Origin of the sequence: Arthrobacter sp. ISL-85 (assembly GCF_018613675.1) — a bacterium.
Taxonomy (GTDB): Bacteria; Actinomycetota; Actinomycetes; order Actinomycetales; family Micrococcaceae; genus Arthrobacter.
Genome location: NZ_JAGGPQ010000022.1, coordinates 1 through 47048, shown reverse-complemented (window position 1 = coordinate 47048; position 47048 = coordinate 1). Strand labels below are relative to the sequence as shown.

Genomic DNA, 47048 nt, shown 5'->3' with positions numbered 1-47048 from the left:
AGATCCCGCCGTTGTCCGAGAGGAGGCTGATGCCGACTTGCTGGCCGTGGACGGGGGTGCCGAAGATGACGAAGTAGGTGCCGATGATGAGGAACGCGACGAGGGCGGCGACCTTGATCAGGGCGAACCAGAATTCCATTTCGCCGAAGACTTTCACGGAGACCAGGTTCAGGGCCAGGACGACGATGAGGGCGGTCAGTGCCCAGGCCCACTGCGGGACGTCGGCCATCCAGGGGATGTAGTTGCCGAAGAAGTGCATGTAGAGGGCGGCGGCGGTGATGTCCACGATGGTGGTGGTGGCCCAGTTGATCCAGTAGAACCAGCCGGAGACGAACGCGGCTTTTTCGCCGAAGAATTCGCGGGCGTAGGAGACGAAGGAGCCTGAGGAGGGCCGGTGCAGGACCAGTTCGCCCAGGGCGCGGAGGATCAGGAACGCGAAGAACCCGCACACGGCGTAGGCGATGACCAGGGACGGGCCGGCGGCGTTGAGCCGGCCGCCGGCGCCGAGGAACAGGCCGGTGCCGATCGCACCGCCGATGGCGATCATCTGGATCTGCCGGGGCTTGAGGTTCTTGTGGTAGCCCTTGTCCTCCGCGTGCAGGGAGGTCTCGGACGCATGCGCATGACCACCATCAATCAGATGGTCAAACTCAACCTCGTCATTGGGTTTGTTGTTGGACATGGGTATTCCTTTCGATCCGGGGAAGATCTTGCTGTGGGGAAACTTAGAAGACTGACCAGCCGGTGCGGTCGGAAAGCTCTGCGAGGGCAGCGGTGCCGGCAAGGGAGTTGCCTTTGGCGTCCAGCCGGGGACTCCAGACGCAGATGGCGCACTGGCCCGGGACGATGACCAGGATCCCGCCGCCCACCCCGCTCTTGCCGGGCAGGCCCACCCGGTAGGCGAATTCGCCGGCGGCGTCATACATGCCGCAGGTCAACATGATGGATCCGATCCGCTTCGCCTCGCTGGGGGAGAGCACGCTGCCGGATATTCCCTCGCCGTTGTTTGCGAGGAACAGGCCGGCCTTGGCCAGTTGGACGCAGGTCATCATGATGGAGCACTGGCGGACGTAGTTCTCGACGACAGCCGCGGCTGGCTGGGTGAGGTTGCCAAAATCCTTGAGGAAGTGTGCCAGGGCCAGGTTGCGGCTGCTGCTGTCCAGTTCACCGGCGGCAGCTGCTTCATCAATGAAGGGGACGCGCCTCCCCGGTGCTTGGCCCTGGCTGCCCGCCGGGCCCGCTTGCCCCGCCTGTTCGGTGAGGAACCGCAGGAGCTGCGAGGCGGCGTCGGGCGTCTCTTCCAGCAGGTGGTCGGTGACCACCAGGGCTCCCGCGTTGATGAAGGGATTGCGCGGGATGCCCTTTTCGGCTTCCAGCTGAACCAGCGAGTTGAAGGACGTTCCGGAGGGTTCGCGCAGCACCCGCGACCAGAGACTGCTGGATCTCCCGCCCTGCAGGGCCATGGCCAGGGTGAAAACCTTGGAAATGCTTTGGATGGAGAAGGGAACACCGGCGTCGCCGGAGCTGAAGACTTCACCCGAAGTGGTGGCGACAGCGATCCCAAAACGGTCGAACGGCACCGTGGCCAGGAACGGAATGTTTGTGGGAACGCCGCCGACCCCCTGCTGGGGCCGGTGCCGCCGGACGATGTCCTCGAGGAGGAGGGCCAGGGGGGGTGCGCTGAGTGTGGTGCTCATTTCCTGCCTGAATTGTCGTTGGACGCGGCCCACTCCTGGATATGGAGCAGGGCCACCAGTGAGTCGCGGGGATTGCCGAAGTCAAGGCCGGTTACCCGGGCCGCTTTGGCGACGCGGTAGTAGACGGTGTTCTTGTGGAGGTTCATGCGTATGGCGCATTCGGCGGCATCGAAGCCTGCCTCGAAATAGGTCCGCAGGGTCTGCGCGAGCTCGGCGTCCTCCTGGAGCAGCGCGACGAGACTGCGGTGCCGGAAAGGTGAAGTGTGGAAGTTTTGTACTGCCTCCCGGTACAGGATTTCTGCCTCGAAAGCGTCCACGCCGGCCACCGTGCCGGGTTCGGCGTTGCGCACGCACGCCAGCAGCGCCTCGGTGATGCCCGTGACCCGGTGAATGGACAAAAGGTCCGGCGCCAGGGGCCCGACGGCGGCGAACGGAGTGATGCCAAGGTGTTTGCGGGCGTCTTTGACCACCGCTTCCGCGAGGGATTGCAACCCCGCCTCCGTCGCGCCGGACTGCAGGTCGGGCACGATGATGGCCGTGTCACCGTTGAACTGTCCCACCACTGCGGACGCCTTGTAGGCGGCGGCGTGGATGGATGCCAGGTTCGCCAGTTCCCCATGCTTCAGCGCGGCGTCGTCAGCCCGGGAGTCGGCGTCGGACATGCCGATCAGGAGAAGTGCCGCGGGACGCTCGGAGGGGATCTTTCCACTATGGGCGCTGGCGGCGGCCTCGGCGGGACCCGACAGGATCCGTGCAATCCGGTCTTCCCGCATGTGTACGGATTGCTGGTTGCGGTAGCGGATCAGCTCAGCGGAAACCCTGGCCGCGGATCCGGTGAGGACGTACTCCACGTCCGGGCCGAAGCCGTCTCCGGTCTCCTGCAGCCAGATGTATCCCATGATCCGTTCGCCGGCGAAGAGCGCAATGGCCACCCGTTCACGCAGCCCGTCCTGGGGCCTTGCGGGCACACGGACCGGCTGGCGGGTGCGGTGGAGTTCCCGGTAAGCGCCCAGGTCCTTGAGCAGCAGCTCGTACTTCCGGGGGCCGCGGCGGGACAGGATGGAAGCCTTGCGGAGTTCGTCAATGTCATTGGTGACCGTGGAATACGCCAGGACCTTGTTGGCTGCATCCTCGATGAGCACGTGGCTGGACGTGAGCCGTGCCGTGGTCTGGGCGATGGCGAACAGGTCTTCCTCAAGAAGCGTCAGCACTTCGCTCTCGTAGCTCCGTGGCTGGATCCGGTCCTGGGCTATGGACAACAGCCGGTCCCAGTCGGAGGCAGGATCAACCAGCAAGAGGCCGGACCCGGCTGCACGGAGGAGTTCTTCCGCCTCTGCCAAGTCTTCGCGGTTGCCCTTGACGGCCACCACGGGCGGCGGGTTCTTGAGGAGGCGCCGGAGGGCTGGAAGGGAGGAGCGGCCACGGACGCCGATGAGCAGGACAAAGGCTCCGGCGGCTGCGGCTGCTTCGTCGTCGGCGTCGACAATCAGGAACCGTTCAATGGGGGGCGCCGAAGGGGCGGGCCGGAGGACCAGGCGGGCGAAGCCAAGGGGGAGGTCCGAGAGGATGTCATCCACCGTCACCGCGGCCATGGGTTTTCCTTTTGCGTCGTTCCCGCCGGACGGCTCTGTCCGGTCACCCCATGCTATCCAGCGCCAGGCGCCATAATTATGGAACGGGTTCCAAAGCCAGGGGTGGATTTTTGGTTTCCAGCCCGAGGCGACGGCAGGCTGCGGGAGCGGAATCCGGACAGCAACGCCGGAAGGCGGGCCAGCGCATGCTGACCCGCCTTCGCCCGCGGCGCCCGGGAGCGGTTTCTCCCGGCAGCGACCCTAGATCCAGGCCGGCGCCACCGGTACGGGGGTAATGGGTGCTCCGCCGCGCTGCGCCGTGGTTCCGTCCGTGCCGCGGCCGGTGGCCCACCGGGCGATGGCGGGCAGGGATCCGGAAATCACGGTGGGCGAGGCGGCTGTGGTGTCTCCGTAGGTACGCGGGGATGCCCGGCCGGTGACTTCGATGACCAGTTCCTTGTCGGTACCGCGGGCGTGCCAGGCTCCCGTGATGTCCTTGAGCAGGCGGGCCAGGACGGGTGCCGGGATGTCCTTGAACCTGGCCCCATTGTCCAGGTCCACCGCATGCACCCACACCTCACGGGTGCGCATCCACACTGTTTCCTCGGCCGGGACAGTCCTGCCCTGGACGGTCTTGACCTTGTGGTGCCAGGAGTCGGCGGGCAGGTCGCGCCACTCAACATTCAGGTGCACCGCGGAATGGTCGAACAGATTCCGCAGCGCAATGGGGGAGAGGGTGGCGCCAAAGTCGATCTCGTGGTTCCGGACCTCCACCGAGGGATACATGGGTGTTTCCACGCCGGTGGCTGCCCACTCGACCAGCCGTGCGATGGCCCGCGCGTTGTAGCCCACGTGGGCTATAACGTGGCGGCGGGTCCAGCCCGGCAGCAGCGAGTCCCCGCCCAGGTCCGCGTCCGGAAGCTCGTTGAGCTTGCGGGCGAAGAACGCGGTGCCGCGCCTGGCCTGCAGGAGCCCGTCGAGCAGGACGGGATCGGTGGTCTGGTCGCGCCGGGCAACCATCAGGCTTCCTTGACGACTCTGTTGGTCAGCTGGCCCAGGCCCTCGATGGTGGTCACCAGGACCTGGCCTTCCTGCAGGTAGCGCTTGGGGTCCTGTGCGTGGCCCACACCGCCGGGAGTGCCCGTGGCGATCACATCGCCCGGGTTCAGGGTGATGATGGTGGAGATGTAGGACACCAGGAATTCCGGGGTGAACACCAGGTCCGAGGTGGGGGTGGACTGCTGGACTTCGCCGTCCACGGCCGAGGTCATCGGCGGGCCGGCGGTGAATTCGTCCTGGGTGACCAGGGCCGGGCCGAACGGGGTGGACTTCTCCCAGGTCTTGCCCTGCAGCCACTGGATGGTGCGGAACTGGTAGTCGCGCATGCTGATGTCATTCAGCACCGCGTATCCGGCGATGTGCTCTGCAGCTTCTGCTTCGGGGATGCGGCGGCCGGCCTTGCCGATGACGACGGCGAGTTCGGCTTCCCAGTCCACGGTGTCTGATTCCTGCGGCAGGGCGAGGTCGTCGTTGGGCCCGATCAGGGATTCGGCGTACTTCGCGAACAGGGTGGGGTGCTCGGGGACTTCGCGGCCCATCTCCTTGATGTGGTTGCGGTAGTTGTGGCCCACGCAGATGATCTTGCCGGGGGAAGGCACGACGGCGGCGAGGTCGGCGCCGTCCAGGGCGTGGGTTGCGCCGTTGGCCGCCTTCGCCGTGGCTTCCCAGGCAGGGTCCTTCAGCAGGGCTCCGACGTCGGAGAAGCCCGGGATCTCGGTGAGCGTGTCGCCGTCCTGGCGGACCGCCGTCGTACGTGCCGTGTCGCCCGAGCCGAGGCGGAGGGTGAGGAGTTTCATTACTTGGTGCGTCCTTCGATGTAGGTGCGGTTGAAGTTCAGGCGCTCAAAGATGGGGGCGTCGCTGAACCGGAAAAGGTCGAACTCCGCCTGTGAACCAGCGTCGGCCTGCAGGGACCAGGCGGCCCAGGACGGGACCACGAACAGGTCGCCTTTGGCCAGCTGCTTCGTTTCGCCGTTGAGGGTCACGGTGCCGGTGCCTTCGAAGACCTGCCAGACGCTGGAGCCCACCTCACGGACGGTCTCGGTCCAGGCGCCGGCGCGGAACCGGTGGAACTCGGCGCGGATGGTGGGCATGACGTCCCCGCCGGTGGTGGGGTTGGTGTAGCGGATGGCAGCGTGGCCCTGGGAAACGGTGGCCGGGTGGCCCTCGTCCTCCAGGAGCAACTGTTCGCGGAGGGCGGCGTCGGTGTACTTCCACCGGTAGGCGGCGATGGGGGAGTTGGTGGTGTCATCCAGGCCCGAGAGCGGGCGGAGGCCGGGGTGGGCCCAGAGCCGCTCGGAGCGGGAGATGTCCGGGGTGGCCTCGTCGGTGACGCGTTCGGTGCCGAACTCGAAGAACCCCGCGTCGGCGTAGTGGACGAACGGGATGTCCAGGCCGTCGATCCAGGCCATGGGCTCGTCGGTGTCGTTGTGGTGGCCATGGAAGTTCCAGCCGGGGGTGAGCAGGAAGTCGCCGCGGGACATCCGGACAGGATCGCCGTTCACTACGGTCCACACGCCCTCGCCTTCGACGACGAAGCGGAAGGCGTTCTGGGAGTGGCGGTGCTCGGGGGCGGTTTCCCGGCCGCCCAGGTACTGGATGGCGGCCCACAGGGTGGGGGTGGCGTACGGGGTGCCGGCCAGGCCGGGGTTGGCCAGCGCGATGGCGCGCCGTTCCCCGCCGCGGCCCACGGGCACCAGGTCGCCGGCGCGGGCGGCCAGCGGGTACAGGTCATCCCACCGCCAGACGTGCGGCACGGCCTTGGGCGACGGGACCATGGGCATCAGGTCCGCGATCTCCGTCCACAGCGGAATCAGGTTTTCCTTGGTGAAGTCCTTGTACAGCTGCTCGAGCTGGGCAGCTTCCCCGGGGGTGGGCTCGGGAACATGGTGTTCCTGCGCCACGGATTCGTGCGTTTGGTTTTCAGCGCTGATGGACACTGGCCTTCTCCTTGCGTGCGGACTGACTGCGACGTGGATTCGACCTTAAGGAGTGAGGGCCTGTGATCCCCAGCATATTCTGCCCTGCAGAATTGTCGCCCTGTGGATGGGCGCCAGGAGGTCAGGTTCCTGCCGTACCGTCCACCGGATTGGCTGCGATGTCCATCTCCAGCTGGCGCCGGGTTTCCATCATGACTCCCACCAGCCCGGCGTCGAACAGCGGCCGGAACCTGGCGACCGGGGTGGCCACGCTCAAGGCACCCACCACCATGCCCTTGCCGTTGTGCAGTGCCATCCCAAAGGCGCTGATGCCCTCTTCCGTGCCCTCGAAGTTGGCGGCGAATCCGTTGTCCCGCACGGACTCGAGTTCGCGCAGGAATGCCGGGTACTCGGCGTCGGGAATGCAATCCCCGGCGAGCTCCGCGTTGGGGCTGCGAAACAGTTGCTCCAGCACCGCGGGATCCAATTCGGCGAGGATGGCTTTTCCGCCTGAAGCCCTGTGTGCCGGCAGCAAGGTGCCTTGGCGGTCCCCGACGCGAAGGATGTTGGTGCTTTCCACCGTGTCGAGGAAGCGGACCTTGGTGCCTACCCGGATCATCAGGTTGACGGTCTCGTTGGTGCGCGCACACAGCAGCTCCATGTGTGGCCGCGAGATGTCCCGCAGCTGCCGGGTCCAGCTGAAGCCGGCGGGGCCAGCGCCCATCGCCGGGCCTGGAACGTACCGGCGCGTCTCGTCCTGGACGGCAAACCCGCGGTAGACCAGCATGGCCAGCAGCCGGTGCGCCGTGGAAGGTGCAACACCGAGTTCCTCCGCAGCGTCCTTGAGCCGCAGGCTGCCAACGTCCCGCAGGAGCTGGAGGAGCTGCAGGGCATTGTCCACCGCTTCGATGGAGTACGTGGGCTTCCGCCGCGCCGGAAGATTCTGCATGACAGAATCTTATGTGCACGGCAGTGCGGCTGCCAGCACAGTGGTGGGATGAATCACACAACTTCCGCTGCAGCGCCGCAGCGCACGGCCGCCCCCGCTCCGGGCGCAGGCCTATCCGGGTTCCACCGGCGTTCAGTGCTCGCCGTCCTGGTGTGCTGGCTGCTGGTGGTTTTCGACGGCTATGACCTGATCGTCTATGGCACGGTCCAGGGCTCGCTCATCAGCGATACCGGCTGGGGCCTGACCAAGGCCACCGCCGGAACCATCGGCTCGATGGCCTTCATCGGCATGATGATCGGAGCGGTCTTCGCCGGCCGCATGTCCGATTCCTGGGGCCGACGGCGCACCATTATCGGCTGCGCCGTCGTGTTCTCCATCTTCACCATCCTCTGCGCCTTCGCGCCCAACGCGCCGGTGTTCGGGGGCCTGCGGCTCCTGGCAGGCATCGGCCTGGGCGGCCTGGTTCCCTCAGCCAATGCCCTGGTGGCCGAGCTCGTTCCCGAAAAATGGAGGTCCACAATCGCCACGCTCATGATGTCCGGCGTTCCCATCGGCGGCTCCATCGCAGCGCTCGTTGGCATCCCGCTGATTCCGGCTTTCGGCTGGCCGGTCATGTTCCTGGTGGCCGTCATCGCCTTGCTGGTGGTCATCCCGCTGGGTATCCGCTACCTGCCGGAGACGCTGGCGCCGGGCCACGCGGGCACATCCCATGGCAACGCCGCCAAAGAAGCCGTCGGATTCGGCTCCCTCCTCCGGGCTCCTTACCTGGGCATCAGCCTGCTGTTTGCCGTCGGCACCCTGGTGACCCTCTTCGCCTGGTACGGACTGGGAACGTGGCTGCCCAACCTCATGCAGCTGGCCGGCTACAACCTGGGATCCGCCCTGACCTTCGCGCTGGCGCTCAACCTGGGCGCCGTGGCGGGCTCGGTATTGACAGCCTGGGCCGGCACCAGGTTCGGGCCGATCCCCACGGCCATCGCGGCAGCGGCGGCGGCCGCCGTAGGCTTGCTGGTCCTGGTGACCGGGCCGCCCGTCGCCGTCGTCTATCTCATGCTGGTGCTCGCCGGTGTGGGCACCCACGGCACCCAGTGCCTGATCATCGCCGCCGTGGCCAGCCATTACCCGGCACACCTGCGCGGTACGGCCCTTGGCTGGGCGCTCGGCGTCGGCCGGATTGGTGCCGTGGCCGCACCGCAGGCAGGCGGGCTCCTGCTCGCAGCGGGCCTGGGCGTCAACTCGAACTTCCTGGCCTTCGCCGGAGCAGCCGCCGCAGCGGCCGTCCTGATCGCCGCCGTCGGCATCAAAATCAAGAAATCAACAGCAGTAGGAGTTTCCAATGTCTAACGTCAAAGAGTCCACGGACGTCCTGGTTGTGGGCGGCGGCATGGCCGGGCTTGCGGGAGCGCTGGCGCTTCGCGAAAACGGTGCCGACGTCACCCTGGTTGAAGTGGCACCCGCCTTCGGTGAAGTGGGGGCGGGCCTGCAGATGGCCCCCAACGCCTCCCGCGTCCTGAAGCGCTGGGGCCTGCTGGAGAAGGCGCTGGAAATCGGCGTCCAGCCCAAGCACCTGGTGTTCCGCGACGCGATCACCGGCGAGGAGCTCACCCGGCAGACCCTGGGCGGCGAGTTCGAGGAGCGCTACGGCGCCCCCTATGTGGTGATCCACCGCAGCGACCTGCACCGGATCCTGCTCGAAGCCTGCCAGGACGCCGGCGTCACCCTGGTGAATGACGTCCTGGTGCAGAAAGTGGAAACCGACGGCGACCGGGCCCGCGCCTACACCGCCAAGGGTGACGTCTTCGAGGCCGACGCCATCCTGGCCGCGGACGGGCTGAAGTCCACCCTCCGCGCCACCGTCGCCAACGATGGCCCCGTGAACTCCGCCTACGTGGCGTACCGCGGCACCGTGCCGATCACCGAGGAGACCCCGGCAACAGACCTGGAGGACGTCATCGTCTACCTCGGCCCCAACTGCCACCTGGTCCAGTACCCGCTCCGGAAGGGCCAGTTGCTCAACACCGTGGCAGTGTTCAAGTCCGCATCCTTTGAACGCGGCGAAGAGCAGTACGGCGGCGTGGACGAACTCCAGGCAGCCTACAAGGACTGCGTACCTGCCGTGCAGGAAGCCCTGAAGAACCTCGCCACCGGCATCCGCTGGCCCATGTACGACCGCAACCCCATCGAGACCTGGGTTTCCGGCCGCATGGCACTGATCGGCGATGCCGCCCACCCGATGCTGCAGTACCTGGCCCAGGGTGCCTGCCAGGCGCTGGAGGATGCAGCAGTGCTCCAGGACGCCGCACAGGGCAAGGTCTTCACGGCCGAAGGCATCGATGCCGGTGCCTGGGAGGATGCCTTCCGCGAGTTCAACGAAACCCGCGCAGCCCGCACTGCCCGGGTCCAGCGCACCGCCCGGATCTGGGGCGAGTCCTGGCACGTGGACGGCGTGGCCCGCGTCTTGCGGAACATGCTGTTCAAGAGCCGCGGCGACAACAACTTCCAGTACAACGACTGGTTGTACGGCCGCAGCGAGCCCGGCGCTCCCGCTGAGGTTCCAGCCGGTGCCAGGCTCGTGGAAGCCTAAGCACCGCATTCGAAAGGCGGGCGTACGACGGCGGGTGGCTCCCGGCGTCGTACGCCCGCCTTTTGCATGGGCTGCTGCACGCTTTCGACGCGCACCGTACATTCCGACCCGCACGTTCAAAGTCGCGGCCCACATAAAGGGTGCGTCAGCGAATATGCGCAGCGAGGATGGCGGTGCCCGTCGAAAAGGACGACGGCGGGGAGGCCGGCCTGGTTGGTCCTGCCGTTTACGCTGGGCTGATTACGCTGGGGCCGGCCCCGTGGACTCCCGGATGGTCAGGTGGGTGGGCATGACGGCCAGTTGCCTCGGGGCGCTTCCGGAGAGCGGGTTTAGCTGGGCCAGCAGCATGGATACCGCCACCCTGCCCGCCTGCTCAATGGGACTGGAGATGGTGGTCAGCGGAGGATTGCAGAAGTCCGCGCCGAATATATCGTCCGAGCCGATAATGCTCATGTCTGCGGGGACCCGGATGCCGCGGGCCTTAAGGCGTTGAAGCATGCCGATGGCCAGGAGGTCATTGAAGACGATGCAGCCCGTGGCGCCGGTCCGGACCGCCGCATCCGCGGCGGCCGCGCCCGATGTGGTCTTAGGGGTGTACGGGCCGATCCGGTGGATCTCCATGCCGCGCTTGGTGGCGTCCTCTTCAAAGACTTTCCACCGCATCTGGTTGGACCAGGAGGTCGGTGGACCGGCAACGTAGCAGACCTTGTGGTGGCCCAGTGAGGCCAGGTGTTCCAGGGCCTGGATGATGGCGGACGGCGTATCGATCATGACCGTCGGGGCGCTGGTCGAGGCCCGGTTGAAGGTCACCAAGGGTTGCGACTGCGAGACCTCCGCCAGCTGGGCGTCCGTCAAGCGGGAGGCGGCGAGGATGAACCCGTCGGCGGACTTGCGCATCTTGTGCAGCGCATCGAGCTCCATGTCGCTGGATTCTTCGGTGTCCACCAGGAGTTGGGTGACGCCGGCGGCTTTGAGCTGGTGCTGGGTGCCGCGGATGATGTCGAAGTAGAACGGGTTGGTGATGTCGGGCACCAGCACGGCGACGGCATTCGTCCGGCCCGAACTGAGCCCCCGCGCCTGGGAGCTGGGCACGTAATTGAGCTGCGCCGCCGCCTCTTCGATCCTCACTCGGGTCCGGGGATTCACCCTCTCCGGCCGGGCGAGGGCGCGGGACACGGTGGAGGTGGCAACGCCTGCCAGCTCGGCAACGTCGCGGATGGTGGGCGGGCGGTCGCGCTGCGCTCCCGCTTTCGGGTTCCTGCCCGTAGTCCCGGAATCAGCCATGGCGGCGGACCTTTCCTCGCTGGCTGGACGAACCGCGATCGGCAGTTCCCTGCCGGCGTGCCCTGACGTGTGATGTCCCAATCTGACCATTTATGGCAACTTTTGGCAACCGCTTGCCGTAAGGTTGCCGCCTTCCTAGACTGGCTTTCGAGTCGCCTGCAGTGATTTCCGCCACAGGACGGATGTGGCCATGCGGGTGTCCTAGAGGAGAAAAACAATGAGGTTTAAATCGACTACTGGGCTCGCGGCGATTGTCACGGTTGCTGCGCTCGCCCTGACCGGTTGCGGATCGAGTTCCGGGAACGGCGGGGGTTCCGCGAGTTCGGACGGCAAAGTGGATGGCGCGGGCAAGACACTTAGCGTCCTGGTGAACGTTTCCAGCCAGTACCCGGAACAGCAGAAGCAATGGCAATCCGACATTGCTGCGAAGTTCAAGACCGAGACCGGGGCCGACGTGAAGTTCGAAACCTTCGCCTCGGCGAACGATGAACTGACTCGTATCCAGACGTCTGTGGTCTCCGGGCAGGGTCCGGACGTCTACAGCCTCGGTACGACTTTCACCCCCACTGCCTTCTCCACCAAGGCATTTGTCACCCTCACCGATGACGACTGGAAGAAGGTGGGCGGCAAGGACCGGTTCAATCCCGCAGCCCTTGGCATCTCCGGACCGGACAAGGACCACCAGGTGGGCATTCCCTTCGTCAGCCGCCCATTCGTGATGGCCTACAACAAGGACCTGCTGGCCGCTGCGGGCATCGACAAGCCCGCCACCACGTGGGATGAACTTGCTGCCCAGGCCAAGAAGATGACCAAGGGCGACACCTACGGCCTCGCCACCGGGTACAAGGACAGCTTCGATCCCTGGAAGTTCATCTGGGCCATGTCCGTCCAGGCCGGAAACCCGTTGGTTGACGGCAGCAAGCTGAAGATGGATGACCCGGCGGTCAAGAAAGCGTACGAGACGTACTTCGGCTGGCTGACCAACGACAAGATCGTCGATCCCGCCTCGGTCGGCTGGAGCAACAGCAACGCCGTGGCTGCTTTCGCCAGCGGCAAGGCCGGCTACCTGATGATGACCACCGCCACCTCCATCCCGACGCTGGATAAGTCGGCAATTGCCGGAAAATACGCGTACACGCTGATGCCTACCGTCGCGCCAGGCGAGACGCAGTCCAAGTCCGACGGTGACGCCGCCAGCATCCTTTCCGGCGACAACCTCGTAGTGGCGGATTACTCGAAGCAGCAGGACCTGGCCTTCGCCTACATCAAGCTGATCACCTCCAAGGATGAGCAGCTCAACTACCAGAAGACCTTCGGTGACCTGCCTGCCAACGCCGAGGCCCTCGCCAGCCTGACCGACCCGAAGCTCAAGCCGATGGCCGACGCCGCCGCCAAGTCCAAGGCGACACCGTTCACCGGAGCCTGGGGCGATATCCAGCTCGCACTCCTCAACGTCACCGTCCAATCCGTCCCTGACCTGGCGGCCGGCAAGGTGGACGAATCCGCACTCGACCAAAGGATCAAGGACGCCCAGAACAAGGGCCAGGCTTCCCTGGACCGGGCCTCCAAAGGATAAGTTCTGATGTCAACCGACGCCTCTCATGAAGTCCGGCCTGTGGCAGATTCCGCCACGGGCCGGGCGCCCGGCACGATTCACGAAGCCGGCGGGCAGCCCGGCCACAAGGGCGGTCCGCGCCGCAAGGGCCTGAGCGAACGTAACCGGCCGCTCTGGATGCTGATCCCGGGTGGAGTACTGATGGTCATCATCATCGTGCTTCCGCTCCTGCTCGGCATTTACATGTCCGTCCTTAATTTGGATCAGTACACGCTGCGGAAATGGGTCAGTGCACCGTTCATCGGAGTTGAAAACTTCGTTGAAGCCGTCACTGGTTCGCCCCTGCTGCACGCTGTCTGGCTGAGTGTCAGCTACTCGTTGCTCGCCATGGTGGTGACCCTGCCGCTGGGCATTGCTGCCGCCGTCGCGACCCAGAACGCGTTCAAGGGCCGCGCCGTCATCCGGTCGATCTTCCTCATCCCGTACGTTCTGCCTTCCTTCGTGGTGGCAACCGTGTGGCGCACCATGCTGCGGCCGGGCGGCATCGTGGACGGGGCCCTCGGGAGCGTGGGAATCCACACTGGACTGTGGCTCAACGGACCACAGACCTTCTGGACGCTGGTACTGGTCCAGATCTGGGCCTCCTGGCCGTTCATCTACCTGCTGGCGCTGTCCGGCCTGCAGTCTGTGGACCACGAGGTCCACGAAGCGTCCGCGCTTGACGGGGCGCTGTGGTGGAACAAGCTCCGGTACGTCGTCTTCCCTTACCTCAAGGGTCCCCTGGCGCTGGCATTCCTGATTGGAATGCTGCACCACATCAACAACTTCACGCTCCCGTTCGTGCTGTTCGGTGTGCCCGCTCCTGCGGACGTGGAAGTCCTCCCGATCCTCACTTACGTTACGAGTTTCCAGAGCTTCCGCTTCGGCTTGAGCGCAGCCATGGCCTTCGTCTCTCTGGTGCTCGTCGCCATTCCGTTGTTCGTCTACCTCCGCGCCGTAAAGCTCGACGACGCCGAAACGCCAGGCGCCAAGAAATGAGCACCACGACAGCCAAACGGCAGGGGACGCCGACCTCGGAGGTTGACCGTCCGGGGTCGCATCGACAGCATGAGGTGCTGCGGCTGCTCCCGGCACCATTGCTGATCATTGTCCTGGTTTTCCTGGGCGCCCTGGTCCTTATTCCGGTGCTGTATATCTTCCTGGCCTCGGTGAACTCGGACATCGGGGTGGCCAACGGGGAATTCTGGCCCTCCACCGTAACGTTCGAGAACTACTCGAAGATCTGGACCAGCGTGGGCCTGGCCAACGGCCTCGCCAACAGCATCCTGGTGGCGGGAGCGACCGCTGTGGTCTCCGCCGCGCTGTCCGTTTCCACCGCGTTCGTCCTGGTGCGTTACACCTTCCGCGGCAGGCTGACCATCCTCCGAGGCCTGCTGGCACTGCAATCCGTGCCCGGGACCCTCATGGTATTGCCGGTCTTCGTCTTGTTCTCATCGGCTGCCACCTACCTGGGGATCCAGGTCATCGGAACCCAGTGGGGCCTGTTCGTGACCTATCTGACGTTTGCCATGCCGTTCTCCACCTGGGTGATGGTCACCTACCTCCGGGGGCTTCCCAAGGAGCTTGAGGAGGCAGCCAAAATCGACGGCGCCTCCAACCTGGGGGTGCTGTTCCGGATCGTCCTGCCGCTGAGCTGGCCCGGCATCGTTGTTTCCGGCATCTTTGCCTTCCTGCTCGGCTGGAACGACGTGTTGTTCGCGTCGGTGATGACCCGGCCGGAAAGCCAGACCGCCGCCGTCGCACTTCAAATCTTCGGTGCTTCCCAGGAAGGCGGTGCCATCCCGTTCTACGGCCAGCTGATGGCCGCGGCCTTGGTGTGCGCAGCACCTGTGGTCATTCTGTACCTGATTTTCCAGCGTTACCTAGTAGGCGGGCTGACCGCCGGAGGAGTTAAATAAGCATGGTTTCGACCAACCAGGTCACATGGCAGCTGTCAGGTTTCGGCGACGAAATCGACGACGACCCCGCAATCCAGATCGCAGTGCTGCAGGCGCTGGGAGCCAACCACATCGAGGTCCGCAGCGCATGGGGCACCAACATTGTGGACCTGAGCGATGAGCAACTGCAGGCCCTCAAGTCTTTGTTGGCGGAAAAATCCATGAAGGTCTCGGCCATCGCTTCGCCCATCGGGAAGGTGGACGTCAGCCTGCCCGTGGAGCACGAAGTGGAGCGTCTCCGCCGGGCCGCCAACGCCGCCAAGGTCCTCGACGCCAAGTACATCCGCATCTTCTCCTTCTACTACGGCGAGTCCGTGCCCGTGGAGAGCATCCGGGACGATGTCATCCAGCGCATGCGTGCCCTCGCCGAGGTGGCTGAGGAAGCCGGCGTGATCCTCCTGCACGAAAACGAAAAAGACATCTTCGGCGACATCCCCGACCGAGTCCTGGACATCATCGAAACCGTCAACTCGCCCGCGCTGAAGGTGGCCTGGGACGCCGCCAACTTTGTCCAGGTGGGCGTCAAGCCCTTTGATGAGGCATACGCCAAGCTTCGCCCGCACCTTGAGTACCTGCAGGTCAAGGACGCCCTCTTCGCCAACGGCCATGTGACGCCGGCGGGCGAAGGCGACGGTGACCTGCTCCGGACGGTAGAGGCCCTCAAGGCCGATGGCTATGAAGGCTTTGCGTCCCTGGAGCCGCACCTGGCGGGCGCCCACGGCCTGGGCGGGTTCTCCGGTCCCACCGCCTTCGGCATCGCAGCACGAGCCTTCGCAAAAGTCATCGCAGAAGCAGGAGTACAGACCGCATGAGCACCTTGAACGTAGCCATTACCGGATGCGGCGTTATTGGCCGCACGCACGCCGTTGCCCTCCGTGAGTTCCCGGACGTCCGAATTGTGGCGCTCGTGGATGCCATTCCGGCGGCGGCTGAGGCTCTTGCCGACTTCATTGAGAAGCAGGGTGGGGAGCGCCCGGCGCTGTACACCACGCAGGCTGAAGCTTTTGCGGCGCAGGAGATCCACCTCGTGGCGCTGGCAACCCCCAGCGGCCTCCACATCCAGCAGAGCCTGGAAGTCCTAGCCGCCGGCAAGCACGTAGTGATCGAAAAACCCCTCGACGTGGACCTGACCAAGGCCCAGGAAATCGAAGCGGCGGCCAAGGAAGCCGCGGAAAAGGGAATTGTTGCGTCAGTCATCAGCCAGCACCGGTTCGACCGGTCAAGCGTGGCTGTTGCGGACGGCATCGCCAAGGGGCGTTTCGGCCGGCTGACGTCCGCGATCGCCTCGGTGGCCTGGTGGCGCAGCCAGGGCTACTACGACTCCGGCGACTGGCGCGGCACCTGGGCAATGGATGGCGGCGGCGCCCTCATGAACCAGGGGGTCCACACCGTGGACCTGCTGCTGTGGTTCATGGGACGTCCCGTGGAGATCCACGCCCACACCGCGCGGCTCGCCCATGAACGGATTGAAGTGGAAGACACCGCCGTTGCCACCGTCACCTTCGAAAACGGCGGCCTGGCCGTCCTGCACGCCACCACCGCCGCCTACCCCGGGCTGACCGTACGGGTCCAGCTCATGGGATCAGAAGGATCGGCCGTGGTGGACAACGACCGGCTGCAGTATTTCCACAGCAGGGACGCCGGCGGGGCCTCGGCGGACATGGGCCTCCAGGGCGGCGGGAACCAGGCCGAAGAGGAACTGGCCAAGTACCCGGAGGAAGACTACAAAGCCGCCGACCCCACCACCTACCCCGCCGGGCACGTCCGGCAGTACCGGGACATCCTGGCAGCCATCGCCGGCGGAAAGCAGCCCGGCGTCACTGTCAGCGACGCCGTCAACGCGCTTGCCGCCGTGCGTTCCGTCTACGTCTCCGCCACGCTCGGCCAGCCCGTCCTCTTCGACGACGTCCTGGCAGGCAAGTACAACGACCTCGAAGTCCGCACCGGCAACACTGCGGCAGAAAGCGCCTGAAGAGATGAAGTTTTCAGTATTTACCGCATCAACGCCCGAATGGACTCCGGAAGAGGCCGTTGAGCACCTCGCGGGCCAGGGCTGGGACGGCGTCGAATGGCGCATCACCGACCAGGCAGAGGCTGCCGAGCCAGGCTTCTGGGCGGGCAACAAAGCCACGGTTCCGCTGACGGGAATGGAAGACAACCTGGAACGGATCGCTGCCATCACAGCGGGCGCCGGCCTGGAGTTCTCCGGCATCGGTGGATACGCGCGGTGCGACAACCACGCGGACGTGGACCGCATGCTGGCGGCCACAGCCATGCTGGGGGCGGGCCAGGTGCGGGTGACTACGCTTCCGCTGGGAACCGCGGCATGGGGCAACGAACCGGCCAGCGGCACTTCGTACCCTGACCTCTTTGCTGCAGCCCGCAGGGATTTCGAGTGGATCGCAGAGCGGGCCGCGCACCACGGTGTCAAAGCACTGGTGGAGCTGCACCACCGCACCATCACCGCCTCCGCCTCGTCCGCCCTCCGGCTGCTGGACGGCCTGGACCCCCGGCACGTCGGCGTGATCCACGACCTGGGCAACCTGCTCATCGAAGGGCAGGAAGACTACCTCCCGGCCTTCCAGCTCCTGGGTGACTACCTGGCACACGTCCACGTGAAGAACGCCGTCTGGGTCAACAGTGGCGAAGCCGATGAATCCGGAGCCGCCGTCTACCGCAACCAGTGGGCTCCGCTGCGCTCGGGCCAGGGCAGCGTGCTCCAGTACTTCAAGGCACTCGCCGCGGTCGGCTACGACGGGTGGGTGACGGTGGAGGACTTCTCCACCGAGCTCCCGCTGGCCGAACGTACGGCGGACAACCTTGAATACCTCCGCGCCACCGCCGCATTGGCAGGGCTCTCCGTCGCCGCGGGGAGGCGTTGAGCCATGGGACAGCCCATAGCCGACCACCCGGACAGGCTCCTGCCTGCCGATCCCGGCGTCCGGGACATCGCCCGCTCGCTCTTCGCGAAAGTGGAAGGCCTGCCCATCATTTCCCCGCACGGGCATGTGGACGCCGCGGTCATCGAACAGAACACCCCGTTCCCTGACCCTGCCGCGCTCCTGGTCACACCGGACCATTACGTCACCCGGCTGATCCACGCCGGCGGGGTGCCCATGGACCAGCTGGGACTGGGCAGCCACCCCGCTGACTCCCGGCAAGTCTGGCGCCATTTCTGTGAGGCATGGCCGAACTTCGAGGGAACAGCATCGGGATACTGGATCCGGCAGGAGTTCGCCCACGTATTCGGACTGCAGGAGGAGCCGTCCGGGCAGAACGCCGACCAGCTCTACGACGCCCTGCAGGCCATACTCTCGGAGCCCGGTTTCCGGCCCCGCGAGCTCTTCAAGGAATTCAACATCGAGGTGCTGGCCACCACAGATGACCCCTTGGACTCTTTGGACAGCCACGCCGCTCTGCAGGCGGATCCGGCGTTTCCAGGACGTGTGCTGCCCACCTTCCGCCCGGACCAGTACCTGAACATGGCGCACCCGGCCTGGCAGGACAACGTGGAGTGCCTGGTCGCTTCGGCGGGGGATGGGGCTTCCGGCTACACGGGGTACATCAGCGCCCTTGAGGCGCGGCGGCGCCACTTCGTGGAGCGCGGCGCGGTCTCGGCGGACCACGGAGTGTTCACGCCGGCCACCCTGAAGCTGGACGACGGCGAGGCGGAGCGGCTTTTCGAGCGCGGCCGGTCAGGCCAGGCGAGTGCTGCTGACAGGGATGCGTTCGAAGCACACATGATCTATCAGATGGCCCGGATGTCGGTGGAAGACGGCTTGGTCATGACCATCCACCCGGGCTCCTTCCGGAACCACCACGCACCTACCTTTGAAGCCTTCGGCGCGGACACCGGGCATGACATTCCGGTGGCAGTGAACTACACCGAGGCCGTCCGCCCGCTGCTGCAGGACTTCGGCACGGCCAAGGACTTCCACCTGGTGCTCTTCACCCTGGATGAAACGGTGTTTTCCCGGGAACTTGCCCCGCTGGCCGGCTTCTACCCGTCGGTCTACCTCGGTGCGCCGTGGTGGTTCCTGGACGCCCCGGACGCCATGCTGCGGTTCCGGTCGGCTGTCACGGAGACGGCCGGGTTCTCCCGGTCCTCCGGCTTCATCGACGACACCCGCGCCTTCTGCTCCATCCCGGCCCGGCACGACACGTCGCGCCGGATCGAGGCATCCTTCCTTGCACGGCTGGTGGCCGAGCACCGGATCACCGAGGACCGGGCCCACGAACTGATTGTGGAAATCGTAGACTCGGCTCCCCGGCGGGTGTTCAAGCTGTGAACGTTCCACCAGCCCTGAACCGCAGCCTCAAGCCGCTGCCCAAGGCGCCGGTGCGCATGGTGCACCTTGGACTTGGGGCGTTCCACCGGTCCCACCAGGCCTGGTACACGCAGCATGCCCCGGACGCGGCGGAGTGGGGGATCGCGGCGTTCACCGGACGCCGCCCGGACGCCGCGGAGGTGCTTTCCGCCCAGGATTGCCTCTACACGCTGGTTGAGCGGTCGGCCGGCGGCGACAGCTTCGAAGTCATCGGGAGCATCGTCGAGGCGGTCGACGGAGCCGACCTCACCCGCCTCTGCGAGCTTGTGGCGGCGAAGGAGACGGCCATTGTCACGCTGACCATCACGGAGGCCGCCTACGGGCTTGCGGCGGACGGAACGTTCGACGCCGGCGCCCCGGGTGTCGCGGAAGACCTCCGCGCGCTGTCGGCAGCGGCATCAGGCGGACCTGGGGTGGAGCGGCCAGCGCCCGGCACACCGTTGGGCCGGCTGGTGTTGGCCCTCGCCGGGCGCAGGGACAGCGGCGCGGGGCCCATCGCCGTCGTCAGCTGTGACAACCTGTCGGCCAACGGCGAGGTGGCCCGCCGCGCGGTCCTGGGCCTGGCGTCCGGGTGGGGTTCCGGCTTGACGCAGTGGATTGAAGGCAACGTCAGTTTCGTCAGCACCTCGGTGGACCGGATCACCCCACGCACCACCGAAGAAGACATCGCGGAAGTGGCGGAGCAGTGCGGCTACAGTGATGGCTCGCCCGTGGTGGCCGAGCCCTTTCGAAACTGGGTGCTCAGCGGCGATTTCCCTGCGGGGAGGCCGCGCTGGGAGGACGCCGGCGCCGTCGTGGTTGATGACATCGAGCCCTACGAGAACCGTAAGCTGTGGCTCCTCAATGGCTCGCACTCCATCCTGGCCTACGCCGGCCAGCTCCGCGGGCACGCCACCGTGGCCGACGCCCTGGCGGACCCGGCCTGCCGGCAGGCTGTGGAGGACTTCTGGGACGAGGCCGCACACCACCTCCAGGCTGCGGGACTGGACATCCCTGCCTACCGGCAGGCGCTGCTTGAACGTTTCGGGAATGCACGGATCGCCCACCGGCTTGCCCAAATCGCGGCGGACGCCACCACCAAGCTCCGGATGCGCGCCGTACCCGTCCTGACGGCCGAACGCGCCAGTGGCCGCACCGGCAGCGGCGCCGCCCTGATGCTTGCCGCGTGGATCGACTACGTTGCCGTCAATGGGGACTTCCAGGATCCTTTGGCTTCGGAGATCCGGGCGGCAAACGAACTTGAGGGCACCGAACGGGTCCAGGCCCTGCTCCGCCTGGTCAGCGCGGAGATCGCGGAGGACTCCTCGGTTGTTTCCCTGGTGTCCGGGCTGTGCGGTACCTTCACCGCCAAATCCGCCGCTCCCACCCCTCTCTAGACCCCGCTTTTACTTCCGGAAGGAACAGTTGAATTCCATGAAAATTATTGCCGCCGATGTGTTTGTTACCAGTCCGTCCCGGAACTTTGTGACGCTCCGGATTACTACGGAGGATGGGGTGACGGGTATTGGTGATGCCACGTTGAATGGGCGTGAGTTGGCTGTTGCGGCGTATTTGAAGGAGCATGTGGCGCAGCTGTTGGTGGGCAAGGATGCGCACCGGATTGAGGATACGTGGCAGTTCCTGTACCGGTCCTCGTATTGGCGGCGGGGTCCGGTGACGATGGCGGCGATCGCTGCGGTGGATATGGCGTTGTGGGATATCAAGGGAAAGGTGGCCGGGTTGCCGGTGTACCAGTTGTTGGGTGGGGCGTCGCGGAACGGGTTGCGGGCTTACGGGCACGCGTCCGGGTCCGATATTCCTTCGCTGTTTGATTCGGTCCGGGAGCACCTCGAGCTGGGGTACAAGTCGATCCGGATCCAGACCGCGATTCCGGGGATCAAGGCCGTGTACGGTGTCGCGGCGCAGGCGCAGGCGTCGGGGGAGCGGTATGACTATGAGCCGGCCGGGCGCGGTGCGTTCCCGCAGGAAGAGGACTGGGACACCCGGGCGTACCTGCGGCATCTGCCGACGGTGTTTGAGGCGGTGCGGAATGAGTTTGGTCCGGAGATCCCGTTGCTGCATGACGGGCATCACCGGATGACCCCGATTCAGGCGGCGAAGCTGGGTAAGGCGTTGGAGCCGTATGACTTGTTTTGGTTGGAGGACTGCACGCCGGCGGAGAACCAGGAGGGGCTGCGGCTGGTGCGGCAGCACACCACGACGCCGTTGGCGATCGGGGAGGTCTTCAATACGGTGTGGGATTACCAGACGCTGATCAAGGAGCAGTTGATCGATTATGTCCGGGCGGCGTCGACGCACTTTGGCGGGATTTCCCCGTTGAAGAAGGTGATGGATTTCGCCGCGCAGTACCAGATCAAGTCAGGTTTCCATGGGCCGACGGATATTTCCCCGGTGGGGTTCGCGGCGCAGTTGCATGTGGGGTTGGCGATCCATAACTACGGGATCCAGGAGTACATGCAGCACTCGGACAAGACCAACGAGGTCTTCGAGCAGTCCATGACCTTCGTGGACGGGTATCTGCACCCGGGCGACAACCCCGGTATCGGCGTCGAATTCAACGAAGAAGCCGCCGCCGCGTACCCGTACCAGCAGGCCTACCTGCCCTACAACCGCCTCGTCGACGGCACGGTGCACGACTGGTGAGGCTGGCCACGACTGGTAAGACTGGCCACAACTGGTAAGGCACGGTAATGCGTAAGTATCAGATCATCGTCATGGGCGTCTCCGGCTGCGGCAAGTCCACCATTGGCGATCTCGTGGCCCGCGAACTGGGTGTCCCGTTCCTCGACGGCGACTCCCTCCACCCGGTGGAAAACGTGGCCAAGATGGCAGCAGGCACACCGCTCACGGACGAGGACCGGTGGCCCTGGCTGGCCACCGTAGGCCGCGAACTGGCTGCCGCCGGTGACGGCGGGCTGGTCCTGGCCTGTTCGGCGCTGCGCCGCAGCTACCGCGACGCCATCAGGGAGCAGGCGCCGGACACTTTGTTCCTGCACCTGAACGGGAGTAAAGAGGTCCTGAAGGTGCGGACCGAAGGCCGGACCGGACACTTCATGCCCCCGGCCCTGTTGGATTCCCAACTCGCAACCCTCGAACCGCTCCAGGAGGACGAATCCGGGGTTGTTGTGGACATCGCCGCGCCCGTCCCGGAGGTGGTGGCCCAGGCACTCAAGGGAATTGCCGCCGTCGTACGCCCTGCAAAGGGTGCCCAGGGCACCCGGCCGCGGCAGTTCGACGTCGACCTGGCAGCTGCGCCGTTCAATCTCGACGCCGACGCCATCGCCTGGGTGGAGGGCACCATTGGTGCCATGACGCTCGAGGAAAAGATCGGGCAGCTGTTCATCAACCACAACAACGACTACTCACCCGGGTACCTCGATGGCGTGCTGGAAAACTACCATGTCGGCGGCATGCGGTACCGCCCGGGTCCGTCCGCTGCGGTGCAGGAACACATCCGCTACGCGCAGTCCAAGTCCCGGATTCCCTTGCTGATTGCGTCCAACCCGGAGATGGGCGGAGCCGGCAGCTGCGACGACGGCACGTTCGTGGCCACGCACCTGCAGGCGGGTTCGCACCCGGACAAGGCCATTGCCCGGCAGATGGGCCAAGTGGCAGGGGTGGAGACCGCGGCGCTGGGCTGCAACTGGGCGTTCGCACCGATCGTGGACATCCACTACAACTGGCGGAACACGGTCATTTCCACGCGTTCCTTTGGCAACACACCGGAGATCGTGGTGGAGCGTGCCAAGGAATACTTCGACGGCATCAGCGAATCGCCCACAGCGTGTGCCATGAAGCATTTCCCCGGTGACGGGATTGACGAGCGGGACCAGCACGTGGTCACGTCCTACAACATGCTTGGCTACGAGGAGTGGGACCGGACGTACGGGCACGTGTACCGGGAAATGATTGGGCACGGCGTGCAGTCCATCATGGTGGGCCACATTGGGGCGCCCGAAGTTTCGCGGCATTTCCGTCCAGGCCTGTCCGACGCGGACATCCTGCCGGCCACGTTGTCTCCGGAACTGCTGCAGGACCTGTTGCGCGGTGAGCTTGGATTCAACGGGCTGGTTCTCACAGACGCCTCGCAGATGGTGGGCCTGACGCAGGCGAAGAAGCGCAAGGACCTGGTGCCTGCCACTATCGCTGCCGGTTGCGACATGTTCCTGTTCTTCCGGAACCCGGCCGAGGACTTCCAGTACATGTTGGACGGCTACAAGTCCGGGATCATCACCGAGGAACGGCTCCACGATGCGCTGCGGCGGATCCTTGGACTGAAGGCGTCGCTGGGGCTGCACTTGAAGGCGGCCGATCAGCTGGTACCGCCTCCCGGGGCGCTTGTGGTCATTGGATCCGCTGAACACCGGGCCATTGCCGCCGGAATTGCGGACAAGACGGTGACCCTGGTCAAGGACACCGCCGGAAACCTGCCCATCACCCCGCAGACGCATCCCCGGATCCGGTTGTATGGGATTTCGGGCGGTGCCGATTTCACCCGCGCCGACCCGCTGGCTTACCTGGAGGTGGTGAAGGAGGAACTGGAAGCTGCCGGATTCCAGGTGCATCTGTTCCGGACTGCCGAGCAGCGCGAGGCTGCAGGGGAGGCCGGCATGAATTTCATGCGGGTGTTGTCCGAGGAAGCCACGGGAGACTACGCGGAGAAGTACGATGCTGCGTTTGTCTTTGCCAACGTGAAGGGCTTCGCGCAGGAGGCCGCCATCCGGATCAAGTGGTCTTCGCCCATGGCAGCGGAAATCCCGTGGTACGCCACCGAGTTGCCTACCGTGTTCGTGTCCCTGAACCAGCCGAACCACCTGATCGACGTGCCCATGGTCAAAACAGCCATCCACGCGCACGCCGGCACACGGGAAGCCATCCGGGCTGCGGTGGAAAAGATCCAGGGCAAATCGGAGTTCCAGGGCACGTTCAACGAGAACGTGTTCTGCGGGTCCTTCGACACCAGGTTGTAGGACCAGTGATATGCAGGAGGCGCCGCCGCATAAGCGGTGGCGCCTCCTGCATGTTTAGGACTCAGGTCCTGGCAGCCCTTAGGCGTCTTCACGCTCCGGGTTCTCCAGTCGGAAGAAGTTGGACTGGTTGCCGTCCGTCCGCTCTTCCTGGTAGATAAAGTTCAGCCGACGGTCGTCAAACGTCTTGAACCATTCCTCCCAGCTGACCTCGCGAAGGTTGGCGTCACGGTCGCGGAAATCGATGCGCAGGACACCAAGGTGGTCTCCATGCTCGGTGCCGTCGACGGTGGCCGGGACGCCGCCGCGCTCCTCGGCCCATTGCCTGATGACTTCGTGGTGGGTGGTTGCCAGGCTGCGGCCTTCGCGTTCGGGTTCCTCCTCCGTGGAGGTGATCTCCTGCGAATACTTCAGCGACTTGGACGACTCATCCCCGTAGCGGATCTTGCCGCCATCCGGTCCGGCACCAAGGTCTTCCGCATCTCCGCCAGCGTCCTCATCCCGGCTGTCTCCGGCGCTTTCCTGCCGGGCTTTGGCCACCTCTTTCACCAGCTCTTCCTTGCGTAAGCCAGAGACGCCGGCGATATGTTCTTCCCGCGCTTCCTTGCGGAGTTCATCCACCTTCATGCTTCGCAGTTCGGTTTCACTCACGTCCGGGGTGTTGGGAGTCTGGTTGCCCGGCTTGTCACGGCCTTCCTTGCCGTTGCCTGCCTTGCCGTTGCCTGAACCTGTGGACTTACCTGACCCGGATCCGGAACCTTCCTTCGGGCCGCCGTCGTGGTCTTCCTGCCGGGCCTTGGCCACTTCCTTCACCAGCTCTTCCTTGCGCATGCCTGAAGCGCCGGCGATGTGTTCTTCCCTGGCCTCCTGGCGGAGTTCATCCACCTTCATCCTGCGCAGTTCCGTCTCGCTCACATCAGGCGTGTTAGGGGTCTGGTTGCCGGGCTTCTCGCTCATGTCAGGTCCTCCTTTTGTAGAGCTCATTACAGAATCAACAAATAATAAGGTTGCTTACTTTGTAGCCTGTGCCGGATGTCGCGTCAAGCACCGGCACCCGAAGTGCCACCCTCCCGGACCTCAAGGAGGTCTGCCGGCAGCCGCCGTCGACACCGGAGTAACCCCGCCCTCTCAGCCCTCAGTGCGAAGCGCCCTGCGTGGCTGGGTGCTGGCCCGGGTGGCCTGCTCCGATAACCGACGAAGGGCTTCCAATTCAGTGGTGAAGTATGCCGCAGGCGTCAGGGACCTCCGGGAAAACGCCGCCAGGACTTTGCTCAGCGCACCTTCCCCGATAAGGGCAGCGGCGGAGAACCGGGCAATTGGTCCAGCGGCAGGCATCAATTCTTGGGACCGGCCGCCACCCTCCTGGCTGTGTAGTGTGTATCAGTGGACTTCTCTTGTGAACTCGCTGATGGCATTGTTCTCCGTCCCGTCCGGATGGCGGATGCAGCGCCCCTGGCGGTGGCCTTCCAGGCGAACCGTTCCCACCTCGCCCCTTGGGAGCCGGTCAGGGCGGATGACTTCTACACCGTCGAGGGACAACGTAAGGTGCTCAGGAGACGGCGGGCAGAGGTCGATTCAGGCACGGCACTTTCCATGGTGTTAAGCGGTGAGGAGGGTATCCTGGGCCTCCTGACTCTCAGTTCGATCGTGCGGGGCGCATTCCAGAACGCCCACCTCGGATACTGGATCTCCCATGCCGTCCAGGGCAAAGGACTCATGACGGCAGCGGTGGCCGCTGCCGTAGGCATCGCGAAAGATGGCCTCGGCCTCCACCGCCTAGAAGGGGCCACCCTGGTGCACAACGTGGCATCGCAACGGGTGCTGGAAAAGAATGGTTTTGAGGCCTACGGTACGGCTTCGGCCTACCTCCAGATAGCCGGCCAGTGGCAGGACCACCGCATGTACCAGCGGATTCTCTGACTGAATCCACGTCGGGTGCCCTTGACCGGGAGAACGACGTCGACCACGGGAACCGTTTCCAACGCGGGCGCCACGTGCGAAGATGTCGGCCGGGCCCGCACATGATGTGAGCGGGAAGAATCGATATGTGGAGGTCATGTGCGCGCGATTGTCTTGGATCAGATAGCAGGGCCGCTGGCTGTCCGGGAGGTTGGAGAGCCGGAGGTGCCGGTGGGCGGCGTTGTCATCCGCGTCGTTGCCACTGGCCTGTGCCGCAGCGACTGGCACGCGTGGGCCGGCCACGATGACATTGCGCTGCCACATGTCCCTGGCCACGAATTTGCCGGCGTCGTGCTGGGCGTCGGTGCGGGGGTGACGAAGTGGGCGGTTGGCGATCGGGTCACCGCACCATTCGTCGAGGGCTGCGGCGCCTGCGAGTGGTGCCTCGGCGGTGACGCCCAGGTTTGCCCGGAGCAGCAACAGCCTGGCTTCACCCACTGGGGTTCTTTTGCCGAGCAGGTGGTAATCCATGCCGCGGACACCAACCTTGTGGGGATTCCCGAGGGCGTCAGCTTCGAGGCAGCCGCCAGCCTGGGGTGCCGGTTCGCCACCGCTTACCGTGCACTCACCTGCCGGGCCCGCCTCATTGCCAATGAATGGGTCACCGTCGTAGGTGCAGGCGGCGTAGGGCTCAGCGCCGTCATGATTGCCAAGGCGCTCGGCGGCAGGGTCATCGCCGTCGACCGAAACCCAGCTGCCCTGGACGTGGCGGTGTCCCTCGGTGCGGACCACGTTTTGGCTGCGGACGGTTCAGACATCCCCGCGCAGGTCCACGCGCTCACGGGAGGAAGCCATGTTGCTATTGACGCAGTCGGCAGTGAGCAGACGTGCGCCGACGCGTTTTTAAGCCTTCGCCGCCGCGGCCGGCACGTCCAGATCGGGCTCCTGCCGCCGGTTGAAGGTCATCCCCGAGTGCCCATGGCGCGCGTGATCGCCTGGGAACTGGACGTATTGGGAAGCCATGGAATGGCCGCGGCGGACTATCCAGGGATGCTGGCCCTGATTGAGTCAGGGGCGCTGGAACCGCAGAAACTCATCGAGCGTGTTATTGGTCTGGAAGAGGCCGCTGATTCGCTGCCGCGGCTTGACACCGCAAACGTCGCGGGAATGACGATGATCGATCCGACGCTCTGACGCTTTCGTCGCAGACGGGATATTGTTCCGCTTCCAGTGTCTGCACGCGAGGATCGCGGCAGCATCCAGCTCGGAATCGCGCGAGACCTCATAAACGAACTGCACCTCCTGAAGATGGACGCGGCATTTCGAGTCCATCCTAAGAGGTGCAGTCCGTTTGAAATTTTTCACCTGCGTCCAAAGGCGTGGCGTTGTTCTTCCGATTGTTCAGACGGGCAGCGGTACTGAGTTAAATGAATTTGCGGGTCTGGGTAGTCCGAAGTGCTCGCGGAGGGTTTGTCCGGAGTACTCACGCCGGAAGAGCCCGCGGGCCTGCAGGATGGGTACGACGTGGTCCACGAAGGTGTCCAGTCCAGAGGGCAGTACGGGCGGCATGACGTTGAACCCGTCCGCGGCGCCGGCTTCGAACCATTGCTGGATTGCGTCGGCTACTTGGTCCGGGGTGCCGGCGAATGTTCGGTGCCCGCGGCCGCCGCCGAGCCGTCCGATGAGCTGCCGTACGGTGAGGCGTTCGCGCCGGGCGAGGTTCACGATCAGGGTGTACCTGCTCTTGGCGCCCTCGATGGCGTCTTCGGAGGGCAGGTCGGCTGGCAGTTGGGCGTCCAGCTTCAAGGATTCCGCCGGGACACGCAAGACGCCGGCCAGCTGGTTGCGTGCATGCCCGGGCAGGATGAGGTCATCGAGTTCCTGCTCGAGCCGGTGCGCTTCCTCTTGGGTTGAAGCGATGACCGGAACGATGCCGGGCAGAATCTTGATCCCTTCCGGGTCCCGGCCGGCTGCTGCCGTGCGCTGTTTCAGGTCTTTGTAGAAGGCCTGGGCGTCTTCGAGGGTCTGGTGTGCGGTGAAGACAGCTTCGGCGTAGCGGGCGGCGAAGTCCTTGCCGTTCTCGGAGGAGCCGGCCTGGACGATCACGGGGTGACCCTGCGGGGATCGCGGGACGTCCAGGGCGCCTTCCACCTGGAAGTGCCGGCCGTGGTGGTTGGCTGGGTGCACCCGGGTGTTGTCCGCCCAGATGCCGGCCGCCTTGTCGGCCACGATCGCGTCGTCCTCCCAGCTGTTCCAGAGCTTCGTGGCGACGTCGAGGAACTCCGCTGCCCGTTCGTAGCGATCGGAGTGTGCGGGTTGACCGGTCAGGGAGAAGTTTTTAGCGGCGGCGTCCCCCGCGGTGGTAACAACGTTCCATCCCGCCCGGCCGCCGCTGATTTGGTCAACTGAGGCGAAGCGGCGGGCGAGGTTGTACGGTTCGTTGTAGGTCGTTGATGCGGTGGCTATGAGTCCGATCCGTTCCGTGACAGCCGCTATTGCTGCAAGCAGGACTGTTGGTTCCAGGCTTCCGTAGGGCCGCTGGGTGACGTCGCCGTGCAACACCGGTGAGTCGGCGAAGAAGATGGAGTCGAGTTTCCCGCGTTCGGCTGTCTGCGCCAGCCGCTGGAAGTGGGCCACGTCGGTCCCGGCATGGCTGTCGCTTTCAGGCAGCCGCCAGGATGCCTCATGGTGGCCGGTACTCATCAGGAAGGCGTTGAGGTGAAGCTGCCTCTTCCCGGAGGTCATCGCTGCGCCCCGGCGAACGCGGGCCCGTCGAGGACAACGGTTTCGGAGTAGGAGGACGAATCTCCCTTGATGGCTGTGCTGCGGCGGCCGTCCACCCCCACCGGGATGTCGCCGGCGACGGTGACCCGGTTCAGCTGGCGTGGCTGTCCGTCGTAGTTGTCCGGGGCGTAGTGCTGGGTGATCCGGTTGTCAAAAAGGACCAGCTGGTTCGGTTCCCAGTTCACCCGGACGACGTTTTCGGGGCGGGTGATGTACGCCTGGAGGAGCCGGAGGATGTCTTTGGATTCTGTGTTGGACAGCCCCACGATCCTGAGCCGCTGGGCGAACCCGCCGATGAACAGGCCCCGCTCACCCGTCAGGGGGTGGACGCGGACCACCGGGTGCGCGGTTTCGAAATGGATGCGGGTGAACTCTTTGCGGCGTTCCTCGGCGTTGGCGTGTTCGAGGTTTTTGGGCACCGAGTAGTCGTAGTCGTTGGTGTGGATGGCCCACAGGGTGTCGGCGAAATTACGGAGCTCGTCCGGCAGGTCCCGGTAAGCGCCGGCGGATGAGGCGATGAGGGTTTCCCCGCCGTAGGCCGGCAGGGTGATGCTGCGAAGCGTGGAGGCCTGGGGCGGGTTGACCACGAAGGTGACGTCGGTGTGCCAGTTGTTGGCGCTGCCGTTTTCACTGTCGACCGGCAGGACCGCGGGTTTGCCGTCCACCGACGCGACCGTGGGGTGGGCGTTGGTGAGCGGGCCGAAGCGGCTGGCGAAGCGGACCTGGGCGTCGTCGTCGAGCACGTTGGCTTCCCGGAAGACGAGGGCCTTGTGCTCGTTCAACGCTTCACGGATCTGGGCGATGGTGGCTTCGCTGAGATCCGCGCTGAGATCCAGTCCGCGGATTTCCGCGCCAATCCGTGCGCCTAGTTTGGTGAACTCGAGCTTGGTTTCAGTAATGACGGGCATGATGGGTTCCTTGCAGTTCAGTACGGTTGCGGTTCAGTGCGTTTATAAGTCGGGGGCTTGTTTGCCGGGGTGTCTTAGCCGTTTCCGGAGCCGACGGCGGTGCGCCAGCGGGAGAAGTGGCGTTCGACGCCGACCAGCAGGTAGTTCACGGCCAGCCCGAGCAGTGACACGGTCAGGATGCCGGCGTACATCTCGGGGATGAGGAAGCTGCTTTGCGAGTTGACGATGAGGTAGCCGAGCCCGGCCTTTGCCCCGACCATTTCGGCGGCGATGAGGACAAGGATTGAGGAGGTGCCGGCCATTCGGATGCCGGTGAAAATGGTGGGGACCGCTGATGGAAGGATGACTTTCTGGAAGAGCGTGAAGTTCGACAGTCCGAGGGAGCGGGCCGCGCGGATTAATAAGGGGTCCACGGTCCTGACCCCGGCGATCGTGTTCAGGAGCACCGGGAAGAACGCCGCGTAGGCGACGATGCTGATTTTGGAGGTTTCGCCGATTCCGAGCAGCAGGGTGAACACCGGGAGCAGTGCCAGCGCGGCGGTGTTCCGGAAAACTTCCAGTAAGGGGTTCAGGAACCGGTCAAGGGCTCCGTACCAGGCAACCAGCAGACCCAGGACGACGGCGGATACGACGGCGATGCCGAACCCGCTCGCGGAGCGTGTAAGGCTGGCGACGAGGTGGTTTTGCAGTTGGCCTTTCGCGATCAGTGCGCCGAGTGCGCCCAGGACATCGTGCAGTGGCGGCAGGAACACCCGGGTGGATGAGGGGGCGAGGTAGAGCGGTCCGAGTTCCCACAGAAGCAGGAACAGCAAAATCGCACCGGGCCGCCAGAGGGCGCGGCCGCCGTTCTGTGCCCCTTGTTTGAGCAGGGAAAGACCCGTGGCGGGGGCAGGGCGTCGACGTCGAGCAGCGTCACCGGCAGTGGTTGGGGTCGCGGGCGCCTGCGCGGTGGAGTGGGTGTCTGTGGTCAGGGTTGGGGCGCTCATCAGGCTGCCTTTCCGCTGGTAGGTTGCGGGGCCTCATCGGGTGCGGTGCCATCGGGGAGGATTTTGGCGTGACCGGCCTGCTGGGCCTTGAGGACTTCGTCGTGCAGGAGCGCCCAGACCTGGTGCCGGTGCTCCACGAATGCGGCGTCGGATCGGATGTCAATATCACCTGTCCGGTCTCCGAGGTTGACCGGGACGATTTCCTTGAGCCGGCCGGGGCGTGAGCTGAGCACGGCGACGCGCTGCCCCAGGTAGACGGCCTCATCGATCCCGTGGGTGATGAAGATGATGGTCTTCCCGGTGGTCCGCCAGATCCGCAGCAGCTCCTCCTGCAGCTGTTCGCGCGTCTGGGCGTCCAGCGCGGCGAAAGGCTCGTCCATCAGCAGGACTTCCGGCTCATAGGCGAGGCTTCTGGCGATAGCCACACGCTGCTTCATTCCGCCGGAAAGTTCATGCGGGTAGCGGTCTTCAAAGCCGGCCAGGCCCACAAGGTCGAGGTAGGTGCGGGCTTTCTCTGCGCGTTCCCGGCGGCTGAGCCGTTTGCCGTCCTGTCCTGGGCCTTCCAGCCCGAAGGAGACGTTGGCCGCGGCCGTTCGCCAGGGAAACAGCGCATATTGCTGGAAGACGACGGCCCGGTCCTTGCCCGGCCCGGTGACCTCTTTGCCGTCCAACAGGACCTTCCCGGTGTCTGGCCGGGTCAGCCCGGCCAGGAGGTCCAGGAGAGTGGTTTTCCCGGACCCGCTGGGACCCACCAGGGTGAGGAATTCCCCGGCGGCGACGTCGAGGTTGATCCCGTCGAGGGCTGTCAACGTCGAACCGGCCGGTGCGTCCTTGGTTGGCCTGACGGTGAAGGTCTTCCCGACGCTCTGCAGGCTGATCTTTGGGATGGGGCTATGCGTCATGATGAGGCCTTCAGCAATCCGTTGTAGTCGTTGGTGTAGTACTTGGACGGCGTGATGTCCCCGGTGACGATGCCGGTGTCCTTGAGCCACTCTGACCAGCGGCTGAAGTCCTGGTCGGTGATCTCCCCCTTGGCCGGCACTCCGACGCTCTTCCAGTACTTCAACGCCGCGGTGCTTTCATTGCGCTGGCGCTTTTCGATGATGCTGGTGAATCGGGCGATGACCTCATCGCGGGGGGTGGTGCGTTCCCATTCGATGGCTTTGGCGACGCCGGTGGTGAAGACTTTCGTGGCCTCCGGGTTTTGCTGGATGAAGTCTTTGCGCAGGACGTACTGGCCTCCTGCGAACGTTCCGAACAGCTCGTAGTCGTTGAAGAGGGACCGGAGCCCGCCCTTGGCCACGGCATTGTCCTGCAGCACCCCGCCCAAGACGCCGACGTCGACCTGGCCGCGGCGGATTGCTTCCTCTGTGTCGTTGGGTGGAACCACGACCAGCTGGACCTGCTTGATGTCGTCCTGGCTTAGACCGTTCTTCTTCAGATAGCTGTTCAGAACCGCATCGGAGTGCGCGCCCAGGGTGTTGACGGCGACCTTCTTGCCGATGAGATCCCGTGGGGTGCGGATCGGGCTGTCGTTCTGGACGTAGAAGCCGTTGAAAGTCTTCTCGTCCTCCCCGTAGTAGTTGATGACAGCCGTTACCGGTGCGCCTGCCTCGATGAGCTTGACGACCGCGCCGGAGAAAGCGCCACCAAAATCGGTGGCACCCGTGGCAGCGGACTGGATGCTGGCCGGGCCGCTGATGGTGTTGCCCACCCAGTTCAGCTTGATGTTCCCCAGGTACCCAAGGTCCTCGGCGAGCTCGGGAAGGCTGACGCTGTTGGCTGATCCTTCATAGCGCAGCTCGGTTGCCTCAGGCGCACCGGAGCCGCCCTGGGCGGTCGCCGGGCCCCCGCAGCCGGACAGCACCATCGATCCGGTCACGGCAGCGGCCAGACCCAGAAGGGAGAAGGTTCTTCGGGAGATGTGCGGGTTTTTCATGAGGGACTTTCTGAGCTTCGGTGTGGATTCTGTTGCCCGGCGCATCGTCCGGCCGGGCTGTGTCCACCATGAGAGCAGAGATCAAACCCGCGCATAAGAGCAGTGTTTATGCTGTGAAACCGGGAGTAATGGGCAGCTCATCCGGCGTCGCACGGAGCAAAACAGACGCACAAAGACATGCTGCGGAAAGTAGCGAAATTCAGAGCAAGGCAGGGCAATGCAACGACATCTACCCGCCGGTACACCGTCGCGAGGCGTCACCGTTGGTCCTCAAACAGCCCGGGTACGTACCGGTCTCGGGACTTCTCGAAGTGAATTGTGAAGAGGCAGGCGGGAAGGACCGGTTTCATGACCCTTCGCGCCGTGGCCCAGTCCAGTCACTGGTCCAAACATTTATCCAAAAGACGAGGCATTGTTACCCGGTTTCTCCCGGAATCGCCGCTCCCGGCCGCTGTCGGAGGGCCACCAGGTCGCGCGGACGGTCGCTGCCAGTGGAATAGACCCTGAAGCCGTACCACGTCAGCATCTCGATGGTGCCGAGCTGTAGGACGGCCGCTTCGCCGGGGCCCTAGACCCGAGGTCGTGAAGCGACTGGCTCAGAGTAAGCTACCGACGCTGGAATAGCCTTCGGGCGTACCTACGCCGAAAAGGCCGGGAACGCTACCGGAGTTGCCGAGGGTCCTGAAGAAGAACCCATGTCAGCGATCCACTCAGGCCCCTTCCCAACATTTCCGACACGGCCCAAAATCCACGCCATAATGTCCCTTATGGCGTGGGACAGGGAGCGCTCTTCACCACGGCCTCCGGAAGACGCTGGCAGCGGTCGGAGGCGGCCCGCACCGTGCGGCGGCTCGCGCGCAGGGTCGGCATCGACGGCCGAATCTGTCCGCACAGCCTGCGGCACGCGTTCGCCACGATCGCCCTGGATGCGGGCGTTTCGCTGCACTCACTGCAGGACAGCATGGGATTCGCGGACCACCAGGCGGTACGACCGGGCGCGGAACAACCTGCAGAAGTCCGCCGGCTACGACGTCGCAAGGGCGCTGGCATAGAGCCTGTTTCCATTTCTTATAGATAGGGCAAAACGTGCCGTCGGGCGGCCGGCTACAAACTGCCCAGGAGGGCGGTGTCCCACCGTACTGGCAATTGCTCGGGACAGGTCCAGCGGCCATCCAGTAGCATTGCCGGCAAGTGGCCAGTCAGGGGAGGGAGCTGTTCATGCACTACGTCGTCTTGCAGGTGATTCTCAAGGAGAAGCTTTGGGGAACGGGCTCGGGTAACCTGACCGAGCTGGAGAAGACAATCAATGCTCAGGCGGCCAAGGGCTACCGGCTTCATACGATTACCACTTCCAGCAGCGGGAGCAAGGGGCTTGGTGGCGGTGACCGCATCCAGGCCACCATGGTGTTTGAAAGCCTGGAGTAGCACCGGTCAGGAGCAGCTCCGCTCCCGGGCAGTGGAACAGCAGTAGGCATGCAGTAGAACTAGGGGCGGGATCGTAGGTTGAATAGCCACTGCTTACGAGAACCACGAGGGCGATTCAGTGCACATGTGCCGGTGTTACTGTGAGCCATGTTCAACAGCAACCGACGAACACGAGCGAGTTCCCGCTTGCTGGTTATAGTCGCTGTCGGTGTCCTGCTGGGCCTCTTGACGGGCGTGCTCATCAATTGGCAGCTAGCTCCTGCGATGGTTCTGATGTACTTCGTTATCGGCTGGGCAGCACAGCGGGGCCAGAAACAAAAGAAGGACACCGATGCGTACCGGGAGCAGTGGCTCGGTAAGCGGAAGAGCAACGGCGTGGAACCGGAGGCATAGCCGGTTTCCTCCGCCTCGTCTTTTCATCGTTGATGACTCGCAGGCGCAGTTGTATGCTCCCGCCATGTCCGCTTCTGAGGGTCGCAAACGCCTTGAGCCACGGATGAGCCGCGGCTCGTGGAAGTTTGCCACCGCGGTCTTCGGCGCGCAGACCGTGTGTATGGGGCTGCTGGCCCTCAATAAGCTCTGGAGCAGCGGCGAATGGGACTCGGTATTGTTCTGGGTGTTTACGGTCTGGTTCATTGTCACTGTCATCCAGCTGCTGCATCTGCTCCGGGTTCGCCGGAACGACGCTCTCTTCTGGGATGAGGACGAGGCCCGCAGAGACGACTGGGACCGACGCGGACGCAGGCTGTGAAGTGCTGCCTTCAGGACCGAGGCGTGGAGGGACCAGAGGGACCGTCCAGCTGCTTCCGCTCCCGCCTGGCGGCCCGAGCGACAGGTATCAGTACCGCGACCATGATCAGGCCCAACAGGATCGTGGTGGGCCAGAAGCCCAACCAGGGCCGGAGAATCGTGGACACGATCATGGCACCCAGGAAGAGCCAAAGACTGGTTAGGGCCAGTCTCTTCATCTTCGGCGGAAGATTCCGGTACTCATCGGAACTGCTCATAGCCCACAATAGGGCGCAGAATGAGTGAAAGGGGATGGCCTGGCCATTTCCCAATACCGATGGGGAAGCAGACCGAGCTCATGGCCGGATCTCCCGTTAGCCGACGCCACCGGATCACAGAGCGACAGGGGAGGCATGCAGACAAACGGGATCACGTAACCGTAGTGCCGATCATCCCAGGACAGCCGCTATCCGCGGTGGGCGTTGAGCCACTCCATGGCTTCCTGCTCGTCGGAGAAATACCGGCTTGGACACTGCGGCTGGGGAAGCCCGTGCATCCCGTGCGCTATCACCCGGTCCACGGGGGTGCTGCCCAGAATCGCAAAGGCCGTGACCGTGGCCGCTCTACTGAGGACCTCGACGGCGTCGCGGCTCACTGATCGCACGCCCGTGATCTGCAGCAGTACCGCACCGCCAGCACCGGCCGTTAGCGTAAGGAACCGCTCCCGGACCCGGGCACCGTCGGCTTCAGTGATCCGGCCTCCTGGACTCAGCGTAATGCGGAGGATCCGATCCCCGATGACGTGGATCGTGACTTTTTCTGGAGCTGGATCTGCACCTAGAGGCGCTCGATCGCCTTCGGCAGCGCCGTCGGAAAAAGTGGTTGCCTTTGCAAGAGTGTGTTGTTCGCCCTTCACCTGGGCCATTGTTGTCATCAAATTCCCCCGAAGTGATGCAACTGCGGCCTCGTCGCTGCAGTTGCGCCCGGGATCGGTCACCGCCCGGCTAGAGGCCAGCGTACCCGTCAGCAGACTCAAGGTCCATGAAAATCCAAGCAATGAACACAGCCTCAGTCCGCTCGCGATCATTTGACGGCGGGGGCGCTAGATGGGCGCTGCGTTCACTTGACGGTGAGTCCCAGGACTGCAGCTGCGGGCAGCAGGAACAGGAGTACCCGCGAGAGCCGGCTGTAGCTGTTGTCGTAGCGCCGGCGCATGAGGGCGAGGACGATCAGGTAGACGACGTTGAGGACCAGCGCCAGGCCGAAGAGCAGAATCAGTGCGTACGCCAACAGCAGCCCGGCCCAGAACAGGGCTTCACCGTCCTGTCCCGAACCCGGCGGCATCACGAAACGGATAAGGAGGACGGCAAGCAGCGGCAGCGCGTCCGCGACCAGGACAGTGATCCGGAGGAACCGCATCCCGGTGGATTGCCCGCGTGGCTGGAGCACCGGCTGCTGGATCATTTCGCGCCCATCAGCGCCTCATTGGATCCGGTCTTCCGCCCGAAGTTTTCCGGGGCCGTCTTGCTCATAACGACAGGCTACACAGCAGCACTGGCAGCCCGGAGCAACGGAGCCGAACACGATCGTTACTTCGCGAGGCGCTTCAGCCGCCTGATGGTCTGGTGTTCTGCGTGAACGATGCCTACCGTTTTGTGACGCGGGAACACTGGCCCTCGGTCAGCAAGGGCGAGTGCTCGGCGCGCTGCTTCTTCTGCCGTTTCCCTGTCTCCAGTTGCCTCTGCAAGGTCGATCACGGCCAGGTTCCAGCGGAAATGCGCGTCTGGGAATGGCACACGCGCCACTTTGGACCACCGGATCAGCAACTCCGCGGCTTCTTCGAGGTCCTGCTCGTCGCCGCGCCGAATGAGGAGTTCGGCAAGCTTGATCTGCTGAGTCGAGGTTGTGCTCTTCATCTGGGGATTGTCAGCGAGCAGGCGGCGGTAATAACCCTCTGCCAGGACTGGATCGGCTTCAACGAAAGAGTCCCCCAGATGCTCAAGTGCTGCGAAGCCCTCCAACTTCGAGAATTCCCCGTCGTCCCCGAGCACACGCAACCAGAGGCTTCTGGCTCCGTCTAATTCGCCCGCGTCGCTAAGTGCCAGCCCCTTGATACGCAGGTACTGCGCGCGCCTGGACCCGCGGGACCGCGCAAGGCGGCGCTCAAAATCTGCACGATCCGCCTCGGCCCAGCCGGGAGACCGAAACCACTCATGTTCCATGCGCGAAATTGTTCCAGACCGACCTGTGAAGGATGGCGCATGGGCCCCTCACGAGCGGCGCAAAGCTGCCGCCAGCCGAAAACATATTCACATGTGCATAAGTCTGTGGAGAACACATGTTCGATGAGCCGCCGGAGTCGGCCTAAAATTGAGTCGTGATCAAGGCAGGAACTCCCGAGGACATGGACCGGATGATCGCACGGTCAGACGCCGACAAGAGCCACCCCATCGACGACACGTCACCGATCCGGGAGTTCCCCAAGTTGAACCGTCCCCTGGCCCTGAAGATCCCGCACAATGTCTTCGCTGCGCGGATGGTCAGCCCGCTGCCGGGCGGATCTGGTTCGGGTTCCCGGCCCGTGGATCAGCCGGGCAACACACGGCAGCTGCAGGACGCGCTGCTGGCGTCCGCTGACAGGTACCGCCCCATCGAAAAGCGCGGCTGAAAGGCGCGCACAGGGCTGTCGCGTCGGCTCATCGCGCCTGCTCAGTCCGTGCCAACATTGGCGGCAAGGCGGTTTCGTACTTCTGCCGGCCGGAAATCGTAGCCAGTGGCGCGAGCGGCAGTCCAATTGAGTCCGATCAGGATCCCATCGCGTTCGAGGCCATCGATCCACCGCATGCGCCAGATCTCCAGGGGAATCTCCACGGGCTCGAAGTCCGCGTAGGCGGGAACGTTTGCTATGACCTTTTCGGCTCTACTGCGAAGAGACCAGAACGGCATGCTGCGATCACCGTCCCCGTTGAGCGGGGCCGGGATGCCACCCGAATCACGGATCGTCCACACCTGACCGTTCTTCAGGATCTCGCTGTAGAAGGCCGCTGCCTGCGCTGCACTGACGCTCATGCCGACAGCCTATGGCCCGGACGCTCAGTTCGGCGTGTGATCCGAGAGGACTTCCAATCGTTCTGGATACTCTGCCGGGGACTCTGACGCTTCTGCATCCTCGGCTGCTGCAGAACGTCTGCGCCTTCTGCCCGCAAGGATCAGCACGGCGGCCCCCACCAAAATGGCCCCGGCCACGGTGCCGATGATGACCGGAAGATTGGACAGGAAGCTGGCCCCAGTGTTCTCCGAGCTGGCCTGAGCCGTGGGCTCTGCTGCTTTTGCCTCAGCCTGTGCAGCTTGGGCCTTCACAGCCGCTAGTGCGGGAATGCCCAGATCCTGGGCCGGGAAGACCGACACGGACAAATCGGCGGTGTTGGTGACCAGGACGGACCCGTTGGGAGCGACGGCGAGATGTCCGGGGTTCCGGAGCGTCGGCTGGCTGCGGCGGACACTTGTTTCGCCTGGTGCGATGACGTTGAGGCTGCTGTTCTCGGAAAGAACGTAGACAGTGCTGTCCGGGCCGACAGCGATTTCCTTTGGTCCCCCTGGAACCGGCACACGGTAGGAGACGGCTGATTCCCCGGGCTTGATCACCGCCACGTCGTTTGAGGCGATGTTGGTGACGTAGGCGGTGCTGTCGGGGCCTATGGCGATCCCGTGCGGAGCCCCGGCGCTGTCAGGAGTCTTCCGGACATCAATGGTGCGTGAAACCGTGCCGGCGCCCGGGGCGATGACCGAGACGGTCCCGCTGTCCTGGTTGGTGACGTAGGCGGTGCCGTCCTGGGCTACGGCTACTTCCTTGGGAGTGCGGCCGACGGCGACCTCCTGGGCCGGGGCGTCGGCGCCCGGGGGGATGACCGAGACTGTGCCCAGAAACGGGTTGGGAACAAAGACAGTCCCGTCAGCCCCTGCGGCTATGAGGTGGGCGTCGGCGCTGAGGGTAATCGTGCGTGCCACCGCAGAGGAGCCCTTCGGTATCACCACGAGCTTTTCCTGCTGATCATCGAGGGCCGACCCCTCGACAAACAGGGTGCCGTCCGCAGACAGTGCCATTCCCTTCGGGTTGACGCCTGTCATGAGCGTCGTGGTCGGTGAGCTCGCGCCCGCGGGAAGAACATGGACTCCTCCGGTGTCGCCAATGTAAGCAGTGCCCTCGGCGTCGACGACAACGCCGAGAGGGAATTGGCCAACATAAACGACATCCCCGGATGCCATCGACGGGCCAGCACCAATCAACAAAATGCCGCCAGCGACAGCCACCGATATGCCCGACGTGAAGCGCATGCACCTACCCCCAAACCTTGCAAGAAGAAGACCTTCGATGAGCATACGTCGGCAATCTATCCCCGAAGAGCAAAGATCGGCTGGTCAGTTGGTCCATTCGGCAGCGGTGGGATAAACAGGGACCTTCTTCATCCGCAACACGATGGCGGCCCGGGAGATGATGAGCACATTCAGGCCGATCCCGCCGACCCGGAGCCCGGTCGACTGAGTCGTCATGTAGATGACGATCAGGATCAATGCCGCGGCCGCCAGAATGATCGCGGCAATCAGGGGTGACTTGGCCGTGGAGCGGCGCGTAATGATGTTCCAGATGCCTACTCCGACGTAGGCGAGGGCAAGCACACAGAAGACCGCGATGACCGCGATGGCGTGGTTCATGGCATCAGCCGGGATGTAGTCGCCGGCGGTCGCAGCGGTGTTCATGGCGCGGATGACCATGGAGATGTCTGTATAGGCGTAGAAGCCCGACGCAAGACCCAGAAACACGGAACTGCATCCCAGGATGAGCCGCCACCGTTGCGACTTCGCGTCGTCCGCCGGGGAGAGGATTTTTACCTCGGGTCCTGGCTCCGAAAGCCACGGTTGCTGGTGGGAAGACTGCTGGTCATAGCTCATGCGGGCGGGCGCTCCTTGTGGCCGGCAGGAGCGCTCTGTGACGGCCCCCAAACAACCAGAGCCTACAGCGCGCAACGGCATGGCCGGTGGTCCAACGGGTTAGTTTTAGCGCTTTTTGCGCATGATGCGTTCAATGGCCTCTGCCTGGCGTTGCGCTTCACGATCACGGTCGCGGCGCGGTGCACCTCGGCTGGGTTCCAGCACCTGGCCGGGACTGGCGCTTCCGTACTGCCTGACTGCCTGCATTCTCCGCCCCCGCGACATCGGCCGCGCCGGTGTCGGAGCCCGGCGGGCGGGTGCTTCCCGGTAGTCCTTCAACTGGGCAAGCCGGCCGGATTCCGGCTTGTCGCCGATGTACTCTGCCATCTCCGGCGGGGGCACAAGAGATCCCGAGGCCGAGATGCCCCACTCCGAGAGGGGAGCTGAGGCGTAGTACGTGGGGAGCCGGACATGGCGCTCGGCGGTGGGGTGGCGGTATTCATTTCCGTAAGGTTCGACCAGGACCCCGATTTCTTCATGCTCCATGTCCAGCACGACGCTGGTCAGCGGCAGGTCCAGGACCAGATGCGGAACGTCCGGGGACCACAGCCACAAGTCGAGGACGCCTGCGTTCCTGTAGCCGCCGTGGCGGCGGTTCCAGTCCTTCCACTCCAGTGGCTTGCGCTGGACCTCGAACGCCAGCTGCCGGCCGCCGAAAAGCTCCGCCTTTACGTCGCTGCGCAGCCGCGCCCCGGGTACCCAGACTTCATCGTCGATTGACCAGGGCATGATGTGGTGCTGCTCCCTGGCCCAGTCCATGATCAGCTGCTTTCCGTGCAGGTGCTCGGCTGTCTCGCCGTGCCTGCGCATACCGTCCGGAGCCTCGCCGGGCTTGTGCCGGAAGTGGATGCACCTTATTCTCGGCCACCACGAGCGAGACCGGAACGTCGTGGCCGGCCTCCAGGCAGTCGATGCAGACGATGTCCCGGGAGCCTCGGTACCCGTAGCGGTCGTAGTAGGAATTGTTCCCGCGGCTCATGGCGGAGGCGATGACCACACGCCGGTCGGCCTTGTTGTAGGCAACGTGGGGCTCTGAGGGTTCCCATGTGCGCGGGAAAAGCGGGCGGATCTCAATCATGCGCGGAGTATAGGGTGAGTGGCTGACAGTTGCTGCCATGTAGCTGTTGGAATCGCTCGCCCGCATTCGTGCAACTGCATTCCCCGACAGCCTTCTCAGAGCTCGTGCATCCTCCGCCTCGGTGTGAACCCCTTGGCTGTTAAGGGCTTCTCGAAGATGATGAATGCAACGTGCAGAAAGGGGCGCGGCAATGTCTGCTCTTGATGAGGAAGCCCGAGCACGCAAGGAAGAAACCATCCGACGCATACGGAGGGGAATCCTGGCGGCCCAGCTCCGGATTACCATGGACGAGCTACAGGGCCGACAGACGCCGGAGGCGGTCGAGCGCCTGGGCAGCTGGCACTGCCGCGATTGCCGTCACCGTTTAATACTTTGAGAACGCCCGACGGGAAGCTCCGGACTGATCCGGCGTCACGGAGAGAACTGGCTCTACATGTTCGCCGCAATATTCTGGCCGCGCAGTTGAGGGTGGCCTTGGATAAGGAACGGGGCCGGGTGACTCCCGAAGCCGTGACGAGACTGGCCCAGATTGAGCTTCCACCTCTCAGGTGAAGGATCTTGGCGGGCACGGGAGCACCTCGATGTGAGAGTGATTCTTGGATAAGTGCACCAAAAATGCACCACGAAGCTCCTGAGAAAGAAGAAAACCCCCGGTTTCCCGAGGGTTCTCACTGGCGGTGACGGTGGGATTTGAAACCTTTTGACCCTTAGCGCTGGTGCGGAGAGTGGCGATATCAAGCGGTTTTTGATCACCCCACGTCACGCACCATCACTTCAGTTGTGGGCAAAGTGTGGGCAGTATGTGGGCGCTCTATGGAGTGGTCGGCTTGCTCCTTCGGTTCGCGCGAGTGCCAACATTCGGCGTCACCTTGGGGCGTGCCGGCACCTCGTGATTCATCGCGCGGATCGCTTCCACGTCTTCCTTACTGAACCGAAGCTCCGTTCCAAACTTATGCCGAGGCCAAGCCTGTTCCTTCATCAACCGGAAGGCGGTGGAGCGGCTGATTTGGAACAGCTCAGCAACCTGGTGGATCCTGCGGAACTCTGGCTCATCATCGTTGCTGTCGGCGATCGTCATGCTGACATTTCACCATTAATACGACACTCGTAGAGACTGAGGGGGACTGTAATGCATGTACTCGTAATCCGGTTCCAGGTCTTCGTACGGCGAGCGCAGCGTGTACTGCTGCCGTTCCTTCTCCCGTTCTTCCACTTCTATGCGGGCCATCATCGCCGCAAACCCCTCAGGGTCAAACTTCACCATGCCCGCAAAACTAGACCCTGCCCCCGACACACACTATTAATGTCAGACGCTCGCCCCTATGCTGTGACCATGAAAACGCATATTGGGGGCGCTGCATTAGCTGCGTGCATAATCCTCCTGACTGGCTGCTCAGGATCAACGCAGGCAGCTTCTACCTCTCCTTCGGCAACACCCACACCTACACCCACGCCAACACCGACCGCCTCAGTAGGTCAGTACGCCAGCATCATTGCTGAGAACGAGACGGCATGGCGGGACTACGAAGACAAGATAGTGGACTGCGCTCTTGCCTCAATAGGTACGAAGCCACTCGACTACGCCAAGAGAACCGCCTGCCGGTTCACGGTTCAGACGGTTACGGTGACGGCGAAGACAGCAGCACGAGAGATTCGCCAGCTACCCAAGCCACCTGCCGAGATCGACACGCTCGTTACCCGCACGCTGTCAGCGTTGGACGTGATCGGGAAGAACGACGCAACCACGGCCTGCAAGGACACTGAGAGCGACAGCTGCGATGCAGCCGAGACCCAGGTGAACGGCGACATCCGCCTGCTCACCCCCGTGCTCGACGCCTGGAAGCCATACACGCACTGAATCGCTGGTAAGCCGGCGGGGCCCCGCCGGCTTACTTCCAGCCCGGAGGCCGCTTATATACCTTTTGCGTCAAGCCGTCCTTGAACTCATCCGGCAGCTGAGACGCGCGCAGTTTTGCATCACCGATGATGAACGAAGAAGGCAGCTCGTTCTGAATAGCTTTCGAATAACGGGCTGGTGGGAACGCTGCGGCAATGAACAGCTTCTGGTCCACTGCTTGTGCCATTCTTACGGCGGGTAGGAGGTCCGTGTCTCCGCTGATTATGAACATGTCATCAGCCGCGCCAGAGTAAGCATCCTGAAGGATACTGAGGGCAATATTGACATCTGTCTCTTTTTCCTCATAGTGCTGCCAAGTTGCCGAGCACGAGAGGCACTCGACGTCTCGCGGCTCGTGACGCCCGTGGATGATTTTGATGTGCTTTGGGTATTTTGTCTTCAGCGCGTACTGATAGTGCTGTTGTCGGCGGATAGATTCGGCGGCACCTGCAACAGGAGACGTAAAGTAGTTAACCCGCACCAGATTGCTCTTGGGGCGTAGATTCTTAGCCAGGGCTACAAGATCCAGCCATAGCCTTTTCTTTCCACTATCTTCCTTGAGTCCGTTGTAAAGGTTAAACCCGTCAACATAGAAGATGGCGCGGTTGGAGGCGGGCGAATCTGAGGACATAGGGACTATCTAATACCACCAAGCACGATTCCCCACGATTGGACACTATCCCCAACTACCTGTAACGTTGTTGGCATACCCCGCTTAGTTACGAAGCTAAGCCCGACGGCACCCATTCAAATGGGTGCCGTTTTTGTTTAAGCTCGTGGAACATCAGGAAAGCCCCCGGCCCGGTCGCAAGGGACTGGGCCGGGGCTGACGTGTATTAGCGGGCACGTCCCCTAGCGGTGGAAGCAACGGAGTTCAGGCTTGCACCAACTTCACCTCGAGCAACCTCACGAACAACAGCCTGCACCTCAGCACCAGTAAACGGATTCGTCACAAACACCGTCACATCACCAGCACCACCAGTAGAAGCAATGATCTGCCGCGGAGGAGCAGGAGCAGGCGGTAGTTGGCCAGTGGCGTTCGCGTAAAGCAGGTTCGCAGCCCCGATGGAATCGACCGCGGCAGTCCGCATCACAATCTCGCCAGGAGTCAGCATCGCCGGCACCGTATCCGTACCCCGCGGACGCATGTCGTAGAGCCTCGGACGGCCACCGACAGCAAGATAGTTCACCATGCCACCATCGGCGTGCGTAGCCGGGTTCAAGGCAACCATCGACGGATCGTCCCTGTATTCCGACATCTTCACCGTCTTATCAATGGTCTCAATAAGCATCGACACATGCCGACCATCAATCGCGTCAGCCTTGCCCTTAATCCCATCCAACGTGGCGGATGCGTGGTCAGCGATCCACGCATCAATATTCACGTTCTTCGGGATACCCAAAGCCTTGCGAGCCATTGTGTCCGCCGCGTCACCGGTGATACCCAGCTGGCCAGCAGCACGCACCAAGTCGTCATAGCTTGTCCGCAACGAACCTTGCAACGAAGCCTGAGCTGCTACCGAGCCCTGCGTGGCCAGCGTCTCAGTAGCCGTAGCCTCGGCAGACGCAATAGCAGCCTGAGCCAGGCTGTTGAAAGCAGACTGGTTAGCACGCCCGGATTCAGTGTTGATATCGAGGTTCGTGCCATTCTTCTTCACCGACTCAGTCATCTTGTCGATGGCGTCCTGATACCCGATAGCAGCATCCGAAGCCGAAAGAGACAACAGGCCCGCGTTAAACAAGGACTTACCGAACGCGTCGATATCAACGATGGCGCCCTGGGCAGATAGGCCGACTTCCTCCAGTTGCTTAGCCATAGCCTCAGTGACTGGCTTTGCCTCACCCGTCACGCTTGTGTACGTCTGAACTGCACTGCTTGCCGCCTGCATCGACGTCGGAACCTTACCCATAGCGAAATCCAGAAGGTCCTGACCTTCAAGAGTGACGCCGGCTTGGTTAGCAAGATCCAGCAAGGCATCCCTGTAGCCCGGCATATGATCCAGAGCGTCCTGTGCCGTAGAGCCGTTCTTAATGAACTCATCTGATAGCTTCCTGAAGGACGCAGCAGCGGCTTCCGCGCCACCGTTCTTAGCGAGGTTCCCAAGCTCGTCGCCAACCTTACGCAGCGACTCATCAACCTGCGATGTCTCAGACTTGGCGAGCGGGAGCCATCCGAACGCTTGGTCAGCCCAACGGTTGATCCCGTCAGAGCCCTGAGGATGCGTGATCCTAGCAATAGCATCCGCAGCGGAATTGATGTCCGGCGCGATCCGCTTACCCATGAAATTGCCGAAGTCACTCAGTGCGGCATCAAGCGCTGAAATACCGTCACCAGAAGCGGCCTTGTTCAGCTTCAGAATCGCGTTAGCAAGCTGCTCCGTAGACTGCGTGTGCTTGTCATAGGCGATGGCACCGAAAATCTCCATACCGACCATCGCGGCAGCAGCAAGGCCTGCCGCCTTAGCGACTTTACCGAGGCCAGAAGCGGCACGCGGCGACGCCTCAGCAAGATCAGACAGGGTACTGCGGAACTCAACAACCTTCGGAAGCGCCGTCATGAGCCCACCACCAAGCAGCAGCGCACCACCCCCAATGCCAGCGATGCCAACAGCAAGGTTCAGGATTGGCGCGGGGATGTTGCCGATGGCGTCCACGAGGTCTTCAGCGCCCTGCACAACGCCGCGGAGAGACTGCGCAGCCGCAGACCCGCCCTTGATCAGAACAGAGTCAAAAGAGCCGCCCAGACGTTCCAGGTCGCCGGCTAGGTTGTCCGTTTTAATTTGGGCAGTAACCGCGGCATAGCCGGAATCGTTGACCTTGTCTGTCCAGTCAGAGATACCGGAAGCGCCTTGTTCATAGAGGACATTGGCAGCACGGACCGCATCGGATCCGAAGATAATGCCCATGGCAGCGTTTCGCGCCTCAGGAGTGAGGTCAGCCATCGACGTTTTAAGGTTCTCAGCGAAAGCCGCCAGCCCCTTGAAATTGCCCTGCGAATCGTAGGCAGAGATGCCAAGTTCGGCCATCTTCTCCGCAGCCTCTTTCGACTGTGGGGTAAGCCTTTGAAGCATCGTCTTCATGGACGTACCGGCGTCGGAACCGATGAGGCCGGCAGAAGCGAACGCCGCTAGGCCGCCAGTTGTTTCCTCAATCGTGAGGCCGGTAGAAGCAGCGACAAGGCCAGTCTGATTCAACGCGGCACGAAGATCGTGCACTGACCCCTGGGCCTTACCAGCACCCGCAGCGAGTAGATCCGCCAGGTGAGGCACCTTGTCACCCGACAATTTGAACTGAGTGAGCGAACTAGCAGCTATTTCGGCAGCCTCACCAACATCCAGCGAGCCGGCAGCAGCAAGCGACAGCGCACCTGTCAGGCCGCCGCCAAGGATGTCCTTCGTAGAGACGCCAGCCTTAGCCATCTCATCAATGCCCTTAGCGGCTTCTACAGCAGAGAACGCCGTGTCAGCACCAGCGTTAATAGCTGCCTCACGCAGCAAATCCATGTTGCCGGCTGTTTCGTGTGTTGAGGACTGGACCTCAGACATTGCCGAATCGAACTCAGATGCTGCCTTGATGGCGAGCCCCACGCCAGCAAGCAGAGCACCACCCATAACCATCGACGCCTTACCGACACGGTCCAGGTGCTGCTCGTTTTCCTTCGCGAACTTCTCCAGTCGGCTACCAAAGTCGTTAGTCGCCTGTTGGGCCGTCCTCAGGCCCGCCGTCAGGCCCCTTACATTCGCCTCAATGGCGATAGTGATACTGCGGTCAGCGATGCTAACCACCCCTTCCATTTTGGGTACAAAAAAGCCCGCCATAAGCGGGCTGCAAACGAGTGGAGCTATTCAGTTATGAGATGCGTGCGGGGCAGAACGAAAAATCCCCCAAAGCGTACAGAACAAATTCAGCCTCCCCGGCGGGAAAATTTCGTAGGCCCCTGGTACGGGGATAGGCCCCAGGTTCCTCGGGTTAGGTGCCTGTCTTGACGTGCTGGAAGCGGTCACGGGCACGGGTTCGCGTATCAAACCCAAGGCCCCGGCAACGGCCAGCGGCGGGCGAACCGTACTTGTCTATCAGCCCTTCCTTGACGCACCATGCCCTGACTGCGTCGTCCCGCCTACCCCACGGCTCGTTACTAGCCCAACTGCTGCGCTCCCACATCAGCCCGTTGGCTTGGAACCAAAGCTCTGTTTCCTCTTCAGACCACCAACATTCGTGATCGCGGAACGTCCCCAACAGTTCAGCGGGCACACCATCGCCAGCGCCCTGAGTTAAGGGCGATGTACCTGCGGCCGCCTTGGCTCTCCTGCGTTCACTCATTAGCGATCCGCCAACCCAACGACGTGAGGGCCTTGGGCGTTAGTCCTAGAGCCTCTGATGCGTATCGGCACTCCTGGGCAACCCATGCCGTGCCACCGTCTCCAATGGCCAGCAGGCGGCTCTCATAGGCAACCAGCAGCGCAACAGTGCCCTTCACTGTCTCGTCCCATGTCAACGGCAACTTA

46 protein-coding genes are annotated in these 47048 nt (G+C 63.7%); 20 read left to right on the top strand and 26 right to left on the bottom strand.

Features of this window, described 5'->3' with window-relative positions; genetic code table 11:
• The 7 genes from J7I84_RS16845 to J7I84_RS16815 form a co-directional block, all read right to left on the bottom strand.
• On the bottom strand, positions 1-682 hold a 682-nt coding region (locus tag J7I84_RS16845), incomplete at its 3' end, for an amino acid permease (RefSeq protein ID WP_214945696.1).
• A 43-nt stretch (positions 683-725) separates the two neighbouring features.
• Positions 726-1697 (bottom strand): glutaminase, encoded by a 972-nt coding sequence (locus J7I84_RS16840; RefSeq protein ID WP_214945695.1) that lies wholly within the window; start codon positions 1695-1697, stop codon positions 726-728.
• Positions 1694-3289: a CdaR family transcriptional regulator gene (locus tag J7I84_RS16835; RefSeq protein WP_214945694.1), complete on the bottom strand. Its 1596-nt coding sequence runs from the start codon at positions 3287-3289 to the stop codon at positions 1694-1696. Before J7I84_RS16835 ends, J7I84_RS16840 begins: the two co-directional genes overlap by 4 nt.
• 240 nt (positions 3290-3529) lie before the next feature.
• On the bottom strand, positions 3530-4288 hold the full coding sequence (locus tag J7I84_RS16830) for a maleylpyruvate isomerase family mycothiol-dependent enzyme (RefSeq protein ID WP_214945693.1): 759 nt from the start codon (positions 4286-4288) through the stop codon (positions 3530-3532).
• A complete protein-coding gene (locus J7I84_RS16825; RefSeq protein WP_214945692.1) occupies positions 4288-5124 on the bottom strand; it encodes a fumarylacetoacetate hydrolase family protein in 837 nt (278 codons plus the stop codon). The genes J7I84_RS16830 and J7I84_RS16825 overlap by 1 nt, the downstream gene beginning before the upstream one ends.
• Positions 5124-6266 carry a cupin domain-containing protein gene (locus J7I84_RS16820; protein ID WP_214945691.1) on the bottom strand — a complete coding sequence of 381 codons (1143 nt, stop codon included), beginning with the start codon at positions 6264-6266 and terminating at the stop codon, positions 5124-5126. The genes J7I84_RS16825 and J7I84_RS16820 overlap by 1 nt, the downstream gene beginning before the upstream one ends.
• 121 nt (positions 6267-6387) lie before the next feature.
• Positions 6388-7194 (bottom strand): IclR family transcriptional regulator, encoded by an 807-nt coding sequence (locus tag J7I84_RS16815; protein WP_214945690.1) that lies wholly within the window; start codon positions 7192-7194, stop codon positions 6388-6390.
• A gap of 48 nt (positions 7195-7242) precedes the next feature.
• Here J7I84_RS16815 and J7I84_RS16810 point away from each other — a divergent pair, with 48 nt between their 5' ends.
• Entirely contained in the window at positions 7243-8538 is a 1296-nt protein-coding gene (locus J7I84_RS16810) for an aromatic acid/H+ symport family MFS transporter (RefSeq protein WP_214945689.1), read from the top strand.
• On the top strand, positions 8531-9778 hold the full coding sequence (locus J7I84_RS16805) for an FAD-dependent oxidoreductase (RefSeq protein WP_214945688.1): 1248 nt from the start codon (positions 8531-8533) through the stop codon (positions 9776-9778). The genes J7I84_RS16810 and J7I84_RS16805 overlap by 8 nt, the downstream gene beginning before the upstream one ends.
• Before the next feature lie 240 nt (positions 9779-10018).
• Here the strand turns inward: J7I84_RS16805 and J7I84_RS16800 are convergent, their stop codons facing one another.
• Positions 10019-11062 (bottom strand): LacI family DNA-binding transcriptional regulator, encoded by a 1044-nt coding sequence (locus J7I84_RS16800; RefSeq protein WP_214945687.1) that lies wholly within the window; start codon positions 11060-11062, stop codon positions 10019-10021.
• Positions 11063-11279: 217 nt separating this feature from the next.
• On the opposite strand from J7I84_RS16800, the gene J7I84_RS16795 reads away from it, so the two are divergent.
• The 10 genes from J7I84_RS16795 to J7I84_RS16750 are packed head-to-tail and all read left to right on the top strand — an operon-like array spanning position 11280 to position 23912.
• The gene (locus J7I84_RS16795; protein WP_214945686.1) at positions 11280-12638 is read left to right on the top strand and encodes an ABC transporter substrate-binding protein; all 1359 of its coding nucleotides are present in this window, start codon (positions 11280-11282) and stop codon (positions 12636-12638) included.
• A gap of 6 nt (positions 12639-12644) precedes the next feature.
• Entirely contained in the window at positions 12645-13655 is a 1011-nt protein-coding gene (locus tag J7I84_RS16790) for a carbohydrate ABC transporter permease (protein ID WP_214945685.1), read from the top strand.
• Entirely contained in the window at positions 13652-14575 is a 924-nt protein-coding gene (locus tag J7I84_RS16785) for a carbohydrate ABC transporter permease (protein WP_214945684.1), read from the top strand. Before J7I84_RS16790 ends, J7I84_RS16785 begins: the two co-directional genes overlap by 4 nt.
• Positions 14576-14577: 2 nt before the next feature.
• Entirely contained in the window at positions 14578-15426 is an 849-nt protein-coding gene (locus J7I84_RS16780; protein ID WP_214945683.1) for a sugar phosphate isomerase/epimerase, read from the top strand.
• Positions 15423-16586: a Gfo/Idh/MocA family protein gene (locus tag J7I84_RS16775; RefSeq protein ID WP_214945682.1), complete on the top strand. Its 1164-nt coding sequence runs from the start codon at positions 15423-15425 to the stop codon at positions 16584-16586. The genes J7I84_RS16780 and J7I84_RS16775 overlap by 4 nt, the downstream gene beginning before the upstream one ends.
• A gap of 4 nt (positions 16587-16590) precedes the next feature.
• Entirely contained in the window at positions 16591-17496 is a 906-nt protein-coding gene (locus tag J7I84_RS16770; protein ID WP_214945681.1) for a sugar phosphate isomerase/epimerase, read from the top strand.
• Positions 17497-17499: 3 nt separating this feature from the next.
• Positions 17500-18903 (top strand): glucuronate isomerase, encoded by a 1404-nt coding sequence (gene uxaC, locus J7I84_RS16765; protein ID WP_214945680.1) that lies wholly within the window; start codon positions 17500-17502, stop codon positions 18901-18903.
• Between the two features lie 56 nt (positions 18904-18959).
• Positions 18960-20318, top strand: coding sequence for a mannitol dehydrogenase family protein (locus J7I84_RS16760; protein ID WP_214945699.1), 1359 nt, complete (start codon positions 18960-18962; stop codon positions 20316-20318).
• 37 nt (positions 20319-20355) lie between these two features.
• Positions 20356-21585, top strand: a complete 1230-nt coding sequence (gene manD, locus J7I84_RS16755; protein ID WP_214945679.1) for a D-mannonate dehydratase ManD — start codon at positions 20356-20358, stop codon at positions 21583-21585.
• 47 nt (positions 21586-21632) lie between these two features.
• On the top strand, positions 21633-23912 hold the full coding sequence (locus tag J7I84_RS16750) for a gluconokinase, GntK/IdnK-type (RefSeq protein WP_214945678.1): 2280 nt from the start codon (positions 21633-21635) through the stop codon (positions 23910-23912).
• A 78-nt stretch (positions 23913-23990) separates the two neighbouring features.
• Here the strand turns inward: J7I84_RS16750 and J7I84_RS16745 are convergent, their stop codons facing one another.
• Positions 23991-24866, bottom strand: a complete 876-nt coding sequence (locus J7I84_RS16745; RefSeq protein WP_251046736.1) for a Rho termination factor N-terminal domain-containing protein — start codon at positions 24864-24866, stop codon at positions 23991-23993.
• 426 nt (positions 24867-25292) lie between these two features.
• Between J7I84_RS16745 and J7I84_RS16740 the strand changes: the two genes are divergently transcribed.
• Positions 25293-25829, top strand: a complete 537-nt coding sequence (locus tag J7I84_RS16740) for a GNAT family N-acetyltransferase (protein ID WP_214945677.1) — start codon at positions 25293-25295, stop codon at positions 25827-25829.
• Positions 25830-25967: 138 nt separating this feature from the next.
• Entirely contained in the window at positions 25968-27002 is a 1035-nt protein-coding gene (locus tag J7I84_RS16735) for a zinc-binding dehydrogenase (protein WP_214945676.1), read from the top strand.
• A 207-nt stretch (positions 27003-27209) separates the two neighbouring features.
• On the opposite strand, the gene J7I84_RS16730 is transcribed toward J7I84_RS16735, so the two are convergent.
• The 5 genes from J7I84_RS16730 to J7I84_RS16710 form a co-directional block, all read right to left on the bottom strand.
• The gene (locus J7I84_RS16730; protein WP_214945675.1) at positions 27210-28553 is read right to left on the bottom strand and encodes an LLM class flavin-dependent oxidoreductase; all 1344 of its coding nucleotides are present in this window, start codon (positions 28551-28553) and stop codon (positions 27210-27212) included.
• The gene (locus J7I84_RS16725; RefSeq protein WP_214945674.1) at positions 28550-29500 is read right to left on the bottom strand and encodes a TauD/TfdA family dioxygenase; all 951 of its coding nucleotides are present in this window, start codon (positions 29498-29500) and stop codon (positions 28550-28552) included. The genes J7I84_RS16730 and J7I84_RS16725 overlap by 4 nt, the downstream gene beginning before the upstream one ends.
• Positions 29501-29574: 74 nt before the next feature.
• Complete coding sequence (locus J7I84_RS16720) at positions 29575-30486, bottom strand: ABC transporter permease (protein ID WP_214945673.1); 912 nt, start codon at positions 30484-30486, stop codon at positions 29575-29577.
• Positions 30486-31388: an ABC transporter ATP-binding protein gene (locus J7I84_RS16715; protein ID WP_214945672.1), complete on the bottom strand. Its 903-nt coding sequence runs from the start codon at positions 31386-31388 to the stop codon at positions 30486-30488. The genes J7I84_RS16720 and J7I84_RS16715 overlap by 1 nt, the downstream gene beginning before the upstream one ends.
• A complete protein-coding gene (locus J7I84_RS16710) occupies positions 31385-32425 on the bottom strand; it encodes an ABC transporter substrate-binding protein (RefSeq protein ID WP_214945671.1) in 1041 nt (346 codons plus the stop codon). The genes J7I84_RS16715 and J7I84_RS16710 overlap by 4 nt, the downstream gene beginning before the upstream one ends.
• A 772-nt stretch (positions 32426-33197) precedes the next feature.
• Here J7I84_RS16710 and J7I84_RS22075 point away from each other — a divergent pair.
• The 4 genes from J7I84_RS22075 (at position 33198) to J7I84_RS16690 (ending at position 34601) form a co-directional block, all read left to right on the top strand.
• Positions 33198-33503, top strand: a complete 306-nt coding sequence (locus J7I84_RS22075; protein WP_214945670.1) for a tyrosine-type recombinase/integrase — start codon at positions 33198-33200, stop codon at positions 33501-33503.
• A 140-nt stretch (positions 33504-33643) separates the two neighbouring features.
• Entirely contained in the window at positions 33644-33850 is a 207-nt protein-coding gene (locus tag J7I84_RS16700) for a DUF4177 domain-containing protein (protein WP_188573368.1), read from the top strand.
• A 186-nt stretch (positions 33851-34036) separates the two neighbouring features.
• Positions 34037-34243, top strand: a complete 207-nt coding sequence (locus tag J7I84_RS16695; protein ID WP_214945669.1) for a hypothetical protein — start codon at positions 34037-34039, stop codon at positions 34241-34243.
• A 64-nt stretch (positions 34244-34307) separates the two neighbouring features.
• Positions 34308-34601, top strand: coding sequence for a hypothetical protein (locus tag J7I84_RS16690; RefSeq protein WP_214945668.1), 294 nt, complete (start codon positions 34308-34310; stop codon positions 34599-34601).
• 444 nt (positions 34602-35045) lie between these two features.
• Here J7I84_RS16690 and J7I84_RS16685 read toward each other — a convergent pair whose 3' ends face one another.
• The 3 genes from J7I84_RS16685 to J7I84_RS16675 form a co-directional block, all read right to left on the bottom strand.
• A complete protein-coding gene (locus J7I84_RS16685; protein WP_214945667.1) occupies positions 35046-35513 on the bottom strand; it encodes a hypothetical protein in 468 nt (155 codons plus the stop codon).
• A gap of 185 nt (positions 35514-35698) precedes the next feature.
• Positions 35699-36043, bottom strand: coding sequence for a hypothetical protein (locus J7I84_RS16680; RefSeq protein ID WP_214945666.1), 345 nt, complete (start codon positions 36041-36043; stop codon positions 35699-35701).
• Positions 36044-36168: 125 nt separating this feature from the next.
• Positions 36169-36801, bottom strand: a complete 633-nt coding sequence (locus J7I84_RS16675) for a hypothetical protein (RefSeq protein WP_214945665.1) — start codon at positions 36799-36801, stop codon at positions 36169-36171.
• A 155-nt stretch (positions 36802-36956) separates the two neighbouring features.
• Here J7I84_RS16675 and J7I84_RS16670 point away from each other — a divergent pair, with 155 nt between their 5' ends.
• Positions 36957-37247, top strand: coding sequence for a hypothetical protein (locus tag J7I84_RS16670; protein ID WP_214945664.1), 291 nt, complete (start codon positions 36957-36959; stop codon positions 37245-37247).
• A gap of 41 nt (positions 37248-37288) precedes the next feature.
• Here the strand turns inward: J7I84_RS16670 and J7I84_RS16665 are convergent, their stop codons facing one another.
• The 6 genes from J7I84_RS16665 to J7I84_RS16640 all read right to left on the bottom strand — a co-directional run bounded on the left by J7I84_RS16665 (position 37289) and on the right by J7I84_RS16640 (position 41724).
• The gene (locus tag J7I84_RS16665) at positions 37289-37648 is read right to left on the bottom strand and encodes a DUF2750 domain-containing protein (protein ID WP_214945663.1); all 360 of its coding nucleotides are present in this window, start codon (positions 37646-37648) and stop codon (positions 37289-37291) included.
• A gap of 24 nt (positions 37649-37672) precedes the next feature.
• Complete coding sequence (locus J7I84_RS16660) at positions 37673-38914, bottom strand: hypothetical protein (protein WP_214945662.1); 1242 nt, start codon at positions 38912-38914, stop codon at positions 37673-37675.
• An 84-nt stretch (positions 38915-38998) separates the two neighbouring features.
• Positions 38999-39529 carry a hypothetical protein gene (locus tag J7I84_RS16655; protein WP_214945661.1) on the bottom strand — a complete coding sequence of 177 codons (531 nt, stop codon included), beginning with the start codon at positions 39527-39529 and terminating at the stop codon, positions 38999-39001.
• Positions 39530-39634: 105 nt separating this feature from the next.
• Positions 39635-40378, bottom strand: coding sequence for a competence protein CoiA family protein (locus tag J7I84_RS16650; RefSeq protein WP_214945697.1), 744 nt, complete (start codon positions 40376-40378; stop codon positions 39635-39637).
• Positions 40275-40646 carry a hypothetical protein gene (locus J7I84_RS16645; protein ID WP_214945660.1) on the bottom strand — a complete coding sequence of 124 codons (372 nt, stop codon included), beginning with the start codon at positions 40644-40646 and terminating at the stop codon, positions 40275-40277. The genes J7I84_RS16650 and J7I84_RS16645 overlap by 104 nt, the downstream gene beginning before the upstream one ends.
• A gap of 811 nt (positions 40647-41457) precedes the next feature.
• Positions 41458-41724, bottom strand: a complete 267-nt coding sequence (locus J7I84_RS16640; RefSeq protein WP_214945659.1) for a helix-turn-helix domain-containing protein — start codon at positions 41722-41724, stop codon at positions 41458-41460.
• A gap of 255 nt (positions 41725-41979) precedes the next feature.
• On the opposite strand from J7I84_RS16640, the gene J7I84_RS16635 reads away from it, so the two are divergent.
• Positions 41980-42504, top strand: a complete 525-nt coding sequence (locus J7I84_RS16635) for a hypothetical protein (protein WP_214945658.1) — start codon at positions 41980-41982, stop codon at positions 42502-42504.
• A 31-nt stretch (positions 42505-42535) separates the two neighbouring features.
• On the opposite strand, the gene J7I84_RS16630 is transcribed toward J7I84_RS16635, so the two are convergent.
• The 3 genes from J7I84_RS16630 to J7I84_RS16620 form a co-directional block, all read right to left on the bottom strand.
• Positions 42536-43174 carry an NYN domain-containing protein gene (locus J7I84_RS16630; protein ID WP_214945657.1) on the bottom strand — a complete coding sequence of 213 codons (639 nt, stop codon included), beginning with the start codon at positions 43172-43174 and terminating at the stop codon, positions 42536-42538.
• 205 nt (positions 43175-43379) lie between these two features.
• A complete protein-coding gene (locus tag J7I84_RS16625; RefSeq protein ID WP_214945656.1) occupies positions 43380-46328 on the bottom strand; it encodes a phage tail tape measure protein in 2949 nt (982 codons plus the stop codon).
• Between the two features lie 527 nt (positions 46329-46855).
• Positions 46856-47048: hypothetical protein (locus J7I84_RS16620; protein WP_214945655.1), on the bottom strand; the 193-nt coding region annotated here is incomplete at its 5' end.

What these genes read in the sequence shown, in the direction of transcription:
- J7I84_RS16840 (WP_214945695.1), bottom strand. Translation starts at nt 1,697, where the DNA reads ATGAGCACCACACTCAGCGCACCCCCCCTGGCCCTCCTCCTCGAGGAC.
- J7I84_RS16835 (WP_214945694.1), bottom strand. Translation starts at nt 3,289, where the DNA reads ATGGCCGCGGTGACGGTGGATGACATCCTCTCGGACCTCCCCCTTGGC.
- J7I84_RS16830 (WP_214945693.1), bottom strand. Translation starts at nt 4,288, where the DNA reads ATGGTTGCCCGGCGCGACCAGACCACCGATCCCGTCCTGCTCGACGGG.
- J7I84_RS16825 (WP_214945692.1), bottom strand. Translation starts at nt 5,124, where the DNA reads ATGAAACTCCTCACCCTCCGCCTCGGCTCGGGCGACACGGCACGTACG.
- J7I84_RS16815 (WP_214945690.1), bottom strand. Translation starts at nt 7,194, where the DNA reads ATGCAGAATCTTCCGGCGCGGCGGAAGCCCACGTACTCCATCGAAGCG.
- J7I84_RS16810 (WP_214945689.1), top strand. Translation starts at nt 7,243, where the DNA reads ATGAATCACACAACTTCCGCTGCAGCGCCGCAGCGCACGGCCGCCCCC.
- J7I84_RS16805 (WP_214945688.1), top strand. Translation starts at nt 8,531, where the DNA reads ATGTCTAACGTCAAAGAGTCCACGGACGTCCTGGTTGTGGGCGGCGGC.
- J7I84_RS16800 (WP_214945687.1), bottom strand. Translation starts at nt 11,062, where the DNA reads ATGGCTGATTCCGGGACTACGGGCAGGAACCCGAAAGCGGGAGCGCAG.
- J7I84_RS16795 (WP_214945686.1), top strand. Translation starts at nt 11,280, where the DNA reads ATGAGGTTTAAATCGACTACTGGGCTCGCGGCGATTGTCACGGTTGCT.
- J7I84_RS16790 (WP_214945685.1), top strand. Translation starts at nt 12,645, where the DNA reads ATGTCAACCGACGCCTCTCATGAAGTCCGGCCTGTGGCAGATTCCGCC.
- J7I84_RS16785 (WP_214945684.1), top strand. Translation starts at nt 13,652, where the DNA reads ATGAGCACCACGACAGCCAAACGGCAGGGGACGCCGACCTCGGAGGTT.
- J7I84_RS16780 (WP_214945683.1), top strand. Translation starts at nt 14,578, where the DNA reads ATGGTTTCGACCAACCAGGTCACATGGCAGCTGTCAGGTTTCGGCGAC.
- J7I84_RS16775 (WP_214945682.1), top strand. Translation starts at nt 15,423, where the DNA reads ATGAGCACCTTGAACGTAGCCATTACCGGATGCGGCGTTATTGGCCGC.
- J7I84_RS16770 (WP_214945681.1), top strand. Translation starts at nt 16,591, where the DNA reads ATGAAGTTTTCAGTATTTACCGCATCAACGCCCGAATGGACTCCGGAA.
- uxaC (WP_214945680.1), top strand. Translation starts at nt 17,500, where the DNA reads ATGGGACAGCCCATAGCCGACCACCCGGACAGGCTCCTGCCTGCCGAT.
- J7I84_RS16760 (WP_214945699.1), top strand. Translation starts at nt 18,960, where the DNA reads ATGGTGCACCTTGGACTTGGGGCGTTCCACCGGTCCCACCAGGCCTGG.
- manD (WP_214945679.1), top strand. Translation starts at nt 20,356, where the DNA reads ATGAAAATTATTGCCGCCGATGTGTTTGTTACCAGTCCGTCCCGGAAC.
- J7I84_RS16750 (WP_214945678.1), top strand. Translation starts at nt 21,633, where the DNA reads ATGCGTAAGTATCAGATCATCGTCATGGGCGTCTCCGGCTGCGGCAAG.
- J7I84_RS16745 (WP_251046736.1), bottom strand. Translation starts at nt 24,866, where the DNA reads ATGAGCGAGAAGCCCGGCAACCAGACCCCTAACACGCCTGATGTGAGC.
- J7I84_RS16730 (WP_214945675.1), bottom strand. Translation starts at nt 28,553, where the DNA reads ATGACCTCCGGGAAGAGGCAGCTTCACCTCAACGCCTTCCTGATGAGT.
- J7I84_RS16725 (WP_214945674.1), bottom strand. Translation starts at nt 29,500, where the DNA reads ATGCCCGTCATTACTGAAACCAAGCTCGAGTTCACCAAACTAGGCGCA.
- J7I84_RS16720 (WP_214945673.1), bottom strand. Translation starts at nt 30,486, where the DNA reads ATGAGCGCCCCAACCCTGACCACAGACACCCACTCCACCGCGCAGGCG.
- J7I84_RS16715 (WP_214945672.1), bottom strand. Translation starts at nt 31,388, where the DNA reads ATGACGCATAGCCCCATCCCAAAGATCAGCCTGCAGAGCGTCGGGAAG.
- J7I84_RS16710 (WP_214945671.1), bottom strand. Translation starts at nt 32,425, where the DNA reads ATGAAAAACCCGCACATCTCCCGAAGAACCTTCTCCCTTCTGGGTCTG.
- J7I84_RS16700 (WP_188573368.1), top strand. Translation starts at nt 33,644, where the DNA reads ATGCACTACGTCGTCTTGCAGGTGATTCTCAAGGAGAAGCTTTGGGGA.
- J7I84_RS16690 (WP_214945668.1), top strand. Translation starts at nt 34,308, where the DNA reads ATGTCCGCTTCTGAGGGTCGCAAACGCCTTGAGCCACGGATGAGCCGC.
- J7I84_RS16685 (WP_214945667.1), bottom strand. Translation starts at nt 35,513, where the DNA reads ATGACAACAATGGCCCAGGTGAAGGGCGAACAACACACTCTTGCAAAG.
- J7I84_RS16680 (WP_214945666.1), bottom strand. Translation starts at nt 36,043, where the DNA reads ATGATCCAGCAGCCGGTGCTCCAGCCACGCGGGCAATCCACCGGGATG.
- J7I84_RS16675 (WP_214945665.1), bottom strand. Translation starts at nt 36,801, where the DNA reads ATGGAACATGAGTGGTTTCGGTCTCCCGGCTGGGCCGAGGCGGATCGT.
- J7I84_RS16665 (WP_214945663.1), bottom strand. Translation starts at nt 37,648, where the DNA reads ATGAGCGTCAGTGCAGCGCAGGCAGCGGCCTTCTACAGCGAGATCCTG.
- J7I84_RS16660 (WP_214945662.1), bottom strand. Translation starts at nt 38,914, where the DNA reads ATGCGCTTCACGTCGGGCATATCGGTGGCTGTCGCTGGCGGCATTTTG.
- J7I84_RS16655 (WP_214945661.1), bottom strand. Translation starts at nt 39,529, where the DNA reads ATGAGCTATGACCAGCAGTCTTCCCACCAGCAACCGTGGCTTTCGGAG.
- J7I84_RS16650 (WP_214945697.1), bottom strand. Translation starts at nt 40,378, where the DNA reads ATGCGCAGGCACGGCGAGACAGCCGAGCACCTGCACGGAAAGCAGCTG.
- J7I84_RS16645 (WP_214945660.1), bottom strand. Translation starts at nt 40,646, where the DNA reads ATGATTGAGATCCGCCCGCTTTTCCCGCGCACATGGGAACCCTCAGAG.
- J7I84_RS16640 (WP_214945659.1), bottom strand. Translation starts at nt 41,724, where the DNA reads ATGACGATCGCCGACAGCAACGATGATGAGCCAGAGTTCCGCAGGATC.
- J7I84_RS16635 (WP_214945658.1), top strand. Translation starts at nt 41,980, where the DNA reads ATGAAAACGCATATTGGGGGCGCTGCATTAGCTGCGTGCATAATCCTC.
- J7I84_RS16630 (WP_214945657.1), bottom strand. Translation starts at nt 43,174, where the DNA reads ATGTCCTCAGATTCGCCCGCCTCCAACCGCGCCATCTTCTATGTTGAC.